General features: G+C 71.3%; 48 protein-coding genes, 4 tRNA genes, 3 pseudogenes and 1 riboswitch (1 of these 56 cut by a window edge). Of the genes and pseudogenes, 29 read left to right on the plus strand and 26 right to left on the minus strand.

All coding sequences use genetic code 11. From position 1 onward, the window contains the following. The 3 genes and pseudogenes from ACFFR3_RS24175 to ACFFR3_RS24185 form a co-directional block, all read right to left on the minus strand. Positions 1–770, minus strand: a pseudogene (locus ACFFR3_RS24175) (DNA-directed RNA polymerase subunit beta); the annotation flags it as partial. Positions 771–1,052: 282 nt separating this feature from the next. After that, on the minus strand, positions 1,053–2,939 hold the full coding sequence (locus ACFFR3_RS24180) for a glucuronyl esterase domain-containing protein (RefSeq protein WP_379483888.1): 1,887 nt from the start codon (positions 2,937–2,939) through the stop codon (positions 1,053–1,055). 162 nt (positions 2,940–3,101) lie between these two features. Next, positions 3,102–4,559 (minus strand): sensor histidine kinase, encoded by a 1,458-nt coding sequence (locus ACFFR3_RS24185; protein ID WP_379483889.1) that lies wholly within the window; start codon positions 4,557–4,559, stop codon positions 3,102–3,104. Positions 4,560–4,627: 68 nt separating this feature from the next. On the opposite strand from ACFFR3_RS24185, the gene ACFFR3_RS24190 reads away from it, so the two are divergent. The 9 genes and pseudogenes from ACFFR3_RS24190 to ACFFR3_RS50265 all read left to right on the plus strand — a co-directional run bounded on the left by ACFFR3_RS24190 (position 4,628) and on the right by ACFFR3_RS50265 (position 12,521). Then, entirely contained in the window at positions 4,628–5,545 is a 918-nt protein-coding gene (locus ACFFR3_RS24190; RefSeq protein WP_345386672.1) for a LysR family transcriptional regulator, read from the plus strand. A gap of 21 nt (positions 5,546–5,566) precedes the next feature. Beyond that, a complete protein-coding gene (locus ACFFR3_RS24195; RefSeq protein WP_345386674.1) occupies positions 5,567–6,676 on the plus strand; it encodes a zinc-binding dehydrogenase in 1,110 nt (369 codons plus the stop codon). 10 nt (positions 6,677–6,686) lie between these two features. Then, entirely contained in the window at positions 6,687–7,226 is a 540-nt protein-coding gene (locus ACFFR3_RS24200; protein ID WP_345386676.1) for an LOG family protein, read from the plus strand. 46 nt (positions 7,227–7,272) lie between these two features. Continuing rightward, positions 7,273–8,232 carry a serine hydrolase domain-containing protein gene (locus ACFFR3_RS24205; RefSeq protein WP_379483890.1) on the plus strand — a complete coding sequence of 320 codons (960 nt, stop codon included), beginning with the start codon at positions 7,273–7,275 and terminating at the stop codon, positions 8,230–8,232. Positions 8,233–8,397: 165 nt separating this feature from the next. Next, entirely contained in the window at positions 8,398–9,354 is a 957-nt protein-coding gene (locus ACFFR3_RS24210) for a zinc-binding dehydrogenase (protein ID WP_345386680.1), read from the plus strand. A 109-nt stretch (positions 9,355–9,463) separates the two neighbouring features. After that, positions 9,464–10,207 (plus strand): SDR family oxidoreductase, encoded by a 744-nt coding sequence (locus ACFFR3_RS24215; RefSeq protein WP_345386682.1) that lies wholly within the window; start codon positions 9,464–9,466, stop codon positions 10,205–10,207. A 19-nt stretch (positions 10,208–10,226) separates the two neighbouring features. Continuing rightward, entirely contained in the window at positions 10,227–10,466 is a 240-nt protein-coding gene (locus tag ACFFR3_RS24220) for a hypothetical protein (protein ID WP_345386684.1), read from the plus strand. A gap of 221 nt (positions 10,467–10,687) precedes the next feature. Beyond that, positions 10,688–11,599 (plus strand): CPBP family intramembrane glutamic endopeptidase, encoded by a 912-nt coding sequence (locus tag ACFFR3_RS24225; RefSeq protein WP_364364453.1) that lies wholly within the window; start codon positions 10,688–10,690, stop codon positions 11,597–11,599. 71 nt (positions 11,600–11,670) lie between these two features. Further along, a pseudogene (locus ACFFR3_RS50265) lies at positions 11,671–12,521 on the plus strand (DUF2804 domain-containing protein). A gap of 1 nt (position 12,522) precedes the next feature. On the opposite strand, the gene ACFFR3_RS24240 reads toward ACFFR3_RS50265, so the two are convergent. The 8 genes from ACFFR3_RS24240 to ACFFR3_RS24275 form a co-directional block, all read right to left on the minus strand. After that, entirely contained in the window at positions 12,523–12,987 is a 465-nt protein-coding gene (locus ACFFR3_RS24240) for a TspO/MBR family protein (protein WP_345386692.1), read from the minus strand. Between the two features lie 238 nt (positions 12,988–13,225). Further along, the gene (locus ACFFR3_RS24245; RefSeq protein ID WP_345386694.1) at positions 13,226–14,287 is read right to left on the minus strand and encodes a mechanosensitive ion channel family protein; all 1,062 of its coding nucleotides are present in this window, start codon (positions 14,285–14,287) and stop codon (positions 13,226–13,228) included. Between the two features lie 18 nt (positions 14,288–14,305). Further along, positions 14,306–15,301 (minus strand): ribonucleotide-diphosphate reductase subunit beta, encoded by a 996-nt coding sequence (locus ACFFR3_RS24250; protein ID WP_364364447.1) that lies wholly within the window; start codon positions 15,299–15,301, stop codon positions 14,306–14,308. A 14-nt stretch (positions 15,302–15,315) separates the two neighbouring features. Beyond that, positions 15,316–17,475, minus strand: coding sequence for a ribonucleoside-diphosphate reductase subunit alpha (locus tag ACFFR3_RS24255; RefSeq protein ID WP_345386698.1), 2,160 nt, complete (start codon positions 17,473–17,475; stop codon positions 15,316–15,318). Positions 17,476–17,581: 106 nt separating this feature from the next. Beyond that, positions 17,582–17,786, minus strand: a riboswitch (cobalamin riboswitch). A 4-nt stretch (positions 17,787–17,790) separates the two neighbouring features. After that, positions 17,791–18,756 carry a Bug family tripartite tricarboxylate transporter substrate binding protein gene (locus ACFFR3_RS24260; protein WP_364364441.1) on the minus strand — a complete coding sequence of 322 codons (966 nt, stop codon included), beginning with the start codon at positions 18,754–18,756 and terminating at the stop codon, positions 17,791–17,793. A 100-nt stretch (positions 18,757–18,856) separates the two neighbouring features. After that, entirely contained in the window at positions 18,857–19,612 is a 756-nt protein-coding gene (locus tag ACFFR3_RS24265) for an SAM-dependent methyltransferase (protein WP_364364438.1), read from the minus strand. A 58-nt stretch (positions 19,613–19,670) separates the two neighbouring features. Next, positions 19,671–21,491, minus strand: a complete 1,821-nt coding sequence (gene glmS / locus ACFFR3_RS24270) for a glutamine--fructose-6-phosphate transaminase (isomerizing) (protein WP_364364435.1) — start codon at positions 21,489–21,491, stop codon at positions 19,671–19,673. Positions 21,492–21,509: 18 nt separating this feature from the next. Beyond that, positions 21,510–21,785 (minus strand): hypothetical protein, encoded by a 276-nt coding sequence (locus tag ACFFR3_RS24275; protein ID WP_345386706.1) that lies wholly within the window; start codon positions 21,783–21,785, stop codon positions 21,510–21,512. Between the two features lie 206 nt (positions 21,786–21,991). On the opposite strand from ACFFR3_RS24275, the gene ACFFR3_RS24280 reads away from it, so the two are divergent. The 5 genes from ACFFR3_RS24280 (at position 21,992) to ACFFR3_RS24300 (ending at position 24,447) form a co-directional block, all read left to right on the plus strand. Further along, the gene (locus ACFFR3_RS24280; protein ID WP_379483891.1) at positions 21,992–23,971 is read left to right on the plus strand and encodes an N-acetylmuramoyl-L-alanine amidase; all 1,980 of its coding nucleotides are present in this window, start codon (positions 21,992–21,994) and stop codon (positions 23,969–23,971) included. Positions 23,972–24,077: 106 nt separating this feature from the next. Then, positions 24,078–24,149 (plus strand) — tRNA-Gly (locus ACFFR3_RS24285). Positions 24,150–24,164: 15 nt separating this feature from the next. After that, positions 24,165–24,235, plus strand: a tRNA-Cys gene (locus ACFFR3_RS24290). Between the two features lie 49 nt (positions 24,236–24,284). Beyond that, positions 24,285–24,356 (plus strand) — tRNA-Gly (locus tag ACFFR3_RS24295). 19 nt (positions 24,357–24,375) lie between these two features. After that, a tRNA-Val gene (locus ACFFR3_RS24300) sits at positions 24,376–24,447 on the plus strand. Between the two features lie 118 nt (positions 24,448–24,565). Here ACFFR3_RS24300 and ACFFR3_RS24305 read toward each other — a convergent pair. From ACFFR3_RS24305 to ACFFR3_RS24315, 3 genes are all read right to left on the minus strand, one after another. Beyond that, entirely contained in the window at positions 24,566–25,363 is a 798-nt protein-coding gene (locus tag ACFFR3_RS24305) for a DeoR/GlpR family DNA-binding transcription regulator (RefSeq protein WP_364364429.1), read from the minus strand. Positions 25,364–25,431: 68 nt separating this feature from the next. Beyond that, entirely contained in the window at positions 25,432–26,430 is a 999-nt protein-coding gene (pdxA, locus tag ACFFR3_RS24310; protein ID WP_364364426.1) for a 4-hydroxythreonine-4-phosphate dehydrogenase PdxA, read from the minus strand. Then, entirely contained in the window at positions 26,427–27,584 is a 1,158-nt protein-coding gene (locus tag ACFFR3_RS24315) for a four-carbon acid sugar kinase family protein (protein ID WP_379483892.1), read from the minus strand. The genes pdxA and ACFFR3_RS24315 overlap by 4 nt, the downstream gene beginning before the upstream one ends. A 77-nt stretch (positions 27,585–27,661) precedes the next feature. Between ACFFR3_RS24315 and ACFFR3_RS24320 the strand changes: the two genes are divergently transcribed. Both ACFFR3_RS24320 and ACFFR3_RS24325 read left to right on the plus strand, forming a co-directional pair. Further along, complete coding sequence (locus ACFFR3_RS24320; protein ID WP_345386724.1) at positions 27,662–28,426, plus strand: HpcH/HpaI aldolase family protein; 765 nt, start codon at positions 27,662–27,664, stop codon at positions 28,424–28,426. A 160-nt stretch (positions 28,427–28,586) separates the two neighbouring features. Beyond that, entirely contained in the window at positions 28,587–29,369 is a 783-nt protein-coding gene (locus ACFFR3_RS24325) for a mechanosensitive ion channel family protein (RefSeq protein WP_345409267.1), read from the plus strand. Positions 29,370–29,466: 97 nt separating this feature from the next. On the opposite strand, the gene ACFFR3_RS24330 is transcribed toward ACFFR3_RS24325, so the two are convergent. Both ACFFR3_RS24330 and ACFFR3_RS24335 read right to left on the minus strand, forming a co-directional pair. Further along, the gene (locus ACFFR3_RS24330; protein WP_364364417.1) at positions 29,467–29,778 is read right to left on the minus strand and encodes a DUF6401 family natural product biosynthesis protein; all 312 of its coding nucleotides are present in this window, start codon (positions 29,776–29,778) and stop codon (positions 29,467–29,469) included. A 261-nt stretch (positions 29,779–30,039) separates the two neighbouring features. Continuing rightward, entirely contained in the window at positions 30,040–31,197 is a 1,158-nt protein-coding gene (locus ACFFR3_RS24335; RefSeq protein WP_345386728.1) for a 4-hydroxybenzoate 3-monooxygenase, read from the minus strand. 80 nt (positions 31,198–31,277) lie between these two features. Between ACFFR3_RS24335 and ACFFR3_RS24340 the strand changes: the two genes are divergently transcribed. Beyond that, entirely contained in the window at positions 31,278–32,024 is a 747-nt protein-coding gene (locus tag ACFFR3_RS24340; protein ID WP_364364411.1) for an IclR family transcriptional regulator, read from the plus strand. Between the two features lie 5 nt (positions 32,025–32,029). On the opposite strand, the gene ACFFR3_RS24345 is transcribed toward ACFFR3_RS24340, so the two are convergent. After that, positions 32,030–33,766, minus strand: a complete 1,737-nt coding sequence (locus ACFFR3_RS24345) for a thiamine pyrophosphate-dependent enzyme (protein ID WP_379483893.1) — start codon at positions 33,764–33,766, stop codon at positions 32,030–32,032. Between the two features lie 118 nt (positions 33,767–33,884). Between ACFFR3_RS24345 and ACFFR3_RS24350 the strand changes: the two genes are divergently transcribed. Beyond that, positions 33,885–34,778, plus strand: a complete 894-nt coding sequence (locus ACFFR3_RS24350; RefSeq protein ID WP_345386731.1) for an SDR family oxidoreductase — start codon at positions 33,885–33,887, stop codon at positions 34,776–34,778. A 72-nt stretch (positions 34,779–34,850) separates the two neighbouring features. After that, a complete protein-coding gene (locus ACFFR3_RS24355) occupies positions 34,851–36,278 on the plus strand; it encodes an NAD(P)/FAD-dependent oxidoreductase (RefSeq protein ID WP_379484086.1) in 1,428 nt (475 codons plus the stop codon). Positions 36,279–36,410: 132 nt separating this feature from the next. Here ACFFR3_RS24355 and ligD read toward each other — a convergent pair whose 3' ends face one another. After that, entirely contained in the window at positions 36,411–37,610 is a 1,200-nt protein-coding gene (gene ligD, locus ACFFR3_RS24360) for a non-homologous end-joining DNA ligase (RefSeq protein ID WP_379483894.1), read from the minus strand. Positions 37,611–37,850: 240 nt separating this feature from the next. Between ligD and ACFFR3_RS24365 the strand changes: the two genes are divergently transcribed. Then, complete coding sequence (locus tag ACFFR3_RS24365) at positions 37,851–38,822, plus strand: RpnC/YadD family protein (protein ID WP_379483895.1); 972 nt, start codon at positions 37,851–37,853, stop codon at positions 38,820–38,822. A gap of 12 nt (positions 38,823–38,834) precedes the next feature. Here the strand turns inward: ACFFR3_RS24365 and ACFFR3_RS24370 are convergent, their stop codons facing one another. Continuing rightward, positions 38,835–40,496 (minus strand): acyl-CoA dehydrogenase family protein, encoded by a 1,662-nt coding sequence (locus ACFFR3_RS24370; protein ID WP_379483896.1) that lies wholly within the window; start codon positions 40,494–40,496, stop codon positions 38,835–38,837. A 31-nt stretch (positions 40,497–40,527) separates the two neighbouring features. Here ACFFR3_RS24370 and ACFFR3_RS24375 point away from each other — a divergent pair, with 31 nt between their 5' ends. Further along, positions 40,528–41,256, plus strand: coding sequence for a PaaX family transcriptional regulator C-terminal domain-containing protein (locus ACFFR3_RS24375; protein ID WP_345386743.1), 729 nt, complete (start codon positions 40,528–40,530; stop codon positions 41,254–41,256). Here ACFFR3_RS24375 and ACFFR3_RS24380 read toward each other — a convergent pair. Beyond that, positions 41,251–42,165 (minus strand): hypothetical protein, encoded by a 915-nt coding sequence (locus ACFFR3_RS24380; protein ID WP_379483897.1) that lies wholly within the window; start codon positions 42,163–42,165, stop codon positions 41,251–41,253. The genes ACFFR3_RS24375 and ACFFR3_RS24380 overlap by 6 nt on opposite strands. A 177-nt stretch (positions 42,166–42,342) precedes the next feature. After that, positions 42,343–43,740: a glutamate-cysteine ligase family protein gene (locus ACFFR3_RS24385; RefSeq protein WP_379483898.1), complete on the minus strand. Its 1,398-nt coding sequence runs from the start codon at positions 43,738–43,740 to the stop codon at positions 42,343–42,345. A gap of 145 nt (positions 43,741–43,885) precedes the next feature. Here ACFFR3_RS24385 and ACFFR3_RS24390 point away from each other — a divergent pair, with 145 nt between their 5' ends. Further along, on the plus strand, positions 43,886–44,923 hold the full coding sequence (locus ACFFR3_RS24390) for a zinc-dependent alcohol dehydrogenase family protein (RefSeq protein ID WP_345386755.1): 1,038 nt from the start codon (positions 43,886–43,888) through the stop codon (positions 44,921–44,923). Here ACFFR3_RS24390 and ACFFR3_RS24395 read toward each other — a convergent pair. Beyond that, positions 44,901–45,389 carry a carboxymuconolactone decarboxylase family protein gene (locus tag ACFFR3_RS24395; protein ID WP_345386757.1) on the minus strand — a complete coding sequence of 163 codons (489 nt, stop codon included), beginning with the start codon at positions 45,387–45,389 and terminating at the stop codon, positions 44,901–44,903. The genes ACFFR3_RS24390 and ACFFR3_RS24395 overlap by 23 nt on opposite strands. Before the next feature lie 44 nt (positions 45,390–45,433). On the opposite strand from ACFFR3_RS24395, the gene ACFFR3_RS24400 reads away from it, so the two are divergent. Beyond that, positions 45,434–46,402 carry an aldo/keto reductase gene (locus tag ACFFR3_RS24400; protein WP_345386759.1) on the plus strand — a complete coding sequence of 323 codons (969 nt, stop codon included), beginning with the start codon at positions 45,434–45,436 and terminating at the stop codon, positions 46,400–46,402. Between the two features lie 66 nt (positions 46,403–46,468). After that, entirely contained in the window at positions 46,469–48,148 is a 1,680-nt protein-coding gene (gene polX / locus ACFFR3_RS24405) for a DNA polymerase/3'-5' exonuclease PolX (RefSeq protein WP_345386761.1), read from the plus strand. Positions 48,149–48,414: 266 nt separating this feature from the next. Here polX and ACFFR3_RS24410 read toward each other — a convergent pair whose 3' ends face one another. Further along, a complete protein-coding gene (locus ACFFR3_RS24410; RefSeq protein ID WP_345386763.1) occupies positions 48,415–48,837 on the minus strand; it encodes a YkvA family protein in 423 nt (140 codons plus the stop codon). A gap of 518 nt (positions 48,838–49,355) precedes the next feature. Between ACFFR3_RS24410 and ACFFR3_RS24415 the strand changes: the two genes are divergently transcribed. Further along, positions 49,356–50,402 carry a sulfite oxidase gene (locus ACFFR3_RS24415; protein WP_379483899.1) on the plus strand — a complete coding sequence of 349 codons (1,047 nt, stop codon included), beginning with the start codon at positions 49,356–49,358 and terminating at the stop codon, positions 50,400–50,402. Positions 50,403–50,548: 146 nt separating this feature from the next. Next, on the plus strand, positions 50,549–52,378 hold the full coding sequence (locus ACFFR3_RS24420; protein WP_379483900.1) for a wax ester/triacylglycerol synthase domain-containing protein: 1,830 nt from the start codon (positions 50,549–50,551) through the stop codon (positions 52,376–52,378). Here the strand turns inward: ACFFR3_RS24420 and ACFFR3_RS24425 are convergent. Further along, positions 52,316–52,861 carry a TetR/AcrR family transcriptional regulator gene (locus ACFFR3_RS24425; RefSeq protein ID WP_345386771.1) on the minus strand — a complete coding sequence of 182 codons (546 nt, stop codon included), beginning with the start codon at positions 52,859–52,861 and terminating at the stop codon, positions 52,316–52,318. The genes ACFFR3_RS24420 and ACFFR3_RS24425 overlap by 63 nt on opposite strands. Before the next feature lie 148 nt (positions 52,862–53,009). Between ACFFR3_RS24425 and ACFFR3_RS24430 the strand changes: the two genes are divergently transcribed. Further along, positions 53,010–53,615: a TetR/AcrR family transcriptional regulator gene (locus ACFFR3_RS24430; protein ID WP_379483901.1), complete on the plus strand. Its 606-nt coding sequence runs from the start codon at positions 53,010–53,012 to the stop codon at positions 53,613–53,615. Continuing rightward, the gene (locus ACFFR3_RS24435; protein ID WP_379483902.1) at positions 53,612–55,105 is read left to right on the plus strand and encodes an MFS transporter; all 1,494 of its coding nucleotides are present in this window, start codon (positions 53,612–53,614) and stop codon (positions 55,103–55,105) included. Before ACFFR3_RS24430 ends, ACFFR3_RS24435 begins: the two co-directional genes overlap by 4 nt. On the opposite strand, the gene ACFFR3_RS24440 is transcribed toward ACFFR3_RS24435, so the two are convergent. Further along, positions 55,091–55,558 carry a helix-turn-helix domain-containing protein gene (locus tag ACFFR3_RS24440; protein ID WP_345386780.1) on the minus strand — a complete coding sequence of 156 codons (468 nt, stop codon included), beginning with the start codon at positions 55,556–55,558 and terminating at the stop codon, positions 55,091–55,093. The genes ACFFR3_RS24435 and ACFFR3_RS24440 overlap by 15 nt on opposite strands. 144 nt (positions 55,559–55,702) lie before the next feature. Here ACFFR3_RS24440 and ACFFR3_RS24445 point away from each other — a divergent pair. Beyond that, a pseudogene (locus tag ACFFR3_RS24445) lies at positions 55,703–56,035 on the plus strand (STAS domain-containing protein); the annotation flags it as partial. A 96-nt stretch (positions 56,036–56,131) separates the two neighbouring features. On the opposite strand, the gene ACFFR3_RS24450 reads toward ACFFR3_RS24445, so the two are convergent. Further along, positions 56,132–56,542: the 3' portion of an aldo/keto reductase gene (locus tag ACFFR3_RS24450; protein ID WP_345386782.1), read on the minus strand. Its footprint extends 519 nt past the window's final position; only the last 411 of its 930 coding nucleotides appear in the window; its start codon lies off the right edge, out of view — the gene reads right to left on this strand; it ends in the stop codon at positions 56,132–56,134.

The raw sequence follows: 56,542 nt of genomic DNA on the forward strand, positions 1-56,542 counted from the left end.
AGGGCGTCGTCCTGGCCGGCCGTGTGGTCCTTCTCCAGGGTGGCCCGCATCGACTCGTACCGGCCGAAACGCTCCAGGATCTGCTCGGTCGTCCAGCCGAGCGCCTTGAGCAGCGCCGTGGCGGGCTGCTTGCGCTTGCGGTCGACGCGTACGGCGACGTTGTCGCGCTTGTCGATCTCGAACTCCAGCCAGGCGCCCCGCGACGGGATGACCCGGCAGCCGAACAGGTCCTTGTCGGAGGTCTTGTCGATGCTGCGCTCGAAGTAGACGCCCGGCGAGCGCACGAGCTGCGACGACACGACGCGCTCCGTGCCGTTGACGATGAAGGTGCCCTTGGGCGTCATGAGGGGGAAGTCGCCCATGAACACCGTCTGGCTCTTGATCTCACCGGTGGCGTTGTTGACGAACTCGGCGGTGACGAACATGGGGGCGGAGAAGGTCATGTCCTTCTCCTTGCACTCGTCCACGGAGTGCTTGGGCGGCTCGAAGCGGTGGTCGCGGAACGACAGCGACATCGTCCCCGAGAAGTCCTCGATGGGGCTGATCTCGTCGAAGATCTCCTGCAGGCCCGACTGGGCGGGCACGTCGGTGCGCCCGGCCTGGCGGGCCGCCTCGACACGGGCGCTCCACCGTTCGTTGCCGACCAGCCAGTCGTAGGACTCGGTCTGCAGGGCGAGCAGGTGGGGGACTTCGAGAGGCTCCTGGATGCGGGCGAAGGAGACGCGGCGGGGCGAACCGGTGGGCAGGGCGGAGGTGCGCGAGGCTGCCAAGTGAGGTCCTTCCGAAGGGCACGGATGGGTAGGAGCTCCACGCATGCCAAACGCCCCGTCGATCGCGAGGGCGAAAGCGGGACGTCACGGCAACGTGAGAGAAGCAGCGTAACGCAAAAGGGAAACGGCTGTCCACCACTAGTGATGATGTCAACCCTCCGTGCCGCTTTCACTATGTCATGGCGGGGTCGGCCCGTCAACCGGCGGCGGCGTTCGTGTCGCGTGTCCCCTCCGGCCCGCACTCCGGCCCGCCCTGGGGCGGCGGGCCGGAGGGGGGCGAGGTCAGGCGCAGGTGTAGCCGGACGGGAATGCGGTGTCGCCGGACGGGCGGTTCACCTGGAAGCCGACGCTGCCGGTGGAGGCGCCGGGAGCCAGGGCGCCGTTGTGCGCGACGTTCCTGATGGTGACGGTCTGTCCGCTGACGGTCGTGGTGCCGTTCCAGGAGCCGGCGAGCTGGTGCCCGGCGGGCAGGGTGAAGGTGACCGTCCAGCCGTTCATCGCCGAGGTGCCGGTGTTGGTGATGGTGAGGGGCTGGACGACGTACCCGGTGCTCCACTGCGTCTGTACGGCCGGGACCGCCGTGCAGCCACCGCCTCCCGAGCCCGGCTGGGTGGTGACCTGCACGGTGCCGGATACCGGCGAGGTGTTGCCGGCCGCGTCGCGGGCCCTGACCTGGTAGCGGTAGGTGGTGGCGGGGGTCAGTCCGGTGTCGGCGTACGAGGTGGTGGCCGAGGTGCCGACCTGCGCGAACGTGCCGCCGCTCGCGCCCGTCGCGCGCAGGACGTCGTAGCCGCTCACGCCGGTGTCGTCGGTGGCCGCCGTCCAGCTGAGCGAGGTCCCGGTGGACGTGGTGCCCGAGGCCGCGAGACCGGACGGGGCGGTGGGCGGGGTGGTGTCGCCGCCGCCGTCGCCGTCGCCGAGCGTGGGCGTCTGCCAGTCGCGCCACTCGGCCAGGTTGCCGCTCTTGTTGGCGGCGATCCGCATGGAGCCGGTGTAGCTGCCGGTGTTGAGCAGGAACTTCTGGATGTTCTGCTGCAGCGGCGTACGCCATTCCGACCGGCTGGCGCAGTGGGTGCCGTCCTGGACGGCCGACCAGTACGTGATGTTGCCCCCGGCCCCGAGCGCCTTGTAGATCTCGGCGCCGCCGAGCGCGGCCACGCTCGCGGACCTGGCGGCGAGCCAGTCGATGTGCGGGTTGTCCATGATGAACAGCCCGCGCGGCGCGATCATGCCGACCACCGAGTGGGTGTCGACGGGCAGCCGTGCAGGGCTGCCGGTGAACGAGCCGAACGCGTCCCCGAGCCACGGCTGCTCGGAGTAGGCGCTGCTCAGCGGCTGGGCGCCGCTCTCACCCTGGATGGCGCGGAAGCCGGCCACGCCGCCGCTGCCCGACTCGATCGGCATGGTGAGCGCGATGCGCTGGTCGAACGCGCCGACGACGAACGCGCCCTTGCCGTAGCGCGAGCAGCCCGTGACTCCGGTCGCGTCGGACCGCAGGATGCCGCCGCCGGACTGTTCGAGCACGTCGATGATGCGGCTCACGCCCCAGGCCCAGGCGGCGAGTATGCCGGTGGAGCTGTTGGCGCCGTAGATCGTGTAGAAGGCGCCCTGCTTGTTGTTGCGCGGGGTGCCCTCCCTGCCGACGGCGAGGGGGTCGTAGGTGATGACGGCCGCGCCCGCGGCCTTGATCGCGGCGGTGTCGGCGCCGAACCCGCCGAGCACGACGACGGCGGGGAAGGGGCCCGTGCCGCTCGGCAGGTCCACGCCCGCGGAGAAGGAGGCGGTCCTGCCGTTGTGCGAGACGTTGACGGTGATGCCGGTCCGCGACACCGTGCCCGTGACGCTGGACGGCTTGGCCGGCTTCTCGCCGTAGACGAACTTCTCCGCCAGCCTCTTGATCTCCTCGCGGCGGCAGCGCCAGTCGGACTTGGTGGTGACGCGGGTGCCGTTCAGCTTGGTGAAGGGGTCGGGCAGCCGGGAGACGGTGGGTAAGGAGCCCGCGTCGGGCAGGCCGGGGACCTGGCAGTCGGCGCCCTCGTTCTCGGATCCGTCGGCCGCCACGGCCGGTGCGGGGGTCGTCGCCGCCGCTCCCGCGGCGGCGAGCGTGGCCGCCAGCGCCAGCGCGACCATCCTGAAGCCGATCGTGGAGCGGGCCAAGCTGGTGATCACTGGAGGGCTCCCTTCCGGGTGGGGTGTTGGCGATCAGTGTGCGAACACCCCCGAAAAGTGTCAATCACCACCCGAAAAGTTTCGGCGCCAACGCCCGAACCCGTCGCTCTGACCTGGTCACCTGCCGCTCTCGATGCCGAAATTATCGGAAATTAGGTGAAACTAAGGAGCGTCGGTGACGGATCGCGGGTCCACCAGCCGGCTGGGCTTCAGGCAGCGCATGGGGAGCCGCTCCCCGGCGGGCCCTCCCTGGCCGCGCCCGTCGCCGGGGCGGCTCTCCGCCTGCTTGGCCAGCGGGAGGCGGAGCACGAACCTGGCGCCCGCCGGCGAGTCCTCGACCCGGAGGCTGCCGTGGTGGGTGTGCGCGATGTCCCGGGAGATGGCGAGGCCGAGCCCGCTTCCGCCGGGGTCGCGGCGGCGGCCGTCGTCCAGGCGGACGAAGCGCTCGAAGATGCGCTCGCGGTGCGCGGGAGGGACGCCGGGGCCGTCGTCGGTGACCGCGAGCACGGCCTGGCCGTCCGCCACGGTCAGGGTCACGTCCACCCCCGAGCCGGCGTGGCGCTGCGCGTTGGCCAGGAGGTTGTTGAGCACCCTGGCGAGCTGCACGCGGGACCCGCGGACGATGACGCCTTGCCGCGCCTCGACCGCGATGGGCACGCGGCGGGGCAGGTTGGCGACCTCGGCGCGGATCAGGTCGGCCAGATCGACGGACTCCGGCGGTGCGGGGTCGCCCTGGCGCAGGCGGGCCATCTGCAGCAGGTCGTCCACGATGGCCTCGAGCCGGTCGGTGGAGGCGAGCGCGTTGCGGATGGTCTCGTGCGGGTCGATGTCGCCGGGGTAGTGGACCGCCTCCTCCAGCTGGGTGCGCAGCCCCGCGATGGGGGTGCGCAGCTCGTGGGAGGTGGTGGAGGCGAAGCGGCGCTGCTGCTCGACGGCATCCTCCAGGCGGGCGAGCGTCTGGTTGGCGGTGGTGGCGAGCTGGGCGATCTCGTCGTCCCCATGCGGTACGGGCACCCGCAGGCTCAGGTCGCTCACCGTGATCTCGGAGATGCGCGACCTGATCGCCGCCACGGGCCGCAGGGTGCGCCCTACCAGGGTCCAGGTCCGGTACGCCGTCATGCCCACCAGGAACGCGATCGCGCCCCCGATGGCCAGTTCCAGGCCGCCTCCCGCGATCAGCTCGGCCTCGGGCCTGGCGGCGTAGACCACACCGGCGTCGGCCTCGGGGGTCAGCCTGATGGCCATCAGCGCCAGGCAGTCGCCCTCCGGCCGGCATTCGACGGCGTGCTGGAACCTGTCGTCGGGCGGCGGCCGCATCCAGCTGAGCGGGACGGTCGAGGACGCCTGCTTGCTGGCGTCCACCACGTGGTGGCCGGCGTCGACGACCTGGATGAGCTCGACGGGGGCGTACGCGGGGATGGGGCGCGGCAGCACACCGCCGCGCGCCGTCGCGCTCCACTGGCTGGCCACCCGTTCGACCTGATCGAACGCGGTGGTCTGCAGATGGTTGCGGACCACGAGGTCCAGCGTCGCGCCGAGCGCGCCGAGGATGATGAGGGAGAACACGGCGGCGGCCACCGTGTACCTGGCCCGGATGGAGCTCTTCCATGACCTGGTCATAACCACAGTGTCATAAGTATCCCTTTTCAAACACAATACACGTTATGTCCGTTTTATACGCTGGGCGTATGGACGTGCAGCTACGCCAGCTCCGCGCCTTCGTCGCGGTCGTCGACGAGGGCACCTTCACCGACGCCGCGATCCTGCTCGGCGTCTCGCAGGCCGCGGTCTCCCGTTCCGTCGCGGCCCTGGAGACCACGCTCGGCACCCGCCTGCTGGACCGCTCGAACCAGCGCGTCACGCTCACCGGCGCCGGCGGCCGGATCGTCACCCGCGCCAGACGCGTGCTCGACGAGGTCGACCGCCTCGAACGCATCGCCCAGGAGGCACGCCCCGAGCTGCGCGTGGGCTACGCCTACGCCGCCCTGGGCAAGCACACCCGGCACCTGATGAAGGCGTGGGCCGTCGCCCACCCGGCGGTGCCGCTGATGTTCGTGCAGTCCAACACGCCGACGGCGGGGCTCAGCGAGGGCATCGCGGACATCGCCGTCATCCGCCGCACGCTCGCCGACGAGCGGTTCGACATGGCCTCGGTGGGCTGCGAGGCCCGCTACGCCGCCGTGGACACCGAGCATCCGCTCGCCAGGCGCCGCTCCGTACGGCTGGAGCAGCTCACCCGCTACACCGTCGCGATCGACAAGCGCAGCGGCACCACCACGCCCGAGCTGTGGCCGGCCACCATGCGCCCGCAGACCAGGACCGTGGACGGCGTGGACGAGTGGCTGACGGTCATCGCCGGCGGCCAGGCCATCGGCGTCACGGCGGAGGCCACCGCCAACCAGAACCCGCGCCCCGGGGTCGCGTACCGGCTGGTCACCGACGCGCCCCGCATCGACGTGCGGCTGGCCTGGTGGAGGGACGACCCGCCGCCGTGCCTGGACACGCTGCTGGCGATGATCCGCGAGCTGTACTCCGCCGCGCCGCCCGGCCTGCCCAGGCAGCGGGTGCCCATGGTCGTCCCGCCGCGAGCGCGCGGACGTCACTAGCGTCACGGAAGGAGGCCGGAGATGATTTCGGCCGTCGTCATGCCGGGGCCTGGCGCCCCGCTGGAGCCGCGCGCGTACGAGCGGCCCGACCTGGAGCCGGGGGCGGTGCTGCTGAGGACGCTCGGCAGCGAGGTGTGCGGCACCGACGTGCACCTGTGGGAAGGGCGGCTGGCCGGCGTGCCGTACCCGATCATCCCCGGGCACATCTCCGTGGGCAAGGTGGCGGAGCTGGGGCCCGGGGCTTCGGCGCGCGACATCTGGGGCGAGCCGCTGGAGATCGGCCAGACGGTCACCTTCCACGACGTGCACGGCACCTGCGGCCAGTGCTGGTTCTGCACGGTCGCGCACGCCACCACCCGCTGCCCCGAGCGCAAGGTCTACGGGGTGACGATGCCCGCCGACGAGGGCCTGTTCGGCGGCTGGGCCGAGTACGTCCACCTCAAGCCCGGCGTGCACGTGGTGGCCCTGCCGCCCGACCTCGACTGGCGGGCCTTCCTGGCGGGCGGCTGCGGCCTGCCGACCGCGCTGCACGCGGCCACCCTCGGCGACATCGCGTTCGGCGACACCGTGATCGTGCAGGGCACCGGGCCGGTCGGGCTGTGCGCGATGGCGCTGGCGCAGCTGCGCGGAGCCGGACAGGTGATCGCGATCGGCGGCTCGCGGGTGCGGCTGCAGGCGGCCGGCCGGCTCGGCGCCGACCTCGTGCTCGACATCGACGCCATGACGCCGGACGAGCGTCTGGAGACGGTCAGGGACGTGACGGGCGGCCGGGGCGCCGACGTGACCATCGAGGCGACCGGCGTGCCGGCGGCGGTGCCCGAGGGCATGCGCCTGACCCGCGACGCCGGCCGGTACGTCGTGGCAGGCCAGTACACCGACACCGGCGACGCCACGTTCAACCCGCACCGCGACCTCAACCGCCGCCACCTGGACGTGCGCGGCTGCTGGGGCAGCGACGCGGGACACCTCTGGCGCGGCGTCCAGGTGCTGGCCCGCTACCAGCGCCTGTTCCCGTGGGCGAGCCTGATCAGCGGCGAGTACGACCTGCGCGACGCGCAGCGCGCCCTGGCGGACGTGGCCGCGCAGCGGGTGGTCAAAGCGCTGATCGTCCCCCGGGCGGGGCGGTCGTAGACTGCCGGGCGTGAACATCTGCGTCTTCTGCTCCGCCGCCGACCTCGACGACCGCTACACCGTGCCCGCCCGCGAGTTCGCCGGCCTGCTCGGCAAGGGCGGCCACACGCTGGTGTGGGGCGGCTCCGACTCCGGGCTGATGAAGGTGGTGGCCGACGGCGTGCAGGAGGCGGGCGGCCGGCTGGTGGGCGTCTCGGTGGAGTTCCTCGCCCACCTGGCGCGGCCCGGCGCCGACGAGATGGTGGTCACCCGCGACCTGGCCGAGCGCAAGGCGCAGCTGCTGGCCCGCGCCGACGCCTTCGTCATCATGGTCGGCGGCAGCGGCACGCTCGACGAGGCCACCGAGATCCTGGAGCTGAAGAAGCACGGCCTGCACGCCAAGCCCGTGGTGCTGCTCAACACGGCCGGCTTCTACGACGGACTCAGGGAGCAGTTCCAGCGCATGGAGGCCGAGGGCTTCCTGCCGGTGCCGCTCACCGAGCTGGTGTTCTTCGCCGAGGAGGGCGTCGGGGCGCTGGCGTACCTGGAGGAGCAGGCCGGGACCCGCTAGACCGCTCCGGCCTCCGAGCACGTCCGCCTCTGCGATCATGGCGTTCGTGTCCTTGTCGTCCCTGGTCGCCGCCGCCGGTTACCGTCCCGACGAGCCGCTCGTAGTGGGCGTCGCGCGGCGTGACGGGCCGCCCGTCCTCCTGGCCCAAGGGACGACCGCCGCCGGCGATCCGGTCACCGCCACGACCCTCGTCTACGCCGCGTCCCTGTCCAAGCAGCTGACCGCCGCGTGCGCGGCGCTGCTGGTCAAGGACGGTGTGCTGGACGTGGACGCGCCGCTGTCACGCTGGCTGCCCGAGTTGCCGCCATGGGCGAGCGACGTGCGGCTTCGGCACCTCGTCCACCACACGGCGGGGCTGCCTGACGACCGCGACATCGACGCCGGCCACACCACGGCGGGGGTCCTCCGGGCGCTCGCCCGCTTCCCCTCCCTGCCCCGCCGGCCCGGCACCGCGTACGCGTACTCCAACGCCGGGTACGTGTGCCTGGCCGTCGCGGTGGAGCGCCGTGCCGGGCGCCCGCTGCCCGCTTTCGCCCGTGAGCGCCTGTTCGCGTCGCTGCGCATGACGCGTACCCTCTTCTGGCCCGGCCCCTCCCCCGTGCCCGACGGGCCAGGGAGCGTCGCGCCGGTCGCCGGTCCCGCGCCGCTCTCCCTCGGCGACGGCGGGGCGTGGACCACACTCACCGACCTCCTGAGGTGGGGACAGGCGCTCAACACCGACGAGCCCGGCATCGCGCCGCTCCTCCAGACACCGGGCCGGCTCGACGACGGCACGCCGCTCGACTACGCGTGGGGCGTCGGCGTACGCGAACACGCGGGCCACCGCGTCTACCGGCACGGCGGCGGCTGGCCGGGGCTGCGCGCCCTGCACGCCCGTGTGCCCGCACCCGGCCTGACACTGGCCCTGATCGCCCTCGACGACCGCACCGAGCGCCGCGTCACCCTGATGGACGGCCTGCTGGACGCCTACCTCGGCTCATCCTCCAGCAGCCCCATCATGAGGTAGTCGTGGCGCTTCCCCCGTGACCGGGACGCCTGCCGCCGCCGCCCCTCCTCCACGAGTTCGCTTGTGAGGCAAACCCGTGCCAGCCGCTCTCACTTCGACTAAGCGGAATGTCATCGTCCGCTAGTGTTCGAATCAGTAGGACGAAAGACGAAGGAGATGCGTTCCGTGAGAGCAGTCGTGATCCAGGAGTTCGGCGCGCCCGAGGGCATGGCGGTCGTCGAGCTGCCCGACCCGAGCCCCGGCCGGGGAGAGGTGCTGGTCGAGGTCGAGGCGACCGGGGTTGCCGGCGCCGACGTCTTCATCCGCAAGGGCGCCCCCGGCTTCGCGAAGGGCCACATCCCCGGCGGCGAGATCGCGGGCACCGTGACCGCCGCAGGGCCCGGCGCCGACCCGTCGTGGGTGGGGCGGCGCGTGTGGGCGTTCACCGGGGTGGGCGGCGGCTACGTCGAGCGGGCCGTCGTCCCGGTGACGGCGCTGCACGCCCTGCCGGGCGACCTGTCGGCCGTGGACGCCGTGGCGCTCGGCAACGCCGGCGTGGTGGCCCACTTCGGCCTGCGGCACGCCCGTTTCGAGCCCGGCGAGTCGGTGCTGGTGCGCGGCGCGGCAGGAAGTCTCGGCATCATGACGGTGCAGCTCGCCGCGCAGGCCGGCGCGAGCGCGGTGGCGGTCACGACGTCGTCGCGGGAACGCGGCGAGCGCCTGCGCCGGCTGGGCGCGACGCACGTGCTCGACCGATCGGGCGAGGGGGACGGTCCCGCGGGCTTCGACGTCATCATCGACGTCGCCGCCGGGCCAGGTCTGCCCGCGTTCTTCGCCAGGCTCAACCCGAACGGCCGCATGGTGGCGGTCGGCGCGGTGGCGGGCATGCCGCCGGCGGACTTCGGCATGGAGATGTTCGCGGCGTTCCAGCGGTCGCTGTCGTTCGCCACGTTCAGCGCGAACACGGTGCCGGAGGCCGACCGGCTCCGCCTGACCGGCGAGCAGTTCGCCGCCGCGAGCCGCGGCGAGCTGATCCCCGTGGTGCACGAGCGGCTGCCCCTGGAGGAGGCGGTACGCGCGCACCGCGCGATGGACGCGGGCGAGGTGTTCGGCCGGATCGTGCTCACGCCCGCGAAGAGCTGACCCTTCACGGGAGATTTCTCCGGGTTCCTGTCACAGGGGCGCGTCCCGCCCTGTCTTAGCTGACGACCGGACGGCATGAAGAGCCGCCGGCAGGACGAAAGGGAACCGCATGAAGATCGTCGTCATCGGCGGAACGGGTCTGATCGGCTCGAAGCTCGTGGCGAAGCTGCGCGAGCACGGCCACGAAGCCGTGGCGGCCTCGCCGAACACCGGCGTCAACACCCTCACCGGAGAGGGGCTGGCCGAGGTGCTGCGCGGGGCTCAGGTGGTCGTGGACGTGTCGAACTCGCCGTCGTTCGAGCCCGCCGCCGTGCTGGCCTTCTTCGAGACCTCCACCCGCAACCTGCTCGCCGCCGAGGCGGAGGCGGGCGTCGGGCACCACGTGGCGGTCTCGATCGTCGGCACGGAGCGGCTGCCGGACAACGGCTACTTCCGCGCCAAGATCGCTCAGGAGCAGCTCATCGAGAAGTCGGGCATCCCGTTCTCGCTGGTGCACGCGACGCAGTTCTTCGAGTTCACGAAGGGCATCGCGGACGAGGCCACCCGCGAGGACGGCTGCGCGCACATCGCGCCCGTCCAGTTCCAGCCCATGGCGGGCGACGATGTCGCGGCGGCCGTCGGCAGGACCGCCGTCGGTGCGCCGGTCAACGGGCGGATCGAGATCGCCGGGCCCGACCGGTACCGGATGGACGAGTTCTTCCGCCAGGCGCTGGCCGGGATGGGCGACACCCGTGAGGTGGTCACCGACCCGCACGCCCGCTACTTCGGCAGCGAACTGGAGGAGCTCTCGCTGGTCCCGCTCGGCGAGGCGGCACTCGGCGAGATCCACTACCGCGACTGGGCCGCCCGCTAGGCCGGGGGAGGAAAGAGCGATGAACGGCCAGGACGGCGAGGGCGAGTTCCTGTACGAGTTGCACGCCGAGGTCGACCTCGAATTGATCGAGGTCGCGGCGAGCCATCCCGAGCAGGAGGAACGCCTGCCGATCGAGGAGTGGCTGTTCGACCCCGCGGACGCCGAGCGCGCGGCCGTCGGCCTGCGCGGCGTCCGCGACGCGGTCGAGGTCCTGGAGGATCTCCTCCTTCAGGACGAGTCCCCGGACGACGCGGCCTGACCGTCAGGTGCCGCAAGCTCCTGTCGCTCAGCACGGGCGGCAGGATGTGGCGTACGACCTGGCGTGACTCCGCGAGACCGCCCGGCGGCCACGGCGCGGGTCAGGAAACGGTACCCCTGGCTGTACCACCATTGGGGCGTACGCGGGAACGACGGGAAAGGGTCCCCGCTGGTGTGCTTGTCCTGTCCGTCAAGCACACCTCCCCAAGGGATTTCACCGACATGGCTGTCGACAGCACCCCCGGCCTCCAGGACCCGCCACGCCAGGGCGGGCTGGGCGGGCTCATCCGCCGCTACCCGCTGACCGGCTACTTCGTCCTGGCCAACCTGCTGAGCTGGGTCGCATGGCTGCCGTACGCGCTCTCCAACCAGGGCATGGGCGTCTGGGACTTCGACTTCCCCGCCCTGCTCGGCACGACCCAGCTCGCCGGGGTGCTCCCCGGCGCCTACCTCGGCCCGATCTTCTCCGCCTACCTGGTGACCCGGCTGACCGAGGGCAAGGAGGGCGTGCGCCGCTGGATCGGCCGCATGACGAAGTGGCAGGTGCACTGGGGCTGGTACGCGGGCGCCGCACTGGGCGTGCCCGCCGTCCTCATCGTCACCTCCCTGGCCGTCTCCGACGGCGCCGCGCAGGTGCCGCCCATGGTGCTGCTCGTCGCGTACATCCCGGGCCTGCTGCTGCAGATGATCACCACAGGTCTGGCCGAGGAGCCCGGCTGGCGTGACTTCGCGCTGGCCCGCATGCAGCGCAGGTACGGCCCGCTGCGTGCCACCGCCATCCTCGGCCCGCTGTGGGGCGTGTGGCACCTGCCCCTCTACCTCACTGAGTGGGGCGGCTACCCGGACGTCACCTGGCAGCGGATCGGCATCTTCGTCGTCTTCGCCAGCGCTTTCAGCTTCGTCATCACCTGGGTGTTCAACCGCACCGGCCAGAGCCTGCCCCTGGTGATCGTGCTGCACGTCAGCGTCAACAACTTCATGTCGATCATCTACTCCGACATGTTCCCCTCGATCGCGGACCCCGACAGCGCCGGCATGGTCACCCTGCTCGCTGGTCTGGGCGCGGCCCTGGTGGTGCTGATCGCCACGCGCGGCAAGCTCGGCTACCGCCCGGAGGCCGGGCGATCGCACTGAGATCGCGGCACCGCCGGGCGGGCGCGGCAGCCGGATGGGGCTGCCGCGCCCGCCCGGCGTACGCTGCGATCATGGTGACGCACGAGCGGGAGATCACGGCGGCCGTCGATCTGTGCCTGCCGGACGGGCGGCTCGACCCCCGCGCGGTCGGCTGGACGCGCCGCCCGCTGCACCGCGCCAACCTGCGCGGCTGGGGCAGGACCAAGCGCTGGGAGTACTGGGGGGTGGTCACCCCCTCGCACGTGATTGCACGGGCCGGGTGTCGGCCCGCGCGGCCGGGCTCGCCCTCGACCTGGCGCAGGAGCCGGGCGGCAGCACGATCAGGGCGGTGACCGCGCAGGCCGAGGTGGAGCTGGAGGTGCCGCTGCCCGAGGGGCACGAGTCGCTGGGCGTGGTGGTGCCATGGGGGCCGCGGCGTTTCCAGTACACGGTCAAGGACGTCGGCCGTCCCGTACGCGGCCGGCTCAGGCTCGGCGCGGCCACGTACGAGATCGGCGGGAGCGAGGCGTTCGCGGTGCTCGACCACGGGCGGGGGCGCTGGCCGTACCGCGCGGTGTGGAACTGGGCGGCCGGCAGCGCGCCGGGACGGGCGATCCAGCTCGGCGGCAAGTGGACCGACGGCACCGGGATGACGGAGAACGCCCTGTTCGTGGACGGGAGACTGCACAAGATCGGCGAGGAGCTCGCCTGGCATTACGACCGCGGCGACTGGACGAAGCCGTGGCGCATCACCGGGGAACGGGTGCAGGCGGTGTTCACGCCGTTCCACGAGCGGGTCGCCCGTACGGAGCTGGGCGTGGTGGGGTCGGAGACGCACCAGTGCTTCGGGCACTTCAGCGGCCGGGCTCGGGCCGACGACGGCGCCTGGGTCGATCTCGACGGCCTGACCGGCTGGGCGGAGGAGGCTCGCCAGCGCTGGTGAGTCAGGGGTTGCGGCGGGCGATGGCGGTGTTGAGCGCGGTGGCGAAGACCGTCCATCCCGCGTACGGCAGCAGCGCCAGCGCGGCGCGCCGGTCGGCCGGCCAGGTCCGGCGGATGAGCAGCGCGTTGGAGGCGTTGAGCACGAAAATCTCGGCGAGCGCCAGCTTCGGGGCGCGGGTGCGGAAGAACAGCGCCGGCCAGGCCGCGTTGAGCAGCAGGTTCGCGGTCAGCGCCCGCTTGAACGCCTGGCTGCGCTCGGGGCCGGTCTGGGAGACGGCACGGGCGCCCGCGTACGTGATGAGCCCGTACAACGGGGTCCAGACCAGCGGGAACGCCTGGGGCGGCGGCTGCCACGACGGCTTCTTCAGCCGTTGGTACCAGGTGGAGCGCGGGTCGGTGCCGAGCGAGCCGGCGACGGCGGTCGCGGTCACCGCGAGTGCGGTCTTCAGGAGGACTTTGCCTTTCATGACGTCCCCCCTGCCCCGCCGGCGTCCATCGACGCGCGCCGTCGCGGCTGGGCCCCGGGCCCGGCCGGCGTCAACCGGCCCGGGGCGAGGGCGGAGTCCGGCCGGGGGGCGCCATTCCCACCGGCCAGGCCGTGGCCCGGCGGCCCTCTTCTTTCAGGGCCGCGCGTCCGGGCGAAGACAGCTGATCAACGCTGGACGATCTCCACGATAGGCAGGCGTTCGACGCCCCGGCCACCGATTATTCGCCGGCGCCCGCGCGGCTCTCCGGCGTCTCCACGCGGAAGCGCGGCAGCGACTCGGGGAAGTTCTCCCTGACGTAGTTGACGAGGAACTCGCGCACGTCGCACTTGAGGTCCCACGACGACGGCGAGTCGGCGGCGCTCATCAGGGCCCGCAGCTCGACCAGGCCGTTCGGCAGCACCTCGGTGACCTGGAGCGTCCAGTCCTTCTGGTCCCACAGCGGGTTCTCCTGGAGGAAGGCGTAGAGGGCCTCACGCAGCTTGGGCACCGGCACCGACCAGTCCACCCGCAGGTACACCACGGCGAGCACGCGGCTGCCGTGGCGGGTCCAGTTCTCGAACGGGTTCTGGGTGAAGTACGAGACCGGCAGCACCAGGCGGCGCTCGTCCCAGAGCCTGAGCACGACGTACGTCAGCGTCAGCTCCTCGATGCGCCCCCACTCCTTCTGCACCACGACCACGTCGTCCAGCCGCAGCGCGTCGCTGAAGGCGAGCTGCAGCCCGGCCAGCACGTTGCCGATGGTGGACTGGGCGGCGATGCCGACGACGGCGCCCGCGATGCCGGCCGAGGCGAGCAGCCCGGCGCCGAGCGCCCGCACCTGGGGGAAGGAGAAGAGCATCGCGCCGAGGGCGATGACGATGACGACGGCGGCGGCGATGCGGCGCACGAGCCCGATCTGCGTCATGATGCGCCGGGCCCGCCGGTTGCGCTCGCCCTCGACCTGGACGAGCCGGTCGAGGATGACGTCGGTCAGCGCGTACGCGGCCTGCACGATGAGCCAGGTGACCACGGCGATGGTGACGAGGCCGAGCGCCTGCTGCACGGTCGCGCCGAGGGCCCGCTCGGAGGGCGAGTCGCCGAACATGCCGGGCCCGAACACGAGGTTGAACGCGACGATCGCGGCCGTCAGGAAGGCGGGCCACGTGCAGTGCTCCACGAGGTGCTGGGCCAGTGCCCACTTGCGGCCGGCCCTGTTGAGCAGGCGCCGGGCCACTTCCACCAGGAGGATCGAGCCGACCACCGAGATCAGAAGGATCGGCCAGTCCGCTGGAGACTGCACGTTCTTGCCCCCTATGTCTTAGAACGTCTCGTCAAAGCTCACATTGCCCTCAACCGCCACCTGGTACGCAGAGACACGCCGTTCGAAGAAGTTGGCCAGCTCCTGCACGTCCTGCAACTCCATGAACGCGAAGGGGTTGGCCGAGCCGTACCTGCGGGGCAGGCCGAGCCGGGCGAGCCGCTGGTCGGCGACGTACTCGAGATATTGGCGCATCTGGCCCACGCTCATGCCCGGCATGCCGTCGCCGCACAGGTCGGCGGCGAAGGCCAGCTCGGCGGCCACGGCCTCCTCCAGCATCTCGGTGACCTGCTTGCCCAGCTCGTCGTCGAACAGCTCGGGCTCCTCGGCCCGTACGGTGTCGACCACGCTGAAGGCGAACTCCATGTGCATGGACTCGTCCCTGAACACCCAGTTCGTCCCGGTGGCCAGGCCGCCGAGCAGCCCGCGCGAGCGGAACCAGTAGACGTAGGCGAAGGCGCCGTAGAAGAACAGGCCCTCGATGCAGGCGGCGAAGCAGATGAGGTTCAGCAGGAACTGGCGGCGCTCGGCGGCCGTCTCCAGCCGCTGCAGCCCGCCGATCGAGTCGATCCACTTGAAGCAGAACTCCGCCTTGTCGCGGATCGACGGGATGTGCTCGATCGCGGCGAACGCCTTGACCCGCTCGTCCAGGTCGGGCAGGTAGGTGTCGAGCAGCGTCAGGTAGAACTGCACGTGCACGGCCTCCTCGAAGAGCTGCCTGCTCAGGTACAGGCGGGCCTCGGGGGCGTTGACGTGCTGGTAGAGGTTGAGCACGAGGTTGTTGGCCACGATCGAGTCGCCGGTGGCGAAGAAGGCGACCAGCCGGTTGATGAGGTGCCGCTCCTGCGGCGTCATCCTCGCCAGGTCGGCGAGGTCGGAGTGCAGGTCCACCTCCTCGACCGTCCAGGTGTTGCGGATCGCGGCGCGGTAGCGCTCGTAGAAGTCTGGGTAGCGCATGGGCCGCAGGGTGAGGTCCATGCCGGGGTCGAGCAACATGTCGCGGGGGCTCCTTACTGGCAGGCTTCGCAGGTTTCCGGGTTCTCCAGCGAGCAGGCCACCGCCTGCGCCGCGGGCGCGGCGACCGTGGTCTGCGCGATGCGCGTCGCGGGCCGCGAGCGCAGGTAATAGGTGGTCTTCAGGCCCTTCTTCCAGGCGTAGGCGTACATCGAGGAGAGCTTGCCGATGGTCGGGCTGGCCATGAACAGGTTGAGCGACTGCGACTGATCGATGTACGGTTGCCGCGCGGCGGCCAGGTCGATCAGCGCCTTCTGCGGCAGCTCCCAGGCCGTGCGGTAGAGCAGCTTGAGGTCGTCGGGCACGCCGGGCGCCTGCTGCACCGAGCCGTCGGCCCGCTTGAGGTCGTCGCGCAGCGCCGCCGTCCACAGCCCGCGCGCCTGCAGGTCGGCCACCAGGTAGCGGTTGACCTGAAGGAACTCGCCCGACAGGGTCTCGCGCTTGAACACGTTGGACACCTGCGGCTCGATGCACTCGTAGCAGCCGGCGATCGAGGCGATGGTGGCGGTCGGGGCGATGGCGACCATGAGCGAGTTGCGCAGGCCGGTCGTGGCGATCTTCGCGCGCAGCGCGTCCCAGCGGGGTCCGGTGGCGGCGCCGTAGTGGTCGGGGTGCAGCACGCCGCCCGCCGCCCTGGTCTCGTCGTACGACGGGTGCCTGCCGCGCTCGGCCGCGAGGTCGGCCGAGGTGTCGTACGCGGCCAGCGCGATCTCCTCGGCGATCCGGGTGGACAGCTCAAGCGCCCGCGGCGAGTCGAACGGCAGTCGCAGCGTGAAGAACACGTCGGCCAGGCCCATCACGCCGAGCCCGATCGGCCGCCACCGCTTGTTGGCCGCCTCGGCCTGCGGCGTCGGGTAGAAGCCGAGGTCGATGGTGCGGTCGAGGAAGCGCACGGCCGTGCGCACGGTGCTGCGCAACCGTTCCCAGTCCAGGTCGTCACCGGCCACGTGGGCCGCCAGGTTGACCGAGCCGAGGTTGCACACCGCGGTCTCGGCGTCGCTGGTGACCTCCAGGATCTCGGTGCACAGGTTGGACAGGTGGATGACGTTCTCGGGGCGGGCGGTCTGGTTGGAGGTGCGGTTGGCGGCGTCCTTGAACGTCATCCAGCCGTTGCCGGTCTGGGCGAGGGTGCGCATCATGCGGCCGTAGAGGGTGCGGGCGGGGATCTGCCGGACATATCGCCCGGCGGCCTCGTAAGCGCGATATCTCGCCTCGAACGCCGATCCGTACAGGTCGGTGAGGTCGGGCACCTCCTTCGGGTCGAACAGCGACCACATCTCGTCCGCCTCGACCCGGCGCATGAACTCGTCGGGCACCCAGTTGGCCAGGTTGAGGTTGTGGGTGCGGCGGGCCTCCTCGCCGGTGTTGTCGCGCAGCTCCAGGAACTCCTCGATGTCGGCGTGCCAGGTCTCCAGGTAGACGCAGGCCGCGCCCTTGCGCCGGCCGCCCTGGTTGACCGCCGCCACGGAGGAGTCGAGCGTGCGCAGCCACGGCACGATGCCGTTGGAGTGGCCGTTGGTGCCCCTGATCAGCGAGCCGCGCGAACGCACCCTGGTCCACGCGATGCCGATGCCACCGGCGTACTTCGACAGCCGCGCCACCTGGCCGTAGCGGTCGTAGATGGCCTCCAGCTCGTCGCGGGGCGAGTCGAGCAGGAAGCAGGACGACAGCTGCGGACGGCGCGAGCCGGAGTTGAACAGCGTGGGCGAGCTGGGCAGGTACGACAGCGTGGACATGAGCGCGTACAGCTCGGCCGCCTCGGCCACGGTCTCCGACAGCCCGCAGGCCACCCGCAGGAAGAAGTGCTGGGGCCGCTCCAGCACGGCGCGCGTCTCGGGGTGGCGCAGCAGGTAGCGGTCGTAGACCGTGCGCAGCCCGAAATACTCGAAGCGGTCGTCCGCCACGTCCGAGACCAGCGCGTCCAGCTCGGCCGCGTGCGCGGCGACGAACGCGGCGAGGCGGTCCTGGACGAGCCCGGCCGCGTGGGTGGCGGCGATCGACTCGGAGAACGTCCGCACGCCGTGCCCGGCCGCCTCGTCGGCGATCTCCTCGGCCAGCAGCCGGGCGGCGACCCGGGAGTTGGCCGGATCGGCGATCACCCGGGCGGCGGCCTCCTCGATGGCCAGGCGGCGGTCAACCTCAACGATCTGGGTCACGTGCTCTCTCTCCTCGCGAGCTTCCCCATGAGGGCAGGCGAGAGCACGGCGGAGCGCGGCGCGAGGCGCGCCGGACCGCGTGTGCCAGACCCGCCCTCGAGGCCATGAACACTGCACACCGCTGGCAGGTCTTCGGGCTCGCGGGCCCGCTCCACGTCCGTGGAGCTCCTACTGGCCGTCGCTTCCCGGATCTCTCCAGTGCTCTGTGACGGCGGTCGTTCCCGCTCACCGCTGCGGGGCAGCCCCGGAATCGCACCGGGTTCCCTTTTGCTCCGCCTCCGAGAAGGCGAACCAGCGACGACCGAGATCCTACATCTAGTGGCCGTTCCCGCAACTACCCCAGCATGTTGTGGCTTTGGTCGTGTCGACCATGCCGAGATCCCGCAGCACGGCGCGAGTGCGGGCCAGCTCGGTGTCCAGCCAGTGGGCGAAGTCGTCGCCCGCGAGCGGGATCGGCAGCCAGCCCGCGGCCCGGCAGGCGGCCTCCCACGCGGCGGAGCCGAGCACCTCCTCGCACAGGCGCACGGCCGCCTCGCGGCTCTCCTCGTCCATGTCCTCAGGCCCGAACGCGCCCACCCACTCGGCGAAGTCGACCCGCACGCCGCACTCCAGCAGGGTCGGCGCGTCCAGCTCCGGCACGCGGACGGCCGAGGAGACCGCGAGCGGCCTGATCCGGCCACGCTTGAGCCCCGGCCGCCAGTCGGACAGCGGTCCGGCGGCGGCCACGGCCCTGCCGGACAGCAGCGCGGCCACGGCCTCGGGCCCGCTGGGGTAGCCGGTGTAGTCGACCTGCCGGGTGTCGGCGCCGAGCGCCCGCGCGATCAGGCCGAACAGCAGGTGGTCCGGCTCGCCCTGCGACCCGCCCGCGAGCATGGTGTGGCCTGGATCGGCCAGCAGTCTGGCGCCGAAGTCGCCGAAGTCCTTCAGCGGAGAGGAGTCGGGGACGACCACGACCAGCGCCTCCCCGCTGAGCCTGGCGAGCGGGGTGGCGGTGTCGATGATGCTCTGGCCGTTGTTCAGCTCGGCCGCGGCCAGCGCGGGCAGGCCGCTCAGGGTCAGGTCGAAGCCGCCGCCCGGCTCGTAGCCGACGGCGAGGGCCGCTCCCGCGAACGCCTGCCCGACCCGCTCCCAGCGCCGCCCGTCCGGCTTGAGGGTGAACCCGGTGATCGGCACGTGCCCGCCGGCCCGCTCCGTGCCGCAGCCCGCGATGGCGGCGGCCACTCCCAGCCCGCAGGCCAGAAAGCGCCGCCGGCGCATGTGCTTCTCCCCCGAATCCCCCATTACTCTAGGTTATTAACCCATTACGGCAGGCTATACACCGGGGTCATGGTCGCTATTCAAAATCGATATATGTTGCGCTTTTTCTTGATTTTCGGGCTTATTAGGCTTTACGGGCGACTCCGGCCATAAGGGACGAAGGGAGTGACCAGTCACCCACCAGCTTGGGCCGGTCCGGCCGCCAGTCCGTCGCCTGCACCAGCCCCGGCGGCTCCATCGGGAAGTCGCCGAAGAACGCCCTGATGCGCGCCGGCGAGCGATCCGTCCCGCTGCCCGCGCGGCCCCGCGGCGGCTCGTCCTCCTCGCCGCGAGAGGTCGTGGCGTGCGAGACGACCAGGAAACTTCCCGGCGCCAGCCGCTCGCGCAGCGCCGCCACCGCGCCCTGCGGGTCGTCGGAGTCGGGCAGGAAGTGCAGGATCGACACCAGCAGCACGCCGACCGGCCGCTCGAAGTCGAGGAACTCCCCCGCGCCTGCCAGCACGTCCTCGGTGTCGAGCAGGTCGGCCTGGACGAACCTGGCCCGGCCGGGAGTGCGCCTGAGCAGGACCGCCGCGTGCGCCCCCACCACCGGATCGCTGTCGACGTAGACGACCTTGGCGTCGGGGGCCACCTCGTGCGCGCTGCCCTGCGTGGGCAGGCCGCTGCCGAGGTCGAGGAACTGGTCGACCCCGGCGCGGGCGACGTAGCGTACGGCACGCTGAAGGAAGGCCCGGTTCGCGCGGGCCAGCGGGACCGCCTCCGGGATCAGCTCGGCGAGCTGATCGAGGGCCTGGCGATCGACCGCGAAGTTGTCCTTCCCGCCGAGCATGTAGTCATACATGCGTGCGGGATGGGGCCTGCGATGGTCGAACTGCCGCACCCTTTGAATTTATGCCGTCCGGGCCGAGATAACGATAGTCCGGGCCAATTTGGATTAGCTACTCAACCGTAACGCTCTTGGCGAGATTGCGTGGCTTGTCAACGTCGCGGCCCAGCGCCACGGCCGCGTAGTAGGCCAGGAGCTGCAGCGGGATCGTCAGCAGGATCGGGTCGAGCTCGATCTCGTTCTTCGGGATCACGATCACGTCGTCGGCCAGCTTGGCGTCGGGCTCGCGGTGGCCGACCATGAGCACCTGACCGCCGCGGGCGCGGATCTCGCCGAGCGTGGTGAGGTTCTTGTCGAGCAGCTCGTCGTCGGGGACGATCGCGACCGTCGGCATGTCGGGGCCGATCAGCGCGAGCGGCCCGTGCTTGAGCTCGCTGGCCGGGTACGCCTCGGCGTGCACGTACGAGATCTCCTTGAGCTTCTGCGCGCCCTCGCGGGCCACCGGGTAGCCGCGCACGCGCCCGACGAACATCATGCTCGGGTGCGGCGCGTACTTCTTGGCCAGCTCGGCGATGCGGTCGCTCTGCCCGAGGACCTGCTCGATCTGGCCGGGCAGCCGGCGCAGTCCCTCGACGATGCGGCGGCCGTCGGCGGGCGACAGGTCGCGCACCCGGCCGAGGTGCAGCGCGAGCAGCGCGAACGCCAGGCACGTCGAGGTGAACGCCTTCGTCGACGCCACCGAGACCTCGGGCCCCGCGTGCAGGTAGATGCCGCCGTCCACCTCCCGGGCGATGGCGCTGCCGACGGCGTTGACGATGCCGATGACCCGGCCGCCCTTGCGCTTGAGCTCCTGCACGGCGGCGAGCGTGTCGTAGGTCTCGCCGGACTGGCTGATCGCGACGTAGAGGGTGTCGGGGTCGACCACGGGGTTGCGGTAGCGGAACTCGCTGGCCGGCTCGGCGTCGGACGGGATGCGCGCCAGCTCCTCGATGAGCTGCGCCCCGATCTGCCCCGAGTAGTACGCCGACCCGCACCCGATGATCTTCACCCGGCGGAAGCCGCGCGTCTCGCGGGCGTCCATGTTGAGCCCGCCCAGGTGGGCCACGTGGAAGCGCTCGTCGAGCCGGCCGCTCATCGTGCGGGTGATCGTCTCGGGCTGCTCGGAGATCTCCTTGAGCAGGTAGTGCTCGTAGCCGCCGGTGTCGTAGTGGCCGGCGTCCCAGTCGACGGTCAGCGGCTCCTTGGCCGTCTCGCGCGCGTCGCTGGAGAAGGTGTGGAAGCCGTCGGCCTTGAGCACGGCCAGCTCGCCGTCCTCCAGGTGCACGACCTGGCGGGTGTAGCGGACCAGCGCGGCGACGTCGGAGGCGGCGAACATCTCCTTCTCGCCGATGCCGAGCACGATCGGGCTGCCGTTGCGGGCAACGACCACCTCGCCGGGCCGCTCGGCGTCGATCACCGCGATGCCGTACGTGCCGACGACGCTCTTGAGCGTCTTCCTGACGGCTTCTTCCAGCGTGTCGTTCTCGTCCGCGGCGTGGGCGATCAGGTGGGCCAGCACCTCGGTGTCGGTCTCCGACGCGAACACCACGCCGTCGGCCTCCAGCTTGGCGCGCAGCTCGGCGGCGTTCTCGATGATGCCGTTGTGGACGACGGCGATGCGCTCGTCAGCCGACAGGTGGGGGTGGGCGTTGACGTCACTCGGCACGCCGTGGGTGGCCCAGCGGGTGTGGCCGATGCCGAGGCTGCCCTTGAACCGCGCGGGCACCACCTTCGCCAGGTCGGCGACCCGGCCCTTGACCTTGCGTACCTTCAGCCCCTTGTTGGACACCACGACCCCGGCCGAGTCGTAGCCCCGGTATTCCAGCCGCTGCAGCCCCTCCAGCAGGATGGGCGCGGCGTCCTTGGGGCCGACATAGGCCACGATTCCGCACATCGAGGTCTCCTCTTCATCTCATCCGTAGACGATTCTGCGGAGCTGCCTGAGCGACAGCTCCGGAGCCGCGACCCTGCGGCTCCGTAACTCGGAGGCGATCCGGGGGAAGATCTCGTCGTTGGTCAGGCCGCGCGCCTTGAGCTCGCCGTGCCGCCGCCTGACGAACTCCTCGGCGGGCTCGGAGAAGTAGGCGAGCACGTCGGCGACCACGCGGGCCGCCTCGCCTGGACCGAGTGGACTCGTCCGCGTCAGGTGCGCGATGAGGTCTTCGTACGGATGCCGTGCCGTGGACACAGACGAGGACCCTACGGCTCTGGAGTGAGACACGCCAACATCCTGCCCGATATCGGGCAGGAAATGCGCTCAAGGGCACCGCTTCGTCGATCGGGATGCCGCGTTCAAGGCCGATCACATGCGTATCATCCGACCCGCCTGACACATCCCTTTCTGGGAATGGTTACGGTGAGTAGTCGTATCGTGACGTTCCTGGGGAGATGTTCATGCAGCTCTGGCTCGCCGCCGCCGTCGCCGCCGGCGTCCTCACCGCGCCGGCCACCGTCCCCCTCATGTCCGCAGCCCCCACTTCATCTGGGGGACGGCAGGCCGACTTCGCCGCGGCCGCCCGCGAGTACGGGGTACCGGAGAGCGTGCTGCTCGCGGTGTCGTACCTGGAGTCCCGGTGGGACGCCAACGGCGGCCGGCCCAGCACCGCCGGCGGGTACGGGCCGATGCACCTGGTGGACGCGTTCCCCGCCGGCGTCCACGAGCACCTCGGCGACGCCCACGGCGACCCGCGTGGCGACGAGACCAGGCCGATGACGCCCGCCCACGCGCACGCGGCGCTGCGCGTCTCCGACGCTCAGCAGCAGACCACGCTGCCCGAGGCGGGCCGGCTCGCCGGGCTGCCGCCCGAGCGGCTGCGCGACGACCCGGCCGCCAACATCCGCGCCGGCGCCGCCCTGCTCGCCTCCTACCAGGACGAGCCCAGCTCCGACCCCGCCGACTGGCACGGCGCCGTCGCCAAGTACGCCGGCACCGACGACCCGAAGGCGGCCGGCGCGTTCGCCGACGAGGTGTTCTCGGTGATGCGGGAGGGGGCGCGGCGGCGTACCGACGACGGGCACCTGGTGGAGCTCGACCCCGTGCCCGACCTCGGGACCTGGGACCCTGACACGTTCCCCCACCCCGGCGACCCCGACGACTTCGCCTGGGACGACGACGTCCCCGGGACCGACGAGCAGGAGCAGCCGAGCACGCCCAAGGGCCACACGGCTGGGGGCGGGAAGGCCGAGTGCCCCGCCTCGCTGCACTGTGAGTGGATGCCCGCCGCGTTCAAGCGCTTCGGCAAGAAGAAGAACCGCGACTACGGCAACCACGACCGCCTGTCGCGCAAGCGCTCGGTCGACTACATCGTCATCCACGACACCGAGGGCGGCTACCAGGGCATCCCCTCCCTCATCCGCAACCCCAAGTACGTGAGCTGGCACTACACCATCCGCTCCCGCGACGGGCACGTCGCCCAGCACGTCGCCACCAACGACATCGCGTGGCACGCCGGCAACTGGGACGTCAACACCCGCTCGATCGGCATCGAGCACGAGGGCTACCTGGCCAAGGGCGGCACCTGGTACACCGAGGCGATGTACCGGTCGTCGGCCCGCCTGGTGCGCTATCTCGCCGCCAAGTACCGCATTCCGCTCAACCGGGCGCACATCCTCGGCCACGACAACGTCCCAGGCACGACGCCCGCGACCGTGGCCGGCATGCACGAGGACCCCGGACCCTACTGGGACTGGGCGCACTACTTCGAGCTGATGAAGAAACCGTTCAAGGCGGCCAAGGACGGCGATTCCATCATCATCCGCCCCGACTACGCCACGCACCGGCCGCGCTTCACCGGCTGCGAGACCACCAAGCCCGACAAGAAGTGCCCGCCGCACGGGGCCTCCACGGTGTGGCTGCACAAGTCGCCGAGCCACACCGCTCCCCTGGTCGACGACATCGGCAAGCGCCCGGGGAAGGCGAGCACGTACAGCGTGTACGACCACAGCGCCCGCGCCTCCACCGGCCAGCGGTACGCGGTCGCCGAGCGCAAGGGCGACTGGACGGCCATCTGGTACCTCGGGCAGAAGGCGTGGTTCCACAACCCGGCCTCCGACCCGACCGCCATCCCCGCCAAGGGCCCGCTGGTGACGCCCCTCTCGGGGGCGGTCAAGGTGTACGGGCGGGCCTATCCCGAGAAGTCCGCCTACTCGAAGGCGTCGGTGCAGCCGCTGACGCCGCTCAAGTACACGATCCCGCCGGGACAGACGTACACGGTGGGCGACACGATCACCGGCACCCACTACTCCGCGAACGCCTACCGCCCCTCCAAGCACGTCACCACCACCGGCACGACCCGCTACCACCAGATCCAGCTCGGTCACCGGGTGATGTTCGTGATGGCGTCGGACGTACGGCTGGTGCATCCGTCCGCCTGAACCCGGCTCTTGTTTCGACCATGAACCCCTGCGATGCGCACGGGCACTCCGCGGAGACGATATGGTTTTCCCGTGGACCCGGCGCATCGCCGCCGGGGGCAGACACGCGGAAGTGGCTCAGTGGTAGAGCATCACCTTGCCAAGGTGAGGGTCGCGGGTTCAAATCCCGTCTTCCGCTCGGAGCAAGACTCCTGGTGGAGTGGCCGAGAGGCGAGGCAGCGGCCTGCAAAGCCGTCTACACGGGTTCAAATCCCGTCTCCACCTCGGCGGCCGGCGGACCCTCCGGGATCCGCTAAAGTAAAGACAGCGCCATGCGGAAGTGGCTCAGTGGTAGAGCATCACCTTGCCAAGGTGAGGGTCGCGGGTTCGAATCCCGTCTTCCGCTCTGAGTGACAACTCAATACGGACGATTAGCTCAGCGGGAGAGCGCTTCCCTGACACGGAAGAGGTCACTGGTTCAATCCCAGTATCGTCCACCCCTTCTGGCCCCAGCCCACGGTTTCGTGGTCTGGGGCTTTTCGTCGTCCGGAACGCCCGGCCCGGACTGTCCGTGACGCCATCCCCGCCTTACTGAGAGCCGTCTCGTCGAGGACGTCAGATGGCGATCACCGTTTCCACGCCTCTCGCTGTGAAGGGCTCCAGGAGGTCGTCCGTGGCGGAGGTGTCCGTGACCAGCGTCCAGCGGTCGGGCATGCGGGCCCAGGCGTGGAAGGGGCGGCGGCCCAGCTTGGCGGCGTGGACCAGGACGTAGACGTGGTGGGAGCGGGCCATCATCAGCTCCTTCAGGCGGGTCTGCTGGAGGCTGGCCTCGCAGATCCCGCCCTCCGCCGTCACCCCGTCCGCGCCCAGGAACGCGCGGTCGAACGTCATCCGGCTCAGCGCCGCCTCCGCGAGCGGGCCCACGAAGCCCTGGCTGACGTGGCGCAGCGTGCCGCCCAGGCATTCGACGTGCACGCCGGTCCCCACCAGCTCCTGCAACGCGGTCAGTCCCGTGGTCGCCACGGTCAGGTCGGCCGCGTCCCGCAGCTCGTGGGCCAGGGCGCCCGTGGTCGAGCCCGAGTCCAGCAGGATCGTCTCCCCCGGCCGTACCTGCGCCGCCGCCCAGCTCGCGATGGCCCGCTTGGCCTCGAACGCCTCCCCGATCCGCTGCCGCAGCGACGCCTCCGGGTGCGTGACGACCGCCATCGCGCCGCCGTACGTGCGGGCCAGCAGCCCGGCCGCCTTCAGATGCGCCAGGTCCCGCCGGATCGTGGACTGCGTGACGCCGAACCGCGCCGCCAACTCCTCGACGCCGGCCAGGCCGGTCTCGGTGGCCAGCCGCACGATCTCCTCCCGCCGCACGTCCGCCGCCCGCTCCCCCGCGCCCCGCCCCTTCGCCCCCTGCTTGCCCACGGCTCGCTCCTCCGCGCCCCCTTCTCCCGCAGGCCGCTCGGCCTTCCCCAGGTGCGGTGATGGGGTCGTCATGAGGTTCGGGCCTGGGAGAGCTCGGCGGCCTGGCGGAGGGCTTCGAGCATGCTGCCGGGGTCGGCGAGGCCCTTGCCGGCGATGTCGAAGGCCGTGCCGTGGTCCACCGAGGTCCGGATGACGGGGAGGCCGACGGTGATGTTGACGCCGGCCTCCAGGCCGAGGATCTTGACGGGGCCGTGGCCCTGGTCGTGGTACATGGCCACGATGAGGTCGTAGTCGCCGCGTCCGGCCAGGAAGAAGGCGGTGTCGGCGGGGAGCGGGCCGTGCACGTCCATGCCCTCGGCCCGCAGCCGATCGAGGGCGGGCACGATCTTCTCCTCCTCCTCGCCGTACCCGAACAGGCCGTTCTCCCCCGCGTGCGGGTTGATCCCGCACACGCCGATCTTGGGACGCTCCAGCCCGGAGCCGCGCATCGCCGCCGCGCCCCGCCGGATCGTCCGCTCGACCAGGCCGGGCTCGATGCGGGCGACCGCGTCGATGAGGCCAATGTGGGTGGTGACGTGGATGACCTTGACCTTGGCGGTCGAGAGCATCATCGACACCTCCTCGGTGCCGGTCAGGTGGGCGAGCAGCTCGGTGTGGCCGGGGAAGACGTGGCCGGCGGCGTGCAGGGCCTCCTTGTTGAGCGGAGCCGTGCAGATCGCCTGCACCTCGCCGGACATCGCCAGCGAGCCGGCCAGCCGGACGTACTCGTACGCCGCGTTCCCCGCCACCGCCGACACCTCGCCCCACGGGAGGTCGGCGGGCAGCAGGCCGGGGTCGATGACGTTGATCCGGCCCGGCTCGAACACCGCGTCCGCCACTCCGCCGACCGTCTCGATCCTGGCGGACACGCCGAGGACGGCGGCGGCCTGGCGCAGGCGTCCCGCGTCGCCGATGACGACCGGGCGGCAGAACCCGGCCGGCTCGGGAGCCAGCAGGGCGCCGACGATGACCTCCGGACCGACGCCGGAGCCGTCCCCCATGGTGAGGGCGATCAGAGGTGTGCTCATGTCAGCCTTTCGAAGTGGTGAGGCGCGAGGTGGGCGGCCATGCGCAGCAGGCTGTCGCGGCCGCCGAAGCTGCCGGGCCTGGTGACGACCGCGTGGCCCTGGGGCGTGTGGCTGTGGACGGCGCCGTGGTGCACCTGTCCGACGGGGGTCAGCTCGCGGACGCCGAGCGCGTCGAGCACCCGCCTCGCCGTCCCGCCGCCGGTCAGGACGAGGTTCGCGGGACGGCCTGCGAGGGCGCCCGTGACGATCTCCTCCCAAGCGCCCGTCAAGGGGCCCGAGGTGGTGAGGACGGCAGGTCCGGCCTCCAGGGCTCGTCGCAGGCGCGGCGCCGCGATGTCCTGCGGCTCGTCCGCGCTCAGCGTGATCTGCTGGACGCCGTGCTGGAGCAGCAGCTCGACCTGGTCGGACACGCCCGGGTGCACGGTGCCGACGATCACCAGGAGGGGCGCGTCGCCGGCCGGCTTCGCGGGACGGGGCACGTCGGTGACGGTCCCGCCGAGGGTGCGGGCGAGGGCCGCGGCGAGGCCGCCCGCACCGGCCAGCCGGGTACGCGGGTCGGCGGCGAGCGCGGCGGCCACGATCGCGTCGAGGTCGCCGTCCGTCTCCGCGTCGCAGATCGCCACCCCCTCTGCCCCGCTGAGCGCTCGCGTCAATGCGGGGTGCCCCGCGCGGACCGTGTCGAGGGGGATGAGGGTGGAGGGGTGGCCGTCGAGTGCTTCGGCGACCGTGGCGGGTGCGGGGCGGGGCTCGATGTGCCAGGTGCGCGTTTCGCGCAGCGGGACACCTTCGACGTACGGGACTCCGCCCACGACCGTACGACCGGCGGACGGCAGCGCGGGGGCCAGCACCACGAGCGCGTCGAGGCAGGCGGCGGCGATGGCGGCGGCGACGTTCCCGCGCAGCAGGGAGTCGATCTTGACGAGGACCCTGCGGTCGCCCGCGTGCGCGAGTGCCGCTCGTACCAGGGAATTCGTGTCGGAGTGGTACCGGCTGCCGAGGTCGGCGACCAGCACCGGCGGCGCGGAGTCGTAGGGCGGCCCGGACAGCGCGATCAGCGCGGCACCGGCGGCGGGCATCAGCACGGCGGCCGTCTCCGCCGCCCCGGTCAGATCGTCGGCGAGCACGAGCACCGCATCCGCCTGTGCGCGAATCACGCAACAAGCATTGCACGAAACGCGCAGACGATGCCAGAGTGAGCGAAAGGGCGTACACGAGGAGTCAGGAGAGGCCCGTGACCGCAGCCGAGTTCGCCAGGAAGATCCGCGATCGGGAACGAGCCGTCGGCTACTGGGTGGTCCTGGACGCGCCCGTCGCCACCGAGCGGCTGGCCCGGCTCGGGTACGACTACGTGGCCCTCGACGGCCAGCACGGCTTCATCGGCACGTCGGGGCTGCTCGCCAACCTCATGGCCATCGACGCGGGCGGCCGGTCCGCCGGGCTGGTCAGGGTGGAGTCGGGTGATCCGGCGGTGATCGGCCGGGCTCTGGACTTCGGTGCGGCGGGCGTCATCGTGCCGCTCGTGGACAGCGCCGCCGACGCCGCCCGTGCCGTCTCCGCCGCGCGCTACCCCGGTGCGGGGCGCCGCTCGTACGGGCCCATGCGCTCGATGCTGCGCATCGGCCCCACGCCCGCCGAGGCGGACGCGACCGTGCTCGTCCTGGCGATGATCGAGACGCCGGAGGGGCTGGCCGGCATCGAGGAGATCTGCGCCACGCCGGGACTGGACGGCGTGTACGTCGGGCCGTCCGACCTGTGCCTGGCCGTGGGCGGCCGGTTCCCGAACGACCCCGAGGTCGCCGACGTCTTCGAGGCGGCACTTGAGCGGATCCGTACGGCGGCGGCCGGCGCCGGCATCGCGGCCGGCATCCACAACCCGAGCGGCGAGCAGGCGGCGCGCCGGCTGGCGGAGGGCTTCACCTTCGCCACCGTCGCCGGCGACCTCAACCACCTGGAACAGTCCGCCGCCGCCCACCTGAAAGCCGCCACCTCCGCCTGACCCGCCCCACCCGCTGAGGCGGGCGCCGAAGTCGAGGCGCCTTTACGTGATATAGGAAGTTTTGACCGCAATGTGAACTATTTGGTGGCTCTCTGTGTATAGGCGGTTTCTGTCCGGGTAGCGCCGAGGCATTGGCTCCTCAGAGGAGGAAACCGTGGACATCAATTTCGGCCAAGGCATAGCTGACGCCTGGCGGTCAATAGCGGCGTTCGTTCCGAAGCTGGTCGCGTTCCTCGTGATTCTCATCATCGGGTGGATCGTGGCCAAGGCTCTGGAGAAGATCGTCGACAAGGTGCTCGAACGGGTCGGTTTCGACCGGGCGGTCGAGCGCAGCGGGATGCGGCGCTGGCTGGAGCGCAGCAAGTACGATGCGAGCAGCCTGATCGCCAAGATCGTCTTCTATGCGATCCTGCTGGTCACCCTGCAGATAGCGTTCAACGTCTTCGGGCCCAACCCGGTCTCGGCGCTGCTCGCCGCGGTGGTGGGCTGGCTGCCGCTGGCGATCGTGGCCATCGTGATCATCGTGGTGGCGGGTGCCGTGGCCAGGGCCGTCAGGGACATCCTGTCCGGCGCGCTCGGCGGCCTGTCGTACGGTCGCTGGATCGCGACGGCGGCGGCGGTGTTCATCTGGGCACTCGGCATCATCGCGGCGCTCAACCAGATCGGTGTGGCCACGACCGTCACCACGCCGGTGCTGGTCACGGTGCTGGCCACCATCGGCGCGATCGCGGCGATCGGCATCGGCGGCGGGCTCATCCGGCCGATGCAGCAGCGCTGGGAGCGCTGGCTGGGCCGTATCGAGGAGGAGGCTCCGCAGGCCAGGGCGCATGCGGAGGCGTATCAGCGCGGGCGGGAGGACGCCCGGTCGATGAGCGAGGAGACCGCCCCGATGCGCGGCACGCGCGGCGGCGGCGCCACCCGCTCCGACATGCCTCCTGGCTGACCTGGGGGCGCCCGCCACGCGAGCGCCACCGGCACGATCGGCACGAGCCCCGGGCGAACCGCCTGGGGCCCGCGCCGGTCCACCCGGGTGAGCGCGCTCAGGCGGGGTGGCCGTCTTCCAGGAGGCCCAGTTCGCGGGTCAGGTAGCAGACCGCCGTCAGCCGCAGGGACGGGGCGTCGGGCTCGTCGGTGAAGGACCAGCCGCGGTGGCGCAGCTCGTCGAGGAAACCCAGCAGGTAGTCGCCCAGCGTCTCGCGGTCGAGCGGGATGGCGTCGCGCAGCTCCGCCGCGTGCTGGTCCACCGCGGCCACCAGAGCGGGGTCACGGCCCATACGGGAGAGCTGGGCGTCGCCCAGTGCGTTCATCAGCCAGCGCAGGGGCGAAACCGCCCATCCATCCTCGAAGACCACTTGGACACTGTAAAGCATTCTCCAAGGTCAACCCCCTAATGGGGCATCTCAACACCCGGCCCTCCCCCGCCGTCGCGGCGACGGTCTCTTGGGGAGAGAGGCGGTCATCCCCCATTGGCCAGCCCGACACCGACCCCTCCCCGCCGTCGCGGCGACGGTCCCTCTGGTGAGAGAGACGGCCAACCCCCATGAGCCAGCCCGACACCGGCCCCTCCCCGCCGTCGCGGCGACATTCTTTGGGAAAGGGTGAGGGGCAGATCCCTAGAAGGGGAGGCCGACGTAGTTTTCGGCGAGGGTGGTGGCGGCGGCTTCTGAGGAGGTGACGTAGTCCAGGTATGACAGTTGCAGGCGGCGGGCGTAGGCGTCGTCCTCGTCGAAGGTGTGCAGCAGGGTTGTCATCCAGTACGAGAAGTGCTGCGCTCGCCACACTCGCTTGAGGCACGCCTGCGAGTACCCGTCGAGCAGGTCGGTCGTGCCGTCCTTGAAGTACGCCGCGAGCGCCTCCGTGAGCACCCGCACGTCGGCCACGGCCAGGTTGAGGCCCTTGGCGCCCGTGGGCGGGACGATGTGGGCGGCGTCGCCGGCCAGGTAGAGGCGTCCGTACTGCATCGGTTCGACCACGAACGACCGCATGGGCGTGATGCCGCTCTCCAGGATCTCGCCGGTGGCCAGCGAGAAGCCGGGCACGGTCTCCAGGCGGGCCTTCAGCTCGGCCCAGATGCGCTCCTCCGGCCAGTCCTCCATGCGCGCGTCCGGCGGCACCTGGAGGTAGAAGCGGCTGACGCTGGGCGAGCGCATGCTGTGCAGGGCGAAGCCGCGCTCGGTCCTGGCGTAGATCAGCTCGTCGGACGAGGGCGCGACGCGGGCGAGGATGCCGAGCCAGGCGAAGGGGTAGTCGCGCTCGAAGACGCTCAGCACGCCTTCGGGGATCGACGGCCTCGACACGCCGTGGAAGCCGTCGCAGCCGGCGATGACGTCGCAGTCGAGCCGCTCGTCCCCGAACGTCAGAAAGGGCTCCGAGTCGAGCCCGTGCACGGCCACGTCCTCGACCTCGAACCGCACGTCGCCGCCCGCCGCGAGCCGGGCCGCGATGAGGTCCTTGACGACCTCCTGCTGCCCGTACACGGTGATGGCCCTGCCGGGCACCAGCTTCTCGAAGGCGATGCGGTGGCCCGCGCCGCCGTACCTGAGCTCGATCCCGTGATGCGGCAGTCCCTCGCGCAGCATGCGCTCGCCGACGCCGGCCTCGACGAGCGTGTCCACCGTGCCCTGCTCCAGGACGCCGGCCCGCACCCGGCGCTCCACGTAGTCGCGGCTGCGCTTCTCCAGCACCACGGAGGAGATGCCGCGCAGGTGGAGCAGATGTGACAGCAGTAGTCCAGCGGGGCCTGCCCCGATGATCCCGACCTGAGTTCGCATGAGGGAAAGCATGGTGGTTCGAGCGGATGAGGCCGAGAGCGGTCTTCCGCTGAGTGGAAAGCTGGTGCAGGATCGTCCTCATGTCAGGCGGTTCCCGCGAGGCGGGGCGTTCGGTGACGTCCAAGGTGCTGGCGATCCTGGGCGCGTTCGACGCGGCGCATCCCCAGCTCACGCTGACGGAGCTGGCGCGCCGCAGCGGGCTGCCGCTGAGCACCGCGCACCGGCTGGTCGGCGAGCTGGAGGCGTGGCAGGCGCTGGGGCGCGGGCCCGACGGGCGGCTGCGGGTGGGCCCGCGGCTGTGGGAGCTGGGCCAGCTCGCCCCCAACCGGCTGCAGGAGCTGGCGCATCCGTGGCTGCAGGAGCTGTTCGCCTCGACGGGCGAGAACGTGCACCTCGCGGTCAGGGACGGGCTCGAGGTCCTATACGTGGACAAGGTGTACGGCAGGCGGGCGGTGCCCATCGTGTCGCGGATCGGGGCCAGGCTGCCGATGCATCCGACGGGCGTGGGCAAGGCGCTGCTGGCGTACGAGCCGGACTGGTTCGTCAAGTCCTACCTGGCCCGCAAGCTCGAACGCCCCACCGCCCACACCGTCACCGAGCCGGGCCGGCTGGCCAGGGAGCTGGCGGCGGTGCGCGTCCAGGGGCACGCGCTGACGTACGAGGAGATGACGCTCGGCTCGTGCTCGGCGGCGGCGCCGGTGCTGGTGGACGGGCGGGCGGTGGCGGCGCTCGGCATCGTGCTGTCCTCGCGGCGGGCCCGCGAGCTGCCCCGGCTGGTGGAGCCACTGCGCGGCGCCGCCGCCGGGATCGCCAGGGCGATGGCCTGAGCCGTTCAGAACCTCTGGATGCGGTCCTTGAACAGGGTGGTCGCGATGGACGCCCGGTGCGGCTGCCCCTTGAGGAACGCCTGCGCGAAGCTCTTGGCCTGCTCGTAGGAGATCTTGCCCGGCATGGGCGGCTCGTTCGGGTTGACGTCCACGTCCACCAGCGCGGGGCCGTCGTGCGAGAGCGCCTGGCCGACGGCGTGGGCGACGTCCTCGGCCTTGGTCACCTTGGCGCCGAACCCGCCGCACGACCTGGCCCAGGCCGAGAAGTCGGCTTCGGGGGCGGCGTAGCGCACGCCGTGCTCGGGGTAGCCGAGCACCATCTGCTCCCACAGGATCTGGCCGAGCGAGTTGTTGTTGTTGATGATCACCTTGACCGGCAGCCCGTGCTGCACGGCGGTGAGGAACTCGGCCATGAGCATCGAGAAGCCGCCGTCGCCGACGTAGGCGATGATCTGCCGGCCGGGGAAGGCGTGCTGCATGGCGATGGCGTACGGCAGGCCGTTCGCCATGGAGGCGAGCGTGCCCGACAGGTAGAACTCGCGCTCGCCCCGGATCGTCCAGTGGCGCGCCGCCCAGGTGGCGATCGTGCCGCTGTCGCAGGTCATGATGGCGTCGTCGGTGGCGAGCTCGTCCACGATGGACATGACGTACTGCGGGGCGATGGGGTCGCGGTCGGGGTTCTCCAGCGACTCCATGTCGGCGCGCCACTTCGCCATCATCTTCTGGTACTTCGCCAGGTGGCCGTCGCTCTCCCTGCGGCGCAGCAGCGGCAGCAGGGCGCGCAGCCCCTCCTTGGCGTCGCAGACCACCGGCACGTCGGTCGCGATGCGCGCGCCCGCCCTGGTCGGGTCGGCCTCGAACTGCACCACCCTGGTGTCGTGCACCTCGGGCAGGAACTTCGAGTACGGGAAGTTCGTGCCGACCATGAACAGCACGTCGGCGTCGTCCATCAGCTCCTCGCTGGGCCGGGTGCCGAGCAGCCCGAGCCCGCCCGTCGTGTACGGCGAGTCGTCGGGCACGACGGCCTTGCCGGGCAGCGTCTTGACGACGGGCGCTCCCAGCGCCTCGGCCACTTCGAGCACCTCCTGCCTGGCGTGCAGCGCGCCCTGCCCGACCAGCATGGCCGGGCGCTCGGCCCGGTTGAGCACCTCGGCCGCCCACTCCAGGTCCTCCTGCCGGGGCAGGCCGGACGGCTGCAGGTAGATGGGCGCGGTCTCGGGCGCGCGGGCGGGCGCGACCTTCCTGTACGGGTCCGCGCCCTCCTCCGCCACCTGGATGTCGTTGGGCAGCGTCAGGTGGGAGACGCCGCGCCGGGCGTAGGAGGTCCTGATGGCCAGGTCCACGAGGGACGGGAGCTGCGCCGGGTTGCTGATCATCATGTTGTACTCGGCCACGTCGGCGAACAGCTTGTCCAGGTGGACCTCCTGCTGGTAGCCGGTGCCGAGCACGGACGTCTCCTGCATGCCGGTGATGGCCAGCACGGGGACGTGGTCGAGCTTGGCGTCGTACAGGCCGTTGAGCAGGTGGATGCCGCCGGGGCCCGAGGTGGCGAGGCAGACGCCGATGCGGCCGGTGGCCTTGGCGTAGCCGGTGGCCATGAAGGCGGCGGCCTCCTCGTGGTGGACGAGGACGAAGCGTACCCGGTCGCGGTGGCGGCGTAGCCCCTCCATGATGCCGTTGATGCCGTCCCCCGGGAGCCCGAAGACGGTGTCGACGCCCCACGCGGCCAGCCGGTCGATCAAGGATTCCGCTGCTATTCGAGCCATGGGACCCGCCCTACCCCGCTCCGCCCCGGACAGGCACCCAGACCAGTGGACATTTCCCGGGACATTTCTCCATGTAGACGGGTAGGGGGCCGCTATGCGGATTCTGGTCACGGGAGCCACCGGCACGCTCGGAGGGGCGCTGGTACCCGCCCTGCTCAAGGCGGGGCACGAGGTGCGTGCGCTGAGCCGGGCCAAGCGGGAGGACCGCGGCAACGTGGACTGGATCTGGGGAGACCTGATCTCCGGCAACGGGGTCGAGGAGGCCGTACGCGACGTGGACGCCATCGCCCACCTCGCCACCAGCGGCCGCAAGGGGCGCGGCGCGGTGGACGTGCCGGGCACCAGGACGCTGCTGATCCTGGCGCGCGCCGCGGGGGTGCCGCACGTGCTGTTCACCTCGATGGCCGGGACCGACAGGGCCGCGCACGGGCACCTGCGGGACAAGCTGGAGGCCGAGCGGCTGGTCATGGAGAGCGGCCTCGGCTGGACGATCCTCCGCCTCACCCCGTTCCACCAGTGGCTGCACCGCAGGCTGAGCGACCTGGCCTCGCTGCCCGTGCTGCCCGTGGACCGCTCGCTGCCCTGGCAGCCGGTGCACACCGGCGAGGTCGCCACGCGGGCCGCCGCGCTGCTGAGCGCGGCGCCGGCCGAGCGGGAGATCGAGTTCGGCGGGCCGCAGGTGATCACCACGGAGGAGCTGGTCAAGGTGTGGTTGCGGGCCTCGGGGCTGCGCCGGCCGTGCGTTCCCGTACGGTATCCGGGCCGTCTGTACGCCGCCCAGCGCGCCGGCCACCTGCTCACGGACGCCGCGCCCAAAGGTGAGATCAGCTGGCACGACTATCTGCTGCCGCCCGAGCCGATCTTGTCCGACGACTTCGCCACCGAGCACACCGCCTCCCCCACGAGCCCTGCGACCCAGCCGGAACTGGACCCTGACCTGCGCGTATACGGAGGCGACGACGGGTACGAACGTCCGACACGAAGCTAGTGGTTTGTCCGGTTTCGTTACACTTCGCCGACTTGTTGGTCTGGCGCGACGTACTAGACAATGTGTCCGGTGATGAGAGGCATCCCGCTGACCAGAGACTTCGCCAACGGCGGCGTCTCCTTCTGGTACCGGCAGATCGGCCTGCCCGCGCGGCGGCCCGCGCTGCCCGGGTCCCGAGACTACGACGTCGTCATCGTCGGCGGCGGCTACACCGGTCTGTGGACCGCGTACTACCTCAAGCGGGCCGAACCCGGCCTGCGCATCGCGATCCTGGAGAAGGAGTTCGCCGGGTTCGGCGCGTCGGGGCGCAACGGCGGGTGGCTGTCGGCCGAGTTCGCGGGCTCGCGCAAGCGGCACGCCGAGGCGCGCGGCCGGCAGGCCATGATCGAGCTGCAGCGGGCCATGTTCGCCTCGGTCGACGAGGTCATCGACGTCGCCAGGGCCGAGGGCATCGACGCCGACGTGCACAAGAGCGGGCTGATCCACGTCGCCACCAACCCGGCCCAGCGGCGGCGGCTGCGCGCCGAGGTCGCCGATCTGCGCACCTGGGGCTACGGCGAGGGTGACATGCGGCTACTGGAACGTGCCGAACAGCGCGAACGCGTCCAGGTGGCGGGCGCGCTGGAGGCCGCGTACTCGCCGCACTGCGCCCGCATCCAGCCCGCCAAGCTGGCCGTCGGGCTGGCCGCCACCGTGGACCGGCTGGGCGTGGACATCTACGAGGACACCACCGTCACCGAGATCCTGCCCCGGCAGGGCGGTGGCAGCGGGGGCAGGGCGGCGGCCGTCACCACCCGCGGCACCGTCACCGCCGACTACGTCATCCGCGCCACCGAGGGCTTCACCGCCAGCCTGACCGGGCAGCACCGGCAGTGGCTGCCGATGAACAGCTCCATGATCGTCACCGAGCCGCTGCCGCCCGACGTGTGGAAGCACATCGGCTGGCAGGGCAGCGAGCTGCTTGAGGACGAGGCCCACGCCTACATCTACGCCCAGCGCACCGCCGACGACCGCATCGCGATCGGCGGGCGGGGGGTGCCGTACCGGTTCGGCTCGCGTACCGACCGGCGGGGGGCCACCCAGGCGCAGACCGTCGCGCTGCTGTGGCGGATGCTGGTCAAGCTCTTCCCCGCCGCCGTGGACGTGCCGGTGGCGCACGCGTGGTGCGGCGTGCTCGGCGTGCCGCGCGACTGGTGCTCGACCGTGCACCTCGACCACGCCAGCGGGCTCGGCTGGGCCGGCGGCTACGTCGGCAGCGGCGTCACCACCACCAACCTGGCCGGACGCACCCTGCGCGACCTGGTGCTGCGCCGCGACACCCCGCTGACGAGGCTGCCGTGGGTGGGGCGGCAGGTGCGGCAGTGGGAGCCGGAGCCGCTGCGGTGGATGGGCGTGCAGCTCATCTACGCGTTGTTCAGGGCGGCCGACCGGCACGAGAACGAACGCGGCACCCGCACCTCGGCCTACGCCCACCTCGCCAACCTCATCTCCGGCCGCTGACGAGCCTCGGCCCGAGGCGCTCCGCTTCATGCCGTTCCCTACCAGGGCCTTGAGCAGCCGATGGGCTCATGCCAGGGCCTTGAGCAGCCGATCGGCCCACCCGCTCCCGGCGAGGGCCTTGGCCGCCGGCCGTCAGTCGGGCGAGCCTGAGGGGTGCCAGGGGTCGTAGTCGACCTCGAGCGGCTCCTGCGGGGGCCGCTCGTCCTCGGGGACGTGCTGCAGGTTGACCCGGATGCGGTACCACACGCTGCTGCGCCCCCGCATGCCGTCGACCAGCACGTCGGCGGGCTCGAGCCGGGCCGCGACCTCGGGATGGCGGCCCTTCCACCGCTCGAACCCGGCCATCGCCTCGTCCTTGTGCTCGGCCCTGGCGATCTCGATCAGCGGCTTGGTCTGCCGCCTGCCCCCGGTGCCCTTGGGCGCCTTGGGTGCGGGACCCAGCTCCTCGGCCAGCTCAAGCAGGCCGTCGAGAGAGCCGGGATGCAGGTCGATGTCCTCCCACGGGTCGCCGCGCTCGGCCAGCCGCGCGGGGACGGTTTCGATCGTGTACGCCTCAGGATGGCATTCAGGCACCTCGTCCCAGGTCAGCGGCGTGGACACCCGGGCGTCCTCGACCGCGCGCACGGAGTAGGCGGAGGCCACCGTACGGTCGTAGGCGTTCTGGTTGAAGTCGACGAACACCCCGTGGCGCTCCTCCTTCCACCACCGGCTGGTCGCCAGGTCGGGGGCGCGCCGCTCGACCTCTCTGGCCACCGTCTCGGCCGCCTTGCGCACCTTCGAGAACGGCCACCGCCGCTCTATCCGGGCATAGACGTGGAAGCCGCGCGAGCCCGACGTCTTGGGCCAGGCGACCAGGCCGTGGTCGGCCAGCACCTCCCGCGCCACCTGCGCCGTGGCCAGCACGTCCCCCCACGGGACGCCCGGCACGGGGTCGAGGTCGATGCGCAGCTCGTCGGGCCGTGACAGGTCGTCGGAGCGTACGGGATGGGGGTTGAGATCGACGCAGCCCAGGTTGATCACCCACAGGAGCTGCGCGAGATCGGTGCAGACGACCTCCTCGGCGCTCAGCCCCGAGCGGTATTTTAGCTCCGCCACCTCGATCCAGTCGGGCCGCTTGGCCGGGGCCCGCTTCTGGAAGAACGCCTCCTCCTCGATGCCGCGCACGAACCGCTTGAGCACCATCGGCCGCCCGTGGACGCCCCGCAACGCCGCCTCACCGACGGTCCGGTAGTAGCGGACCAGGTCGAGCTTGGTGTGCCCGGACCGCGGAAAGACCACCTTGTCGGGGCTGGTGATGCGGACCTCACGCCCGGCGACCTCGATGTCAGCCATACGATCACGATACGCGCCACCACCGACAACCCCCGGAAGGCGGAACCCGGTCTCAGGAGGGGAAGGCGCCGTGGCGGCCAAGCGTGCGGACTCCTCGGAGAATGCCCCGAGCGTACGCCCCCACCCTGCCCCGAGTAGCAACGAAAAACCCGGACAATTCACGGCCATTACCCAATAATCCAAAAATGTCACCCAGACTTCTGTTGGACTGATAAAAAAAACTTCAGCGAGTGAAGATGAATGGCCATCACTTTGCCGGCTCTTGGTGCAAAGATGGGTGCCATGCCGTCAGCCAACCATGACGCTCTCGTCAAAATGATGACCGAACGCCCGGCCCTCGCAGTGGAACTGCTGGGCACCCTCAAGGGCGCCAAGCTTCCAGAGACTCCCCTCATTCGCGTGGAGAATCCTTCCTTCAGCACCCGCCGCTCCGACGACATATCGGCCGATCTGGTCCTCATGATGGGCGCACCGGATCACGCCTTTCACGCCATCATCGTCGAGGCCCAGTTCGATCGCTCCAAAGAGCCGAAACAGCTGGCCCGCTATGCCGCTGCGCTGTGGCTGATGCAACAGTGCGACGTGACCGTTCTCGTCATCTGCCCAAATCGGAAAGACGCGGCACACTACGCCGCGCCGATAGAATCCGGACTTACGGGCTATCGCCTCCAGGCACAGGTTCTGGGACCCGACGACATTCCACCCATTATCGACTCAAAACTGGCAGCCGATCATCTAGAGCTCGCGACCCTGTCCGTCATGATGCACGGCCGAAATCGGAAGGTCGTCGAGACGTTCGCCGAAGCGATCCGCGACAGTCCGTTCGAGCACCGTCCGAAGTACTATGAGTACGCATACAACATGTCCACGCCTGAGACCCGGCGACTCTTGAAGGAGATCAGCATGTCGTCCACTTACTGGCCGGTTTTCAGCCCCTTCGCAAAGGAACACTACGGGCGCGGAAAGGCGGAGGGCGAGGCCATAGGCAAGGCAGAGGGCAAGGCAGAAGGCAAGGCAGAAGGCAAGGCAGAGGGACTGGCGAAGGCCATCCTGACGACGCTGGCCTTCCGGCAACTCGACGTCCCCGACGACGTTCGCGAGCGCATCTCCTCCTGCACCGACCCGATGCAGCTCGAGACCTGGCTCAACCGCTCCTACACCACCCCCGCCGCCGACGCGCTGTTCGACGAGGACGGTGAGAAGACGTTCTGACCCGTAGGGGGCTCAGAGGGTGACGGCGCCTGCCAGCAACGTGTCGAAAGGGTCGGTGGCGGGGCGGTCGAGGCCGCGGAGGGGGCCGGGGTCGGTGAGGTGCGTCTCCGCGTAGAGGCGGGCGACCAGGGCCTTGCGGTCGTCGTCCAGGCCCCAGCCGGCCTGGTCCTCCAGGAGGGCGGCGGCGTAGACGTCGGCCATGAACTGAGCCAGGGGGTACAACCTCGCCTCGGCGGTGGCGCGGTCGAGGGACGACCAGGCTTCGACGGCCTTGGCGAGGTCCTCGATGCGGGTGCGGACGAGGTCGGAGGTGGCGAGCGTTCGCAGGTGGGCGAGGAAGGGCAGGTGGGCCTGCTCCTTCTCCATGGCCCTGCGCACGTCGAGGCAGAGGATGTTGTCGCCGCCCTCCCAGATCGGGTTGACCTGGGCGTCGCGCAGCAGCCGGGCGACGGGCCACTGCTCGATGTAGCCGTTGCCGCCGTGCACCTCGATCGCGTCGCTGGCGGCGGTGACGCCGAGCCGGGAGGCGCGCAGCTTGATGAGGGCGGGCCCGAGCCGCAGCCGGGGCCCGGTGTGGCCGTCGAAGACCATCGCCTGCGCGGCCTCGACCTCGACGATGAGCTCGCCGAGCTTGCGGCGCGTCAGAGGCTGCTCGATGAGCGGCCGGCCGAACGCCTCGCGCGCGGCGGCGTAGCAGATCGACTCGACGAGCGCCCGCCTGGCCACCCCGACGCCCATCATGGCGACGCCGAGGCGGGAGGCGTTCGTGAGCTTCATCATCGTGCCGAGCCCCGATCCGGAGCCGGAGCCTGGGCCGGCGAGCAGGAAGGCTTCCGCGCCGGTGAACTCGACCTCGGCCGACGCCACCGACCGGGTGCCGAGCTTGTCCTTGAGCCGCCGGATCCGTACGCCGTTGCGGCTGCCGTCCCGCCGCTCCCACAGCACCAGGAACGGCGCCACCGCCCCCTCGGGCAGCCGGGCGAGCACGACGAAGGCGGAGCCGTTGGCATTCGAGGCGAACCACTTCAGCCCGGTCAGCAGCCACGCGTCCCCGGCGGGCGTGGCGGCGGTCTCCAGCGCGGCGAGGTCGGAGCCGCCGGTCCGCTCGGTGAACATCTGAGCGGCCTCGCCGGAGTAGAAGCCGTTGGCGAAGATCTCCCTGACGCGGTCGCGTACGTCCGCCGGCGCGTGCTTCTCTGCGAGCGAGACCACCATGTCCCCGCCGGTGCCGAGCGCGCAGCCCATCCCGATGTCGGCCTGATCGAGCAGGTACGTCCACGCGGCCCCCAGCGCGGCCGGGTCGGCCCCATGGGCCCTGGCCTGCTCGGCGAAGGCGGGCGAGGTGAAGTTGTCGGCCATGAGCGCGTCGCGGGCGGCGTGAAAGGACGGCGGCATGACGACCTGGCTGACGTCCCTGCCCCACTTGTCGTACTTCTCCAGCCGCGGCGGGTTGCGATCGGTCTCCTCGGCGGAGCGCGCGACGAGCCCGCCCATCAGCGCGCCCAGCCGGTCGAGGTGCGGCTCGGCCCAGGCGTAGCCGTCACCCAGCCGGCGGCGCATGAGCAGTTGCAGCGTGGGGTCGCAGCGCCACCAGTTGCGGCCTTCCGCGCCCTGGTAGCGCTCGGTGGCGTAACGGTCGCTGTGGTCGAACGGCTCGACGAGGTACCGGCCCATACCCGCGAGTGTTACATATACTCGACACGCGATGGAAGAGCGTAACGGGACGTTGAGCGCCCGGTCGGCGGTGCTGAGCGCGCTGCTCGGCAGCCACCCGCCCCGCCTGCCGGCCCGCCACCTGGTGCGCATCGGGGCGCTGTTCGGCATCGCGGAGGGCACCGTCAGGGTGGCCCTGTCGCGCATGGTCGCGGCGGGCGATCTGGTGCAGGAGGGCGGCGCGTACGCGCTGTCGCAGCGCCTGGTCGAGCGCCAGGCCAGGCAGGACGAGAGCCGTGACCCGCACGTCAGGCCGTGGGACGGCACGTGGGAGGTGGTCGTGGTCACCGCCGAGCGCCGCGCGCCCGCCGACCGGGCCGCGTTCCGTCACACGATGACCGCGCTGCGCCTGGCGGAGCTGCGCGAGGGCACCTGGCTGCGGCCGGCGAACCTGGTGCGCGACTGGCCCGAGATCGTCACCGCGCAGTGCACGCTCATCGACGGCCGCCCGCACGACGACCCCACTCCCCTGCTGTGGGACCTCGACGGCTGGACGGCGGAGGCGGCGCGGCTGGAGCGCGCGCTCGACCGTGCGCTCGCCACCGGCGACCTGGCCGATGGCTTCCTGGTCTCGGCCGCGGTGCTGCGCCATCTGCTGGCCGATCCGCTGCTGCCGGACGAGCTGCTGCCGGCCGGCTGGCCGGGCGCCGGGCTGCGGGCCCGCTACGACGACTTCGACCGCCGCTACCGGGAGATCCTGCAGGAGCACCTGCGGCTATAGGGGCACGCCGAAGACCGTGCGCTTGCCCCGGAACTCGGTGACGCTCCACAGCTTGCCGCCCTGCACGGTGAGGTCCTCGGGCCCGATGGGGAACGGCCTGGTCGTCGCCGTGTCGCCGTCGAAGACCCGCAACCTGCCGTTGGTGGTGGAGTTGACGGCCTGGCTGAGGTACCACTTCCCGTCGTACGACACCGCGCCCTGGATCTTGGCGTGCCCCGTGACGTAGGCGTCCTCGGGCGCCCCGCCCTGCAGGTCGAGGGGCCAGCGCGCGACCCACCCATCCGTGCCGGGGTCGCGGTATTCGCCGGTGACGAGCCTGGGGGTGTCGCCGCTGCGGTCGATCGCGACGTACGAGAAGCGCGGCCCCGCCGTGGCGACCCGCCAGAAGTCGGTCTGGGGGATGACGTAGCGGTAGCCGAAGGCGTGCAGCTTGCCGCCGTGCCGCCCGACGCGGTTGCCGTCGCCGAGGTCCTTCTGCGCCGTACGCAGGTCGAGCACCTTGTTGAGGTCGAAGACGCGCAGGCCGCGCGTGGTGTCGGCGACATAGAGCAGGTCGCCGAAGCAGGCGACGCCGCCCGCGTGGATGTTGATCGGCCCGTACGACCCGTCGGGCTTGGCCAGCACCAGCAGCGCGTGCTGATATTTGAGCGTCTGGGGGCTGAGGAACGACACCCTGATGCCCCGCTCGCCGGCCGTCGGCCGGAAGTACCAGCTGATCATGAAGGCCGGGACGCCGATGTTCCCCGAGTCGTCGCTGCCGGTCAGGCCCTGGGGGTACCAGTCGGCGGTGTCCTGGTCCTTGTCGTCGAAGGCGTACCAGATGTCCGGCCTGGGCTTCATCGAGCCCATCGCGGCCGCCGCGCCCTTGTTCCGCCCTGCCCTGTTGGCGTTGGCGAGCACCGCCTCCACGGCGGTGCTGCCGATTTCTCCGGCGAGTTTGTCCGCTCCTTCCGCCAGATCGCCCGTGGCCCGATTCAGCGCAAAAGGCGCTGTATCGGTGGATACCATCCCCGATGCCGCCATAACTTCCTCACCTTTTCCGTCTCTTGACCAGTTTGACGGATGGGCGGGAAATATGGTTTGCCGTCACTTCCACAAATGCACGGGCGTCCCCGACAGAGCCAGCTCGCGATACCGCCGCACCATGCGCCGCCGGTCGCCGCCGAAGCGCGCGAGCGCCTCCCGCTGCCACACCGACCCGGTACGCCGCAGCCGGGTGCGCTGCGCGATCACGTCAAGGGACCGGTCCGCATCGGACGGCGTCACCCCCGCCTTCAGCAGCCCCTCCCGTGCCTCGGGCAGCAGCGACAGCACCAGCTCAGCGGCCTCGTGCTCGCCCTCCCTGCCGGGCCAGGACAGCTTGGCGTCCAGCCCGTCCATGGCCGCGCGGTAGAAGTTCTGGTACGCCTGCGCGAAGCGGTAGCCGGTCAGGTCCCGCTCGGCCTGCGACAACGTCAGCCCCAGCAGGAACGCCGTGTTGGCGGCCATGTCGGCGCAGGAGGGCCCGGCAGGCAGGGCGCGCATCTCGATGCGCAGGTGACCGCCGTCCGCGGGGTCGTAGACGGGGCGGTTCCACTGCCAGATCGTGCCCTGGTGCAGCCGCAGCTCGGGCACCTCGTTCGGGTCCGCGTCCTCGGTGAGGTCGGGCACGATGGGGTCGTAGTCGCGTACGTACCGCTCGAAGAGCTCGTGCGCGCCCTCGCGCACCCAGTCGGAGCCGAACGTCACCCGCCCGTCCCTGCGCTCGGGCCGCTGCACGTCACGGTCGTCCGCGGCCTCCTCCATGAGCGCGATCCGCGTCTCCTCCCACAGCTCGCGGCCCAGGAAGAACGGCGAGTTGCCGCACGCCGCGAGCACCGGCCCGATCGCGAGCTGCGCCGCGTTGAACAGCCGGGCGAAGCGCTCCGGCGGGGTGCGGATGTGCACCTGCCAGGAGGTGTTGGCGCTCTCCAGGATCACGTCCTCGACGGAGAGTTCCAGGTCGTCGATCTTGACCAGGAACGGTTCGAGCCGCAGCCGCCGCAGCCCTCTGCTCATGGCGCGGTAGCGGTTCTGGTCGCTCATCGCGCCCAGCGTGAAGTCCTCGGTGTCGAGCGTCGGCAGGATGCCGATGGGCAGCGCGCCGCCGCCGGTCACCGCGCCGTCGACCTTGGTGATCGTCTCCTGCACCTCCGCGCCCATGGCCTCGAACGGCCGGCCCGCCAGCGGCGTCGGGGTCAGGTTGACCTCTATGTTGTAGCGGCCCAGCTCCAGCACCACGCGGGGGTCGTCGAGAGCGTCGCGCACCTGGCTGTTGCGCGGCAGCGGCCGTCCTTCCTCGTCGATCAGGAAGAGCTCCAGCTCGGCCCCGATCGTGATCGGGCCCTCGCCGAAGCCGGGGGTGGCGAGCAGCTCGCGCAGGACGCCGAGCTGCTGCTCGCAACGCTCGCCGAAGCGGGTGAACTCCGCCTCGGTAAATCGTTCCTTGTCGAGATCCTTTCCCATCGCCGTCTTCTGTCCAGGAAGCCGCCGTTAACACGTTTTCCGGTGAACGTCCAGGTCAAGGGCAGGATCTGCGACCCTGTACGGATCCGTCCTCTGTCCCCCTGGGCCTTGCGCGACCTGCGGCGACGCGCTCTAAGCTCATGAGATGCGCGCGGTTGCCTTTGACATCTTCGGTGGTGAGCTCGACGTACGTGAGCTGCCCGACCCTTCCCCCGCCCCACACGGAGCGGTGATCAGAGTCGAGGCGACGGGCCTGTGCCGGTCCGACTGGCACGGCTGGCAGGGGCACGACCCCGACATCAAGGTCCTGCCCCACGTGCCGGGCCACGAGCTGGCGGGCGTGGTCGAGGCGGTCGGCTCCGACGTGCGCGGCTGGCGGCCTGGGGCGCGGGTCACGGTGCCGTTCATCTGCGCCTGCGGCTCCTGCGCCGCCTGCGCGACCGGCGACCAGCAGGTCTGCGAGCGGCAGACACAGCCGGGCTTCACCCATTGGGGCTCCTTCGCCGAGTACGTCGCCATCGACCACGCCGACGTCAACCTGGTCGCCGTACCCGAGGACATGGCCTACGCCACCGCGGCCGGGCTGGGCTGCAGGTTCGCCACCGCGTTCCGCGCGGTGGCCCAGGTCGGCGAGGTACGTCCCGGCGAGTGGGTGGCCGTGCACGGCTGCGGCGGCGTCGGCCTGTCGGCCATCATGATCGCCACGGCGGCCGGCGCCAGGGTCGTCGCGGTCGACATCAGCACCGACGCGCTGCACCTGGCCGAGCTGGCCGGCGCCACCCACTTCGTCAACGGCTCGGACGGCGACGCCGCCGCCCAGGTCAGGGAGCTGACCAGGGGCGGGGCGCACGTCTCGCTCGACGCGCTGGGCAGCCCCCAGACGTGCGCGGCCTCCGTCGAGAGCCTGCGCCGCCGCGGCCGCCACGTCCAGGTCGGGCTGCTGCCCGGCGGGCCGACACCGATCCCCATGGGCCGGGTGATCGCCCACGAGCTGCGGCTGCTCGGCAGCCACGGCATGGCCGCCCACGCCTACCCGCCGATGCTGGAGATGATCAGGGCCGGCGTCCTGCACCCCGACCAGCTCGTCACCCGCACGATCGGGCTCGCCGACGCCGGCAAGGCGCTGGCCTCCATGGGCTCGGTGCCGGGCGTCACGATGATCACTCCTCGATCTGCACCCTGAAGGTCCTGAGCACCAGCGCCAGCATGCGGTAGTGGGCGACCAGCATGACCAGCTCGATCCTGGCCGGCTCGTCATAGCGGTCGCACAGCGCCGCCCAGGTCGCGTCGGTCAGATCGCCCGCGTAGTGCAGGTCGTCGGCCACCTGCAGCACGAGCAGGTCCTCGACCGGCCAGAGCGCGTCGGGGCGGCGCACGGAGTCGATCTCCTGGTCGGTGAGCCCCGCCTGGCGGGCCAGGCGGACGTGCTGAGCCCACTCGTAGGCGCTGTGGCAGTGGTGGGCGGTGCGCAGGATGGCCAGCTCGCGGTCGCGGGCGGGAAGCGCGCCGTCCAGCAGCGCGCCGCCGAAGCGTAACCAGGCGCGGTAGAGGCCGGGGTGGCGGGCGAGGGTGGCGAACACGTTGTACGGGTTCGCCTTCGTGAAGTCGTCCCACTCGTCGGGTGGCAGCGGCCGCACTCGAGGTCTCATGCCGATAGACATGCCCTCACTCAGCCCGACATAGGGTGAGATTCATGGACTATGTGCGACTTGGTAACACAGGCCTGAAGGTCTCCCAGGTGTGCCTCGGCATGATGAGCTACGGCGATCCCGCCAAACTGGCCTGGACGTTGCCGCTCGACCAGGCCGAACCGCTCATCCGCAGGGCGGTCGACGGCGGCGTGAACTTCTTCGACACCGCCGACGTCTACAGCGCCGGCGAGAGCGAGGTCGTGACCGGCAAGGCGCTGCGCGCGATCTTCCCCCGGCGGGAGGACTACGTGCTGGCGACCAAGGTGTACTCGCAGGTGGGCGACGGCCCCAACGACCGCGGCCTGTCACGCAAGCACATCCTCGACGGCATCGACGCCTCGCTGCGCCGCCTCGGCACCGACTACGTGGACCTCTACCAGATCCACCGCTGGGACCCCGAGACGCCCATCGAGGAGACCATGGAGGCGCTGAACGACGTCGTCAGGGCGGGCAAGGCCCGCTACATCGGCGCCTCCAGCATGTGGGCCTGGCAGTTCGCGAAGGCCCAGCACGTGGCCTCCGTCAACGGCTGGGCGCGGTTCGTCTCCATGCAGAACCACTACAACCTCCTCTACCGCGAGGAGGAGCGCGAGATGCTGCCGCTCTGCGCCGACCAGGGCGTGGGCGTCATCCCGTGGAGCCCGCTGGCGCGCGGCGTGCTGGCCAGGGCCGGCTCGTCCACCGAGACCGCCAGAGCCGGCTCCGATCAGCGCATCGCGTCCCTGTACGACCCCGAGAACGACAAGCTCGTCATCGACAGGGTCGCGCAGCTCGCCGCCGACCGCGGCGTGCCCGCCGCGCAGCTCGCGCTGGCCTGGGTGCTGCGGCGCTCGGAGATCACCGCGCCCATCGTCGGCGCCACGAAGGAACAGCACATCGACGACGCGCTGGCCGCCGTCTCGGTGACGCTGTCGGACGACGAGGCGGCCTTCCTGGAGCAGCCGTACCGGCCGCGCGAGGTCCGCTTCTAGCCACCTGCCCCGGGGCCTCGCTCGCGGGCGCGCGAGATTGTCGGAGCGAGGTCCTAAGGTATGGGCATGCGGGCAAACGAGGAGGCTGCGGCGGCGCTGCAGGAATACGCGGAGCTGTTCGCGCTCACCGGCGGCGACGCCTTCAGGGTGCGCAGTTACCAGAAGGCGGCCAAGGCCATCGCGGGCTTCCCCGAGGACATCTCGATCGTCGACGTGCGCTCGGTCCCCGGGGTCGGCGAGGCGATCGCGAAGAAGATGGAGGAGTTCCTGCAGCGCGGGAGCTTCCGCCAGCTCGACGACCTGCGCGGGCGTGTCCCCGACGGCGTGCGGCGGCTGACCAAGGTGCCCTCGCTTGGCCCCAAGACCGCGATCATGCTGTACGAGGACTTCGGCATCGACTCCACGGTGGCCCTGAGCGAGGCCATCACCTCGGGCCGCCTCGACGGCGTCAAGGGCCTCGGCCCCAAGACGCTGGCCAACCTGCTCAAGGGCGTCGAGCAGCTCGAGCAGTCGGGCCGCCGGGTGCACATCGGCATCGCGATGGCCCTGGCCGAGCAGGTCATGGGGTCGCTCAAGGCCGAGCGCATCACCTACGCCGGGTCGCTGCGGCGCATGAAGGACACCATCGGCGACATCGACATCCTCGCCGTCGCGCCCGAGTCCATCATGGACGACTTCCGCGCCCAGCCCTACGTCGCCGAGGTCATCGCCGCCGGCGACAAGAAGACCTCCATCCGCACCACCGCCGGCATCCAGGTCGACCTGCGCGTGGTGCCGGCCGGGTCGTGGGGTGCGGCGCTGCAATACTTCACCGGCTCCAAGGAGCACAACGTCGCCATCCGCGAGATGGCGGTGAAGAAGGGCTGGAAGCTGTCCGAATACGGGCTGTTCGAGGGCGACCGCGTGATCGCCGCCGAGTCCGAGGAGGACATCTACCACGCCCTCGGCATGCACTACGTGCCGCCACCGCTGCGCGAGGACGGCGGCGAGGTCAAGGCGGCGCTGGCGGGCGAGCTGCCGGTGCTGGTCGAGCTGGGCGACCTCAAGGGCGACCTGCACACCCACACCGACCTCACCGACGGCATCGCGAGCCTGGAGGACATGGTGGCCGCCGGTCACGCCCGCGGCTACTCCTACTACGCCGTCACCGACCACGCGCCCGACCTCGCGATGCAGCGCATGACCCTGGACAAGGCGCTGGAGCAGCGGGGGCGGGTGGCCGAGCTGCAGGCCCGCTATCCGGACATGCGGCTGCTCCACGGCACCGAGCTCAACATCGCGCCCGACGGCTCGGTCGACTGGCCCGGGGAGATCCTGCGGGAGTTCGACGTGTGCGTGGCCTCGGTGCACTCCCACTTCACGATGTCGCGCGACGAGATGACCCGGCGGTTCATCGCGGCCTGCGAAAACCCTTATGTCGACATCATCGGCCATCCCACCACGCGCAAGATCGGCAAGCGGCCCGCCGTCGACGCCGACTGGGACGCCGTCTTCCGCACCGCCGCGCGCACCGGCACCGCCATGGAGATCGACTCCTACCCCGACCGCTCCGACCTGCCGTCCGACCTGGTGCGGCTGGCCCGGCACCACGGGGTGAAGTTCTCCATCGACAGCGACTCCCATGCCATCCCGCACCTGGCCCATCAGCGGTTCGGAGTCGGCATCGCGCAGCGGGCCTGGCTGACCACGGACGACGTCATCAACACCTGGCCCCTCGATCGCCTGCTCACCTTCCTGGGCCGGTGACACACGACCGGCTCCCGTCCGTACGAGAGGCCCGGCACGAAGTACGACAAACGGGCGGTGCTGCCGCCGTCCAAGGAGCCCGTCCGCGCCGCCTGCGCCTGCGCCGCGCTGGGCGAGGGTCCGAGCACTGGGGTGCTGCGCCTGCGCCGCGGTAGGGCGCGGGCCCGAGCACTGGTGCGGCTCAAAGGAGGGTGAGCACAGGGCCTGTGGGTGCGGCGCGTCCGCCTCCAGCCCCGGCGCGGCTGACCCTTTCGCTATCGGGGTCGCTACCGGGGTCGCTCGGCCGGGAGGCCGGTGAGGCGGGCGAGCGCGGTGAAGCCGTCCGGGCTGCCGGGCCAATGACTTCTCACCGCGTCGAGGCCGGCCCGGCGCACCACCGAACGCAGGACGGCCGCGACGATGATGGCGTCGTCGGCGTACCCGAGGACGGGGATGAAGTCCGGGATCAGGTCGATCGGCACCGCCAGGTACGCCACCAGCAGCCAGAGCCGCACCCGTACGCCGCGGGGCAGATCCCGATCGGCGGCCAGGCGGCGTACAAGCCGCAACATGTCGGGCAGCAGCCGCAACGACTCCCGCAGCAGCCCACCGCGCGGCCGGACGACGGCGAGCGCGACCACAAGCGCCGCCCACGAAACCACCACAGCGACCACCACCCCTAGGAGCAGCTCCCACCACGCCTCGCTCACGCCCGCTCAGCACCTTCCGCTCACCAACCCGGCTTCCTTACGGTGCAGCCGCCATGCATGGACGGCAACTCGGGCGAGGGTGCCGCACCTTCCCATCGGCGACACGGCCACCCATCACGCTGACGAGAGTCCCTCCCACTCCCCCGGTGACACGGCCGCCCTTCACGGTGCAACCGTTACGCATCGGCGGCACATCACGCGAGAGTCCCTCACCCTCCCCCGACAACACGGCCACCCTTACGCTGCAGTCGTTACGCATCGGCGGCACATGACACGAGTCCCTCACCCCCCAACGCTACGGCCGCCCCTTACGGTGCAGTTGTTACGCATCGGCGGCGCATCAGACGAAGGTCCCTGTTAGTGAGGGTTGGTGGGGGATGTGGGGGCGGGGTAGGTGTTCGGGTGTGGAACGTTCCGGTCCAGGTGGGGCAGATTTCGGCAAGGAAGGGCGCGCGGCGTCAGCCGCAGGAGATTAAATGGTTTCCAGGTAGGAAATAGTCACAACGAGGTGATGCTGCATGAGGCAAGCCACGGCGCCGATCATCAAGCCGCTGCCCGACCACCTGTTCCGGGTGCACGGCAACAGCGCCGAGATGCGGTGGGAGGCCATGGCCGGGCTGGGCTACCACACGCCGAACGACCGGTTCTTCGTCCGCAACCACACCTCCACCCCCCTCATCGACGTCACCACCTGGCGGCTGCAGGTGCACGGCCCGGGAGTGCGGCGGCCACGGGAGTTCACTTATGACGAGCTGCGGGCCATGCCGTCCCGTACGTACGACGTGGCGCTGGAGTGCGCCGGCAACGGGCGGCGCTTCTACCGGACGCAGCAGCACGACGGCGCCCCCGGCACCCAGTGGGGCCTCGGCGGGATCGGGGTGGCGCGCTGGCGCGGGGTGCCGCTGAAGCAGCTGCTCGAGGAGGTCGGCGTGCTGCCCGAGGCGGTGGACGTGCTGGCGATCGGGCTCGACGCGCCGTTCGAGGAGCACGGCCACGTACGCCGGCCGCTGCCCATCGACAAGGCCATGGACGACGTGCTCGTGGCCTACGAAATGAACGGCGTGCCGCTTCCTCCCGACCATGGATTTCCGGTGCGGCTGGTGGTGCCGGGATGGGTGGGAATCGCGTCCATCAAATGGCTCGGGGAGCTGGAAGTTTCCACCGTTCCGCTCTTCACTCCGTGGAACACCGTTTTTTACCCGGACGTCACCACGCAGCCGGTGAAGAGTGCTTTCGAGCTCGCGTGGAATGCGCGGGTGCCGCTGTCGGGGACGCGGACCCTGCGCGGGCGGTCATGGTCGGGGCAGGGCAGGATCGTGCGCGTCGAGGTGAGCATGGACGGCGGCCTCACCTGGCGCGTGGCCGAGCACCATGGCCACCACCTGGCGAAAGCCTGGCTGCCGTGGCACGTGGAGTGGACGCCCCGGCACACCGGCACCCGCCTGCTGATGGCCCGCGCCACCGACGAGACCGGCGCCACGCAGCCGCTGACTCGGCCCCGTCACCCCTTCGGCTATCACTTCGACGCGGTCGTGCGCCATCCCGTGCACGTCGTCCTCGACTAGGGAAAAGGCAACGATCCCCGGCCTCGTCCTTGATTACGGGAAAGGCCGGGTCCGGCGCGGCCGAATTCATCTGGAGGACTCGGCGGGAAACCTTCCAGAAATCCCGTCATGTGATGCTGCCCGCATCCCGGGGAAAAGGAGAGCCGATGCGTCAGCTGAGCGCACTCGACGCGCAGTTCCTCCATGTGGAGACGGCCACCACCGTCGCGCACGTGGCGGGGCTGGCGGTGCTCGACCCGGCGGACGGGGCAGTTGACCGCGACTCGCTGGCGGCGCTGCTGCTGGCACGCCTGCACCTCTCCCCCGCGCTCAGCCTGCGCCTGGCGGAGGTGCCGCTGGGGCTCGACCACCCTTACTGGGTCGCCGACCCCGCGTTCGACATCGACCACCATCTCTTCGAGCTGACCCTGCCCGCGCCGGGCGACGACCGCCGGCTCGCCGAGGCGGTCGCCGAGATCCACGCCCGACGGCTCGACCGCACGCGACCGCTGTGGGAGATGCACCTGATCAAGGGTCTGCGGGGCGGGCGGGTCGCGGTCTACACGAAGGTGCATCACGCGGCCATCGACGGCGTCTCCGGCGCCGAGACCCTCGCCGCCCTCCTCGACCTCACCCCAGACGGCCACCTCCCCCCGAACGGCACCGGCCAAGGCCATCCCTCACCCCCTCCCGCCCCACGAACGGGTCGACGCCAGAGTGCGAAGGCGGGGGTGGCGACAGAGGCGGGCGTGTGCCCGGAGGCAAGCGCAGCGCCGGAAGCGCCCGCCCGGCCAAAGGCAGGCGCAGCGCCGGGAACGAACGTCCGACCGGAGGCAGGCGCAGCGCCAGGAACGAACGCCATACCGGAGACAGGCGCAGCACCGGAAACGAACGCCGTACCGGAGGCAGGCGCGCGTCCCGAGCGGGCCGCGACGCCGAAGGCGGGGACGGGCGTGGGGGTCGTAACCGTCACGGGCGCTGAGCCGGAGGCCGGGGTGGGGGGCACCGCTGTGGCGGGAGGAGGGGGCGGGGCGAAGCCGGGGCTGGTGGGGATGTTGGCTTCGGCCGTCCTGCATGGGGCTACGCAGCCGTTGCGGGCTGCTCGGTCCGCGATGAGGGCGGTGGCGGATCTTGATGCGATTCCGCTGGCCGCCGGGCTGCCCGGGGCGAGGCTGATCGCCAGGGCGGCGCGGGCCGTCCGTGGGGACAGGCAGCATCGGCCGGAGTTGCCCAGCCTCGCGGTGCCGCGGACGCCGTTCAACGGGCCGATCAGCGCGCGCCGGCACCTGTCGTTCGGGTCGCTGCCGCTCAAGGACGTCAAGCAGGTCGCCAAGCCCAACGGCATCAGCGTCAACGACGTGGTGATGACGCTGTGCGCGTCCGCGCTGCGCTCGTGGCTGCGGGAGCGGGACGCGCTGCCCGACGAGCCGCTGATCGTGGCGGTGCCCGTCGCGGTGCGCAGGCCGGGCGGCAAGGACCTCGTCGGCAACCAGATCTCGGCCATGGTCGCGCCCGTGCCGACGAACGTCCCCGACCCGAAGGAGCGCCTGCGGGTCATGGGCGCGGTGATGGGCCGGGCCAAGCGCAGGTTCGCGCTGGCGCCGGCGACGTGGCCGAGCGAGCTGTGCTCGCTGCTGCCCGCCCCGGTCACCAGCCTGGCCACGCCCGCCATCTTCCGGCTGGCGGGCATGGCCTTCCCGCCGGTCAACCTGATCGTCAGCAACGTGCCCGGCCCGCAGTTCCCGCTGTACCTGTGCGGTGGCCGCGTGCTGTCGTACTACCCGCTGTCGGTGCTGACCGACGTCAGCGGCGGCCTGACGATCACCTGCTTCTCGTACGACGGCATGCTCGACTTCGGCATCGTCGCCTGCCCCGAGCGGGTGGACGACGTGTGGAGCCTGCTCGGCCACCTGCGCACGGCGCTGGACGAGCTGTCAGACGAGCGAGTGGGCGATGAGTTCCGCGACGGCGTCGGGGTCGATCTGGTGGCCGGTTAGCTGGCACAGGTTCTCCTGGTAGAGCAGGGCGGCGGCGAACATGGCCGCCGCCACCTCCAGCCTGGCCGCGTCGCCGCGCGCCCCGGGCGTGGCCAGCTCCAGCGCGAACCTGGCCCGCCTGACGAGCTCGCCGTTGAGCCGCCCGAGCCGTTCGTTGACCGAACGGTGGGTGTCGGCCTCGCGGAACAGGATGCGCCGCATGGCCGGCGAGGCCCGCAGGGGCAGGGCGCGGGCGAGCCGGGCGAGGGTGCCGGCCAGGTCGCCCGGCACGGCGTCGACCTCGCGGCCCTCCTCGATGACGGCGCGTTCGTTGACGAGAGCGACCAGCAGGTCGATCTTGTCGGGGAAGTGTTGAGCAATCAGCCGATTGGGCACTTTCGCAAGTTTCGCTATGACCGCGGTCGTGGTCGCCTCGTAACCGCGGCCCGCGAACAGTTCCTCCGCCGCGTCCAGGATGCGCGTGCGGACGTCACCGATCACCACAGCTCAGCACCCTAATGCGGGGCGGAAGTGCCGCGCCATGCCGTCGGGGCGGGAGGGGTGTCGCGCGTGTCACTCGGTACGCGGCACACGACACTGTCGTGTAGCGTTTGAGACAAATATGTCTCAGATGAAACTCAGGTGCTTCACCATGGCTGTGACACGCGACCAGATCATGAAGGCCGCCATCCAACACCTCAACGAGAACCCGATCGCCTCCATGGCCCAGCTCGCCGAGGCCGTCGGTGTCAGCAGGGCGACTCTGCACCGCCACTTCAGCAACCGCGAGGAGCTGATGCTGGCGCTCGCGCACCGCGCCCACGACCAGTGGGAGCACGTCCAGGAGCGCTGCGGGCTGGTCGCGGCGACCGGCTCGCAGGACCCCGGCGCGCTCGCCGGGGCCCTGGAAGCGCTGGTCGCCGGCATGGTCGAGATCGCCGACGAGTACGGCTTCGGCCTCACCGACTACACCCTCCTCATCGAGCCCGAGCTGCGGCGGCGCGCCGACGCCCTGGAGGAGCGCGAGCTGGCGTTCTACGCCGCCGCCCAGCGCGCCGGGGTGCTCCGCGCCGACCTGCCCGTGCGCTGGGTGAGCAACACGGTGTTCGGGCTGATGGTGACCGTACGCGAGAGCCTGCGCCACGGCGACGTGGCCCGGCGTGACGTGCACCGCCTGCTGCAGACCACGTTCCTGCGCGGCACCGGTGCGGGCGGCCGCGGGGGCGAGGGTGAGCGGGCGGAAGGTGGCCGGGGATGAGCCGGGGGCGGCGGTGGGCCGCGCTGGTCGTGCTGTCGGCGTCCGTGCTGATGGTCGTCATGGACATGACCGTGCTCAACGTGGCGCTGCCCGCCATCTCCGAGGAGCTGCGGCCTGACTCGGTGCAGCTCCTGTGGATGGTGGACGCGTACTCGCTGGTGCTGTCCGGACTGCTCGTCACGGCGAGCGCGCTGGGCGACCGGTGGGGGCGCAAGCGCATGCTGCTGGCCGGGTTCGCGGCGTTCGGGCTGGCGTCGCTGGCGGTCACCGTCGCCGGCGGCGCGACGGAGGTGATCGCCGTACGGGCGCTGCTCGGCGTCGGCGGCGCGATGATCATGCCGTCCACGCTCTCGCTGATCAGGCACCTGTTCACCGACCCGGGCGAGCGTGCGAGGGCACTGGGCGTCTGGGCGGCGATGGCCGCGACCGGCGCCGCGCTCGGCCCGATCGTCGGCGGGCTGCTGCTCGAGCACTTCGGCTGGCAGGCCGCGTTCCTGGTGAACGTGCCGGTCATGGCCGCCGCGATCGGCGCCGGGGTGTTCCTGCTGCCCGAGTCGGCGAACCCCGCCCCCGGCCGGTGGGACGCCCTGGCCACGCTGCTGTCGATGGCGGGCATGGTGGCGCTGGTGTACGCGGTCAAGACGTTCGGCAAGGACGGGCTCGCCTCGCCCGCCGCCCTGGGGGCGAGCGCAGTCGCGGCGGTGACGCTCGGGTGGTTCGCTCTGCGCTGCCTGCGGCGGCCCGACCCGCTGCTTGAGCTGCGGCTGTTTCGCAGCGCGCCCTTCTCGGCCGGTGTCGTGACGGCGCTGACCACGTCCATCGCGATGGCGGCCGTGTTGCTGCTGCTCGCCCAGTGGATGCAGCTCGTGCAGGGGTACGGGCCGCTGGAGACCGGCGTACGGCTGCTGCCCGCCGCGCTCGCCGCCGTCGTCGCCTCGCCGCTGGCGCCCTCGCTGGCGGGACGGGTGGGGGCGCGTACCGTGCTGGCGGGCGGGCTGGCGCTGACCGGACTGGCGTTTCTGCTGCTGTACGCGGCGCCGAGCCCGCTCGGCTACTGGCCGGTCGCGGTGGCGCTGGCACTGATCGGCCTCGGGAACGGCTCCCTCGCCATCGCCTCGGCGGCCATCATGTCAGGCTCTCCTCCCGCGAAGTCGGGCAGTGCGGCGGCCATCGAGGAGACCAGCTACGAGGTGGGCGGCGCGCTCGGCGTGGCCGTCCTGGGCAGCGTCGCGGCGGCCGTCTACCGGACGGGGCTCGACGCGCCCGCGCTCGGCGGGGCCGGCGCCGCGGCCAGGGAGTCGCTGGGCGGGGCGCTGGGCGTGGCCGGCGAACTGGGCGCGGCGGGCGCGGCGCTGGCCGAGCAGGCGCGGGCGGCGTTCACCGAGTCGCTGGTGGTGACGAGCGCGGCGGGCGCCGTGCTGATGCTGGCGGGCACGCTGGCGGTCTGGCTCCTCACCCCCCGCCACCTGGACGTGTCAGCCGGTCACTGAGCCGTCAGGGGTGGAGTCGGGGCCGGCCACCTGGTCGGCTACGCGGCCGATGCGGGCGAGGCGGGCGAGGGCGGGGCGGGAGAGCACCTCGCCGATGTCGTGGAGGGCGATGATCAGCTCTTCGACGCCGTCGAGCGGCATGTCGGGCTCCCGGTTGAGCAGGACGCCGCGGTAGTCCTCAGGGGACACAGCGCCGCCGGGCAGCTCGATGCGGTCGTTCTCGGCGCGGAACAGGACCGGGACGGAGGTGTCGAGGACGAGCGCGAGCGCGGTCAGCTCGGCGGCGGTGAAGGAGCGCTGACCGCGCTCGGCCTGGTGAACGGCCTGGCGGCTCCAGGGTCGGTCGAGGTAGCGGCCCAGCGCCTCGCCCAGCTCGGTCAGTGACATGCCGCGCTCGGCCCGCAGGCGTGCGATCTGGTGGCCGATGGCCTCTTCGACCCGCAATGTGATCACCCCTTCGAGGTGTCATTCTGCACGATGACACCGACAGTCAAGCGTTGACGGTGGGGCGATCGCGGCAGTACTGTCAATGTACAGAGTTCCCCGTCAATGTTGCCGATGACAGGCCGACTGATACGGCCGATGGTGAGGCGCGACATGCAAGACATCCGCATCGAGGTGGTAGGACCGGTCGGCGACTGTGCCGTGCTCAAGATCGCCGGTGAGGTCGACGTGTTCACCGCTCCGAAGCTGCGGGAGCAGGTGGTCAACCTCGCGGGCCAGGGCGTCGTGCACATCGTCGCCGACCTGAGCACGGTGGAGTTCCTCGACTCGACCGGCCTCGGCGTGCTGGTCGGCGGCCTGAAGCGGCTGCGCACGCTGGACGGCTCGCTGGCGCTGGTGATGACCACCGAGCGCATCTCCAAGATCTTCCGCATCACCGGGCTCACCGCCGTCTTCGCCTCCCACTCCTCCGTCAGCGAGGCGATCACCGCCGACCCGCACTGGAAGCAGGTCGTCGAGGGCGAGGCCGGCGGCGTCGAGGCCTGGTGCGGGGAGCACGGCCTGTCCTGAGCGGGCGGGCGGTCAGGGACGCGAGGCCTCGTCCAGGAGCGTGAGCTCCTCGGCGGTCAGCGTCGTCCCTGCCGCCGCCAGCAGAGGCCGCAACTGCTCGACGGTGCGGGCGCTGGCGATCGGCGCCGCCACCGTCGGCTGGGCGGCCAGCCAGGCCAGCGCGATCGTCGCGGGCGCCGCGCCGCGGCCCTCCGCCACCCGGGTCAGGGCCTCCAGCGTCCTGGGGCCGCGCGGGGTGTCCAGATACTCGGCCGCCCTCGGTGCGCGGGGGCTGTCCACGGCGACGCCCGGCGCGTACTTGCCGGTCAGGAAGCCGCGGGCGAGCCCCGCGTACGGGGTGCTCGACAGCCCCTCGCGGGCCACGACGTCCCGCAGCTCGCCCTCGTAGCCGCGCTCGACCAGGTTGTACGGCTGCTGCAGCGC

The organism is Nonomuraea salmonea (assembly GCF_042428605.1).
GTDB lineage: Bacteria > Actinomycetota > Actinomycetes > Streptosporangiales > Streptosporangiaceae > Nonomuraea > Nonomuraea salmonea.

Bases quoted from the DNA above. Each gene is read 5' to 3' on its own strand.
- ACFFR3_RS24195 (WP_345386674.1), top strand. From the start codon at position 5,567: ATGATTTCGGCCGTCGTCATGCCGGGGCCTGGCGCCCCGCTGGAGCCG.
- ACFFR3_RS24225 (WP_364364453.1), top strand. From the start codon at position 10,688: ATGGCTGTCGACAGCACCCCCGGCCTCCAGGACCCGCCACGCCAGGGC.
- ACFFR3_RS24375 (WP_345386743.1), top strand. From the start codon at position 40,528: ATGGAAGAGCGTAACGGGACGTTGAGCGCCCGGTCGGCGGTGCTGAGC.
- ACFFR3_RS24355 (WP_379484086.1), top strand. From the start codon at position 34,851: ATGAGAGGCATCCCGCTGACCAGAGACTTCGCCAACGGCGGCGTCTCC.
- ACFFR3_RS24190 (WP_345386672.1), top strand. From the start codon at position 4,628: ATGGACGTGCAGCTACGCCAGCTCCGCGCCTTCGTCGCGGTCGTCGAC.
- ACFFR3_RS24240 (WP_345386692.1), bottom strand. From the start codon at position 12,987: ATGAAAGGCAAAGTCCTCCTGAAGACCGCACTCGCGGTGACCGCGACC.
- ACFFR3_RS24350 (WP_345386731.1), top strand. From the start codon at position 33,885: ATGCGGATTCTGGTCACGGGAGCCACCGGCACGCTCGGAGGGGCGCTG.
- ACFFR3_RS24340 (WP_364364411.1), top strand. From the start codon at position 31,278: ATGTCAGGCGGTTCCCGCGAGGCGGGGCGTTCGGTGACGTCCAAGGTG.
- ACFFR3_RS24430 (WP_379483901.1), top strand. From the start codon at position 53,010: ATGGCTGTGACACGCGACCAGATCATGAAGGCCGCCATCCAACACCTC.
- glmS (WP_364364435.1), bottom strand. From the start codon at position 21,491: ATGTGCGGAATCGTGGCCTATGTCGGCCCCAAGGACGCCGCGCCCATC.
- ACFFR3_RS24370 (WP_379483896.1), bottom strand. From the start codon at position 40,496: ATGGGCCGGTACCTCGTCGAGCCGTTCGACCACAGCGACCGTTACGCC.
- ACFFR3_RS24280 (WP_379483891.1), top strand. From the start codon at position 21,992: ATGCAGCTCTGGCTCGCCGCCGCCGTCGCCGCCGGCGTCCTCACCGCG.
- ACFFR3_RS24390 (WP_345386755.1), top strand. From the start codon at position 43,886: ATGCGCGCGGTTGCCTTTGACATCTTCGGTGGTGAGCTCGACGTACGT.
- ACFFR3_RS24365 (WP_379483895.1), top strand. From the start codon at position 37,851: ATGGCCATCACTTTGCCGGCTCTTGGTGCAAAGATGGGTGCCATGCCG.
- ACFFR3_RS24435 (WP_379483902.1), top strand. From the start codon at position 53,612: ATGAGCCGGGGGCGGCGGTGGGCCGCGCTGGTCGTGCTGTCGGCGTCC.
- ACFFR3_RS24220 (WP_345386684.1), top strand. From the start codon at position 10,227: ATGAACGGCCAGGACGGCGAGGGCGAGTTCCTGTACGAGTTGCACGCC.
- polX (WP_345386761.1), top strand. From the start codon at position 46,469: ATGCGGGCAAACGAGGAGGCTGCGGCGGCGCTGCAGGAATACGCGGAG.
- ACFFR3_RS24215 (WP_345386682.1), top strand. From the start codon at position 9,464: ATGAAGATCGTCGTCATCGGCGGAACGGGTCTGATCGGCTCGAAGCTC.
- ACFFR3_RS24420 (WP_379483900.1), top strand. From the start codon at position 50,549: ATGCGTCAGCTGAGCGCACTCGACGCGCAGTTCCTCCATGTGGAGACG.
- ACFFR3_RS24335 (WP_345386728.1), bottom strand. From the start codon at position 31,197: ATGCGAACTCAGGTCGGGATCATCGGGGCAGGCCCCGCTGGACTACTG.
- ACFFR3_RS24250 (WP_364364447.1), bottom strand. From the start codon at position 15,301: ATGTTGCTCGACCCCGGCATGGACCTCACCCTGCGGCCCATGCGCTAC.
- pdxA (WP_364364426.1), bottom strand. From the start codon at position 26,430: ATGAGCACACCTCTGATCGCCCTCACCATGGGGGACGGCTCCGGCGTC.
- ligD (WP_379483894.1), bottom strand. From the start codon at position 37,610: ATGGCTGACATCGAGGTCGCCGGGCGTGAGGTCCGCATCACCAGCCCC.
- ACFFR3_RS24415 (WP_379483899.1), top strand. From the start codon at position 49,356: ATGAGGCAAGCCACGGCGCCGATCATCAAGCCGCTGCCCGACCACCTG.
- ACFFR3_RS24385 (WP_379483898.1), bottom strand. From the start codon at position 43,740: ATGGGAAAGGATCTCGACAAGGAACGATTTACCGAGGCGGAGTTCACC.
- ACFFR3_RS24185 (WP_379483889.1), bottom strand. From the start codon at position 4,559: ATGACCAGGTCATGGAAGAGCTCCATCCGGGCCAGGTACACGGTGGCC.
- ACFFR3_RS24395 (WP_345386757.1), bottom strand. From the start codon at position 45,389: ATGAGACCTCGAGTGCGGCCGCTGCCACCCGACGAGTGGGACGACTTC.
- ACFFR3_RS24260 (WP_364364441.1), bottom strand. From the start codon at position 18,756: ATGGGGGATTCGGGGGAGAAGCACATGCGCCGGCGGCGCTTTCTGGCC.
- ACFFR3_RS24400 (WP_345386759.1), top strand. From the start codon at position 45,434: ATGGACTATGTGCGACTTGGTAACACAGGCCTGAAGGTCTCCCAGGTG.